The organism is Variovorax defluvii, from assembly GCF_039541515.1.
GTDB lineage: Bacteria > Pseudomonadota > Gammaproteobacteria > Burkholderiales > Burkholderiaceae_C > Variovorax > Variovorax defluvii.
On sequence record NZ_BAABGJ010000027.1, the window covers coordinates 112,022 to 154,576 of the forward strand.

Sequence of the window (42,555 nt, forward strand, 5' to 3'; positions counted from 1 at the left end):
CGATCCGATGATAATGAAGGCAAAACAACGACATTCCACCGAGGATTGTGGCCCAAGGATTCTAGGATCGAGGTGAGGAGCACACGATGAATGAGACGGATCTCGCGGCGTCGGTCGAAAGGCTCATGGCACGGGTCGACTACTACCTGCACTGCGAGCTGGACGAGGAATACGACCACGAGCGGCCTGACGCCGCGCGTCGGCAACTGGAAGCGGCGTTGCGGCAGGAGCTGCTGCGCGCCAGCGCCGTGGGCCTCGTTTCGGCGATTGCGAGCCAGCCAGAGAGCTGAGGCTGCCCGAGCGGCGTTGCGCTGCCTGCGCCGCCCCCTATTTAGGCGATTGGCTGGACGTAGCCCGTCAGTTGGGTCGTCTATCTGTTCTTATCCAATCGCTGCGTCGATATCCTGGCTTCGATGCACTTCATGGCATCGCGCAACATGCCTTGTTCCGTGGGCCACGACGCTGACGCCGTTGGCATATCCGCGGGCGACCAGCGGGATGAAGCCCACTTCACTGCGCGCCGCAAGGGCGCCCAAGCCTTCCAAGAAGCCAGCACACGTGCGCGCGCGATTGCGGTAGTACGCCGCTGAAGCGCCACGGACTCGATGGCCTGGCCGACCAGCGCGCCCGTCACGTTGCCCTCGGCCAACGCGCTTTCCGTCAGCGCTTTTGCAAGGTCGTGGAGGTCCTCACTGCTCAAGTGCGCAAGGTGGAGGCCATCCCCCGGCTCCGTCACAGCGTGCTGATCAGGCGAACAAGAAACGGGACGGCGACGGCAAGGACGCCGAGCATCACGTTCCGGCGCCAGGCCAGTCCTCGCTCGGCGCGCTGGGCGGCCCGGTAAGACGCCAGGAAGGCGCGCTGCTCGGTCGGATCGCTGCGGTCCCTCCACCATTCGTGCGATGCGGGTTGTGCTTGCTCTGTCATCATGTAAGCCATTGTGATTAATCAATGAAGTTAAACCAAGGCATTACCGCACAGAGTTTTTAGAACTTTCTGCCTCTATCGCGGTTTGCAAATACCCGCACTTTGGCGGTGGACATGCGCTTACACCGCGGCCAAAAGCGAAGCGCTAGAGTTCGCCCGTGGAAGCTTGGCAACCGAATTTCAACTGGATCACGGAGCTGATCGCCGTTGGCGGCAGCTTCCCGTCTGCTTGCGCGGAAATGCTCGCACGCGAGCACCACATTGAGGCCGTGATCGACCTGCGGGGCGAAGCGATGCCCGATGCGCACGCCTACCAGCGTCACGGCATCACCCTGCTGCACCTGCCTACGTCGGACATGCACCCCGTCGAAACACCGGACCTGGAGCATGGCATCCGCTTTGCGAACGAGTTCCTTGACCAGGAAAAGCGCGTTCTCATCCATTGCGAGTACGGCATCGGGCGCTCAGCCACGCTGGCACTCTGCTTGATGGTTCATCGTGGGCATCCCCCACTGGAGGCCCTGGCGTTGATGAAGAAGCAACGTCCCGTCGTCGCGCCTTCGCCGCCGCAGTTCGCCTGCTGGTCAGCTTGGCTGGAGAGTTATCGCTTTTCTCAGGAGGTTGATTGGGATGTGCCGAGCTTCGCGCAGTTCAAGGCCCTGGCCTATGAACGCGGCCGGCGCTGAGGCCGGCCTTCGCACTGTGAGTATCGGGTGGTAGGACGTACAAGATTCGAACTTGTGACCAACGGATTAAAAGTCCGCTGCTCTACCAACTGAGCTAACGTCCCCCGATTCTTCTTCTTTTGCCGGCGATGTCGGCAAAGCCCACAATTATAGCGTTGTCTCGCGCGCGATCCGATCCAGAATCCACCCCGCCGCGCATTGCCCAAAGGTGGCCGTCACGCTTACCACCGAGCCGTAGCCGTGGCAGTTGAGCGATCCGTCCCCGGCATCGACGCCGCAGGAAGCATCGGGCACCGCGACGCTTTCGCGGCTGAAGACGCACTGCACGCCGATCTTCCTGCCTTCGCGCGGTGCACCATGCTCCTTGCGCAATCGCTGACGCAGCTGGGCCAGCAGGGGGTCGTGCGTCACCGCTGCGAGATCGTCGATGTCGACCTGGTGCGCAAGCCGCTTGCCGCCCGCCGCGCCCACGGTGACGAAGCGCACGCCCGTCTGGCGCGCCCACTCGGCCATCACCAGCTTGGCGCGCACCTGGTCGCAGGCATCGATGACGGCCGCCACGGGACCGTTGGCGGCCTCTGCGCTCGCCAGCAGCGAAGGCCAGTTGCCCGGCTCGACGAAATCATCGATCGCCAGCACCTTGCAGCCCGGGTGAATGTGCGCGATGCGTTCGCGCATGGCTTCGACCTTGGCTTGGCCAACCGTGGTGTCCAACGCGTGGATCTGGCGATTGATGTTCGACTCGGCGATGTGGTCCATGTCGATCAGGGTGAGTCGCCCCACCCCGCTGCGCGCCAGCGCCTCGACCGTCCAGGAGCCCACGCCGCCGATACCGGCCACCAGCACGTGAGCGGCCCGGATGCGGGCTGCGCCGGGCACACCATACAGCCGCTCCAGTCCCCCGAATCGACGGACCAGGTCGGCCTCGCCGGGATCGGCGATCGCAGCGGCGGCGCTCAAGCGGGCTCCATCAACGCAGGCGTGAGAGGCGCTCGCGTCCTGCTTGCGCCGCCTCCGACTGCGGATAGGTCCTGGTCAGATCTTCCAGCGTGCGGCGCGCCGCGCGCGTGTCCTTGAGCTCGATTTGGCAATTGGCGATCGACAGAACCGCCTCCGGTGCCTTCGCATGGTCAGGTGCCAGCGACAGCATCGAACGGAAATTGGCGATCGCTTCGTTGTAATTGCGAGTGGCGTACTGTGCATTGCCGAGCCAGAACAGCGCCGAGGCGTTGTAGCCGCTCTGCGGATAGCGCTTCACGAACTCGGCGAAGGCGGTCTGCGCCTGCGCGAACTGGCCGCCACGAAAGATGCCCAGCGCGGCCTCGAAATCAGCCTTCTCGCGCGGATCGGCCGTGAACTCGCGCCCGTCGACGGTGACCTTCGACGGCTCGCTCTGCTTCAGGCGGCTGTCGATCTCGCCCTGGCGCTGCTGCATCTCGGTGATCGTGCGCGTGAGCTGCTCGTTCTGGCCCGTCATGCGCTGCAGCTCGCCGCGCATCTGCTCGATCTGCGTCTGCAGTTCGAGCAGGCTGCGCCGCAGTTGCGCGTTCTCGTCGTTCTGGCGCTGTTCGGCCTGTTGGCGGAGCGTCTCGACACGCTGGCGCAGGTCGAGGATGGCACGCCGGGCTTCATCGTCCTCGAACAACGCGGCCTGCGCGCCAAAGGAGGCGCACAGGACCCATGCGGCAAGGGCCGCACCGCGCAGCGGAGATCCGAAGCGATTCATCGACGGTAGGTGATCTCGGCGCGGCGGTTCTGCGCCCACACTTGCTCACCGGTGCCCTGAGCAGCCGGCTTTTCCTTGCCGAAGCTCACGGCCTCGATCTGGTTGTCGGACACGCCCAGGAGCACCAGCGCACGGCGCACGGCCTCGGAACGCTTCTGGCCGAGCGCGAGGTTGTATTCGCTGCCGCCGCGCTCGTCGGTGTGGCCCTCGATCGCGATGCGGCGCTGCGTGTTGGCCTTCAGGAAACGGGCATGGCCATCGATGAGAGACTGGAACTCGGGCTTGATGGTGTAGCTGTCGAAATCGAAATAGACGATGCGCGCCACGCCCACCGGCCCTTGCGCGGTCTGCGCATTCGGATCGATGGTCACCGGTGCCACGCCGCTCGCGGCGCCGCCGGATCCCGTACCGCCAGTGCGATCCACCACCGGCGCATCGTTGAGCTTGGTGCCGGACGAGCACCCGGCGATGAGCGCCACGATGGCCAGCGAATAAATCGTACGTCTTAACATTTCGAACTCCTCAGGTTGATTTCATTCATTGCTTTTGAAACGGACCCCAGTCCGGTTCACGGATGTCTCCTGCCTGCCCCGCCAGTCTTGCCTTTATTTTTCCGTCGAGCGTGGTGGTCATCAGCGCATCACGCCCCCCTACTCGCGTCGAGTACAGGATCAACTTGCTATTGGGTGCAAAACTGGGATTCTCGTCGGCCGAGGTGTCGGTCAGTGCCGTGACGTTGCCGGACGCAAGTTCCATGACATGGAGTTTGAAGGCGCCCCCCACCCTCGAGATGTAAGCCAACCACCGCCCATCGGCGCTGACGGACGGAGAAATGTTGTAGGACCCGTTGAAGGTCACCCGCGTCGGGTTGCCGCCGCTGGCACCCATCTTGTAGATCTGGGGCGCGCCGCCGCGGTCGCTCACGAAGTAGATGGTGCTGCCGTCCGCCGAGTACACCGGCTCGGTGTCGATGCTGTTGCTCTGGGTCAGGCGTCGCGGCTCGCCGCCGCTCGAGGGAATGGTGTAGAGCTGCGAACCGCCGTCACGGCTCAGTGTCACTGCCAAGGTACTGCCGTCGGGCGACCACGCGGGAGCGCTGTTGGAGCCCTTGAAGTTGGCGACCAGGCGCCGCTGCCCGCTGGCCACCGCATGCACATACACCACCGGCTTGCGCGACTCGAAGGACACGTAGGCGAGCTGCGAGCCGTTGGCCGACCACACGGGCGAGATGATCGGCTCGGGGCTCGCCAGCGCCGCTTGCGCGTTCTCGCCATCCGCATCGGCAACCCACAGGTTGTGGCGGCCGCCACCCTTGGTCACGTAGGCGATGCGCGTCGAGAAAATGCCTTTCTCGCCGGTCAGTTTCTCGTAGACGTAGTCGGAGATGCGGTGCGCCGCCAGGCGCAGATCGCCCTGCGGCACGGTGTAGCTCTGGCCACCCAGGTCCTGCCCGCGAACCACGTCCCAGAGGCGGAACTTGACGTCGAAGCGCCCGTCGGCCAGGCGAGTCACGCTCCCGGCGACCAGCGAATCGGCCGTGCGCTGGCGCCACAGGCTGAGGTCGGGGCGCGAGCTTTCATCCAGGGCCTGGCCGCTGGCATCGACACCACGAAACTGCCCGCTGCGCTCCAGATCGGCCTGCACGATCGCCGAGATCTTCTGGGGCGAAGCGTCTTCACCTCGGAACGGGGCGAGCGCGATCGGCAGCTGCGTCAGGCCTACGCCCGAGACTTCCACCCGGAATTGGGCCAGGGCGGGAACGAGAGGGGAGGCAGCCAGTGCCGCGACAAGGATGCGGCGAGAGAAGAACGATGAAGAAGGGGTTGGGGGGAATTCTTGCAACTGCTTTTTCATGCGGTTCGGAGAGCTTTCCGGGAATTTAGTTTCCTGCCCCGGATGAAACGAGGCCACATGGTACACACTGCAATGCAGCATCCGTCACAAAACGTGTATGTGCCGGCCCGGTCCTACAAAAGGCACGACCGTAGAATGCGCCGCCATGCAGCCTTCCCCCGCCGCCGAGACGGCGCGCCCCCCTTTGACGCGCCGGCTCGCACGGCTCATGGCCTGGTTCGGAGGCGCACGGCGGTGGTGGGCCCTCGGCCTCAGCGGCGCGTTGATCGCGGCCTTGACCGAGCCCTTGATGGCCGCCATGCTCAAGCCGCTGCTGGACCGCGGCTTCAACCGCGGACAGTTGCCGCTCTGGGCCATCCCTGCTGCGGTGATCCTGTTGTTCGCGGTACGGGGCGTGGCGCAATTCGTCTCCCAGTACGCACTTGCGCGCATCGCCAACGAGGGCATGCAGCGGCTGCGCAGCGTGCTGTTCGAGCGCCTGCTCACGGCCGAACTCGCACTCTTCTCGCGGCAATCGGCCAGTTCGCTGTCGAACACCGTTGTCTACGAAGTGCAGACCGGCGCGATGCTGCTGGTTCAGGCCCTGCTTGGCCTCTCGCGCGACGGCTTCACGCTGGTGGCCCTGCTGCTCTACCTGATTTACCTCAACTGGAAGCTGACCCTCATCGTCGGCGTGCTGGCACCGGGCGTGGCCTGGATCATCAAGGCCTTCTCCAAGCGGCTCTATCGCCTCACCCAACTCGGCCAGAAGGCAACCGACGAACTGGCCTACGTGGTCGAGGAGAACGTGCTCGCCCACCGCATGGTGCGCCTGCACAATGCCGAAGCCGGGCAGATCCGGCGCTTCGAGCGGCTGAGCCATGACCTCAACCGCCTGGCGGTGAAGTCCACCATCGCCTCCGCCGCGACCACGCCGCTGACCCAGATCGTCGCCGCGGTCGCGCTCTCGGCGGTGGTGATGATCGCGCTGTGGCAAAGCGGCAAGCAGGGTTTCACGGTCGGCGGCTTCGTGGCCTACATCACGGCGATGCTGATGCTCATCGCACCCATCCGCCGCCTGGCCGATATGACCAGCCCCATCACCCGCGGGCTCGCGGCGCTGGAGCGCGGGCTGGCGCTGATCGACGAAGTCGCTCCGGAGCCGCAGGGCAGCTACCAGGCCGAGCGGGTGGCGGGGCACATCCAGCTGCGCTCGGTCTGCGTCAACTACCGCGGCGCGGACGAGGCACGCGCCCTGGATGGCGTCACCCTGTCCATCGTGCCAGGCGAGGTGGTCGCTTTCGTCGGTCCCTCGGGCTCGGGCAAGACCACGCTGGTCAACCTGCTGCCGCGCTTCGTGCTGCCCAGTGCGGGCGAGGTGCTGCTGGACGGGCACGACGTGCGCCAGTGGCAGCTCAAGAACCTTCGCTCGCAGTTCGCGATGGTCAGCCAGGATGTGGTGATGCTGAACGACACGCTGGCGGCCAACGTGGCCCTGGGCGCCGAGGTCGAGCGCGAGCGCGTGCTGGCCTGCGTGGAGGCGGCCAACCTGGCCGTGCATGTCGAAGGACTGCCGCACGGCATCGACACGGTGTTGGGCCACAACGCCACCCAGTTGTCCGGCGGCCAGCGCCAGCGCCTGGCGATCGCGCGCGCGCTCTACAAGGACGCGCCCGTGCTGCTGCTGGACGAGGCCACCTCCGCGCTCGACACCGAATCGGAGCGCCTGGTGCAGGAGGCCCTGCAGCGGCTCATGCGGGGCCGCACCACTCTCATCGTCGCGCACCGGCTTTCGACCATCCAGCATGCCGACCGCATCGTCGTAATGGACCATGGGCGTGTGGTGGAGCAAGGCAGCCATGCGCAGTTGATCGCACAGGATGGGTTGTATGCGCGGCTGCAGGCGCATGCGGTGCGGGTAGCACCGGAGGGCGAAGAGCCCAGCCTTTGAGCGCCCGGGCCCTGAGGCGAGTCAAAGCAGGACGATGTCGTACTGCCCCTGCCCCATCGCCGGCTCCGCCTGCAGCGAGATCGGCTTGCCGATGAAGTCGCTCAAGCCCGCCAGGTGCTGGCTTTCTTCATCCAGGAACAGTTCGATCACCTGCGGCGACGACACGATGCGGAACTCGCGCGGCGTGAACTGCCGGGCTTCGCGCAGGATCTCGCGCAGCACGTCGTAGGCCACGCTGCGCGCCGTCTTGACGATGCCCTGCCCACCGCAGGCCAGGCAAGGCTCGCAAAGCATGTGGGCCAGCGACTCCCGCGTGCGCTTGCGCGTCATCTCCACCAGCCCCAGCTGAGAGAAGCCGCCGGCCGTGGTCTTGACCCGGTCGCGCGAGAGCTGCTTGCGAAACTCGGCCAGCACCTGGTCCCGGTGGTCGTCGCGGACCATGTCGATGAAGTCGACGATGATGATCCCGCCCAGGTTGCGCAGCCGCAGCTGCCGCGCAATGGCCTGCGCGGCCTCCAGGTTGGTCTTGAAGATGGTGTCGTCGAAGTTGCGCGCGCCGACGTAGCCGCCGGTGTTCACGTCGATGGTCGTGAGCGCCTCGGTCTGGTCCACCACCAGGTAGCCGCCGGACTTGAGGTCCACGCGGCGGCCCAGGGCCTTCGCGATCTCCTCGTCGACCGAATACAGGTCGAAGATCGGCCGCTCGCCCTTGTACAACTGCAGCTTGCCGGCCGCCTTCGGCATGAATTCGAGCCCGAACTTCAGCAGCGCGTCGAACTGCTCGCGCGAGTCGATGCGGATGGTCTGGGTGTCCTCGGTGGTCAGGTCGCGCAGCACGCGTTGCAGCAGGCTCAGGTCCTGGTGCAGCAGCGACAGCGGGGGCATGCGCGTCGAGAGCTCGCGGATGCGCGACCACGCCTTGCGCAGGTAGACGATGTCCTCCGCCAGCTCCGCATCGCTCGAGTCCTCGCCGTTGGTGCGCAGGATGAAGCCGCCGGTGGCCTCGGGCACCGCGCCGCCGGCATTGGCGGCGGCGGCGGCCTCGATCAGCGCCTGCATGCGCGACCGCAGGGACTCGCGCAGGTCGGAGGGAATCTTCTGCGACACGCCGATGTGGTTGTCCTGCGGCAGGAAGACCAGCAGCCGGCCCGCGATGCTGATCTGGGTCGAAAGGCGCGCCCCCTTGGTACCGATCGGATCCTTGATCACCTGCACCAGCAGCGACTGCCCTTCGAACACCTGCTTCTCGATCGGCACCACCGCGCTCGGGTTGCGGCCGTCGCGCTCCGCGATGGCGCTCGGCCGCGATCCCGGGGTGAACGGCGCCACGATGTCCGCGACGTGCAGGAAGGCGGTGCGGTCGAGCCCGATGTCGATGAAGGCCGACTGCATGCCGGGCAGCACGCGCGAGACCTTGCCCAGGTAGATGTTGCCGACGAGCCCGCGCTCCAGCGTGCGCTCCACATGGAGCTCCTGCACGGCGCCGTGCTCCACCACCGCGACGCGAGTCTCCTGCGGAGACCAGTTGATCAGGATGTCTTGCATGTTGTATCTGCCCGCTTAGAGCGCGAATCCGGCCTTGCGCAGCAGCTCGGCCGTCTCGAACATCGGGAGCCCCATGATGCCCGAATGCGAGCCGCTGATGTGTTCGACGAAGGCCGCGGCGCGGCCCTGGATCGCATAGGCGCCGGCCTTGCCCTCCGGCTCGCCACTGGCTACGTAGGCCGCGATGCGGCGCGCATCCACCGCGGCGAAGCGCACCCTGGACACGCTCAGCGCCGCATGGCGGCGGCGCCCGTGCTGCAGAGCGACCGCCGTCAGCACCCGGTGCGTGCGACCGGACAGCATCGCCAGCATGCGCCGCGCGTCGTCGCGGTTCTCGGGCTTGCCGAGGATGGTGCGGCCGAAGGCGACGGTGGTATCGGCGCACAGCACCGGCGCCGGCGGCAGGCCGAGCCGCCGATGGCGCGCCACCGCGGCATCGAGCTTGAGCGCCGTGACGCGCTGCACATAGGCGGTGGGCGATTCGCCGGGCAGCACGTGCTCCAGCGCCTCGGCATCCTCATCGGGTCCGGCCAGCAGCAGTTCGTGGTGCACGCCCAGCAGGCCGAGCAATTGCGCTCGCCGCGGACTCTGCGAGGCGAGGTAGATGAAGGCGTCTTCTTTCATTCGCGGTGGTACGGATGGCCGGCATTGACCGACCAGGCACGGTAGAGCTGCTCGACCAGCAGCACGCGCGCCATCGCATGGGGCAGCGTCAGGTCCGACAATCGGATGCGCTCGTGCGCCGCCGCCTTGAAGGCCGGGTCCAGCCCGTCGGGCCCGCCGATCACCAGCGCCACGTCATCGCCCTCCCCCTGCCAGGCCTGCAGCCGCGCCGCCAGCGCCTTGGTGGTCAGCGCGGTGCCACGCTCGTCCAGCACCACGATGCGCATGCCCTTGGCGATCGCGCCTTCGATGCGCTCGCACTCGGCGGCGTACAGCGTTTCCAGGGTCTTGGAGCCGCGCGGCTCGGTCTTGACCGCCCGCAGTTCGAGCTTGAGTTCGGGCGGAAAGCGCTTGGCGTAGTCGTCCCAGGCGGTCTGTGCCCAGTCGGGCACGCGCTGCCCGACCGCGACCACCAGCAGCTTCATGCGCGTGCCGTGGTGGTCTTGCGCGGCGCCTTCTTGGCCGGGGTCGCCTTCTTGGCGGCGGCCGTCTTCGCGGGCGCCTTGTTCACGACCACGGTCTTGACCGGGGCCTTCTTCGCCGCAGGCTTCTTCCCGGCAGCGGTTTTCCTGGCCGCCGGCTTCGGCTTGGCGGCCGAATCCGCCGCGCGATGTGCCGTCTTCGCGGCGTTGCTGCGCTTGAGCGAGGGGCTCCGGGCGGGGGCCGCAGGCGCCGTCTCCTCGGCCGACCTCGCGGCCACCGGCTTGGCCGCGCCGAGCTTCATGCGCACCGGCTTGTCGCCCCAGATCTCCTCGAGGTGGTAGTACTGGCGGATGGCCGGCTGCATGATGTGCGCCACCGCGGCGCCGCAGTCGACGATGATCCATTCACCGTTTTCCTCGCCCTCCACCCGCGGCTTGTTGAAGCCGGCGTCGCGCACGGCGTCGCGCACGCTGGCGGCCAGGGCCTTGGTCTGGCGATTGGAGGTGCCCGAGGCAACGATCACGCGCTCGAACAAAGGCGAGAGATGCTCGGTGTCGAAGACCTGGATGTCCTGCGCCTTGACGTCCTCGAGGCCATCGACGATGGCTCTCTGGAGTTTCTGGGTGTCTTTCTTGGCGGCGGCTTCAGTACTCATCAGGGGGTTCGATAGAGGTGGTGTTGGTCAATATAGCGTGCAACGGCGGGGGGAACCAGCAGGGAAAGGTCCCGTCCCCGCCCGGCTTGCGCGCGGATGTCTGTGGCGCTGGTGTCCGCGGGCGTGATCGCGAGCGTTTCGAAACGGGCGCCGGGCGGGAGCGCCGGCAGCAAGGCCGGGTCGAAAGCGCCCGCCCCCAGCCGCTGCGCCACGGCGACGACGGCCATGCCCAGGATGTCGCGCCAGCCGTGCCATCGGGGCAGCGAAGCGGCCTGGTCGGCGCCCATGACGAGCACCAGCTCATCCGCAGGACGCGCCTGGTGCAGCTCGCGCAACGTGTCGAGGGTGTAGGTGGGGCCGGCGCGGCGCAGTTCGCGGTCGTCGACAACCACGCCCGGCAGGCCGCCGAAAGCAAGCTGCGCCATCGCGAGGCGGTGCTCGCCGGCGCTCAGCGCCCTCTCCTTGTGCCAGGCATCGCCGGTCGGAAAGATGCGCAGCTCGGCCAGGCCCAGTTGCGCCAGCGCAGCCTGCACCAGGCCGACATGCGTGTTGTGAGGCGGGTCGAAGGCGCCGCCGAAGACGCCGGTCCGTTGCCGGGTCAGAGCCATTCGCGGCGCGGGAGGAAATCGCTGTAGAGCGCCGCTTCGGGCGTCCCGGGCTCCGGCTCGCGCCGATAAGCCCAGCTGGCCTGTGGCGGCATCGACAGCAGGATCGATTCGGTGCGCCCGCCCGACTGCAGCCCGAAATGCGTGCCACGGTCCCAGACCAGGTTGAACTCGACGTAGCGCCCGCGCCGATAGAGCTGGAAGGCGCGTTCGCGCTCGCCCCACGCCATGCCGCGGCGGCGCTCGACGATCGGCAGGTACGCCGGCAGAAAGGCATCGCCCACCGAGCGCAGCATGGCGAAGCTGCGCCCGAAGCCCAGCTCGGCGAAATCGTCGAAGAAGACGCCGCCCACGCCGCGCTGCTCGTTGCGGTGCTTGAGGAAGAAATACTCGTCGCACCAGGTCTTGAAGCGCGGGTATTTGTCCTCGCCGAAGGGCGCCAGCGCATCGCGGCAGGTGCGGTGGAAATGCACCGCGTCCTCCTCGAAGCCGTAGTAGGGCGTGAGGTCCATGCCGCCGCCGAACCAGCAGACCGGCGCGCCGCCGGCCGGCAGCGCCGCCAGCATGCGCACGTTCATGTGCACGGTGGGCACATAGGGGTTGCGCGGATGGAACACCAGCGACACACCCATGGCCTCGAAGGGCGCACCGGCCAGTTCGGGCCGGTGCTGGGTGGCCGACGGCGGCAGCTTCGGGCCGCGCACCTGCGAGAAGCCGCAGCCCGCGCGCTCGAACAATTCACCCTGCTCCAGAATGCAGGTCAGGCCGCTGCCCTGCAGCGGCTCGCCGGGCGCTTTCTCCCAGGAGTCACGCACACAGGCTTTGCCATCCGCCGCCTCGACCGCAGCCATGATGCGCTGCTGCAGCCCGCGCAGGTAGTCGCCGACGGCTTTCGGATCGTCGCCCATCCGCGTCTCAGCCTTGCGCGCGCGCCTGCGCGGCGCGGTGCCCGATGTCCTTGCGGTACTGGGCACCATCGAAGTGGATGCGCGCCGCCACCGCGTAGGCGCGCTGTTGCGCCTGCTTGACGCTGTCGGCCAGCACCGTGACGCACAGCACGCGGCCGCCGCTGGTCTTGAGTTCGCCGTCCTCCAGCACCGTGCCGGCATGGAAGACCACGGCATCCGGCGCCTCAACGGGGATGCCGTTGATGCGGTCGCCCTTGCGCGGCGACAGCGGATAGCCGTGCGCTGCCATCACCACGCCCAGCGCGACGCGGCGGTCCCAGTCGAGTTCGATCTGGTCGAGCGTGCCGTCGGTGGCATGCCAGAACACCTCGAACAGGTCGGACTTCAGCCGCATCATGATCGGCTGGGTCTCGGGGTCGCCCATGCGGCAGTTGAACTCCAGCGTCTTGGGGTGGCCGGCCGAATCGATCATCAGGCCGGCATACAGAAAGCCGGTGTACGGGATGCCGTCTTTCTCCATGCCGCGGATGGTCGGGAGGATGATCTCGCGCATCGCCCGCGCATGCACCTCGGCCGTCACCACCGGCGCCGGGGAGTAGGCGCCCATGCCGCCGGTGTTGGGGCCCTGGTCGTCGTCCAGCAGGCGCTTGTGGTCCTGGCTGGTGGCGAGCGCGGTCACGTTCACGCCGTCGCACAGCACGATGAAGCTGGCTTCCTCGCCCTGCAGGAACTCCTCGATCACGACGCGCGCCCCGCCCTCGTTGTGAGAGATGCCGAGCTTGTTGTCCACCAGCATGAAGTCGATGGCCTCGTGCGCCTCCTCGGCGGTCATGGCCACCACCACGCCCTTGCCGGCAGCCAGGCCGTCGGCTTTGACGACGATGGGCGCGCCCTTGGCGTCGACATAGGCATGCGCCGCAGCCGCATCGGTGAAGGTCTCGTACTCCGCCGTGGGGATCTTGTGGCGCTTCATGAAGGCCTTGGAGAAGGCCTTGGAGCTTTCCAGCTGGGCTGCCGCCTTGGTCGGTCCGAAGATGCGCAGCCCGTGCGCACGGAACTCGTCGACCACGCCGGCCGCCAGCGGGGCCTCGGGCCCGACCACCGTCAGGGCGATCTTCTCCTTCTGTGCCCAGGCGCGCAGCGCCGCAGGCTCGGAGATGTCGATGCATTCGTAGCGTCCGTCTCCGCGGGTGCCGCCGTTGCCTGGCGCGACGTAGACGCGGCTCACGCGCGCGGCCTGGGCCAGGCGCCACGCCAATGCGTGCTCGCGGCCCCCTCCCCCGATCACCAGTACCTTCATTCGCAGGCTTTCATGGGCGCCATCCTCATTCGGACAGCGCGGCGTTGTGATAGACATCCTGCACGTCGTCCAGGTCCTCGAGCGCGTCGAGCAGTTTCTGCATCTTCGCAGCGTCCTCGCCGGCCAGCTCGATGGTGTTCTCTGCACGCATCGTGACCTCGGCCACCTCGGGCTTCAGGCCGGCGGCTTCCAGCGCATTGCGCACCGCCTCGAAGTCGCCAGGAGAGCTCAGTACCTCGATCGCGCCGTCCTCGTCGGTGACGACGTCCTCGGCGCCCGCCTCGAGGGCGACTTCCATCACCTTGTCCTCGCTGGTGCCGGGGGCGAAGACGATCTGCCCGCAATGCTTGAACTGAAAGGACACCGAGCCCTCGGTGCCCATGTTGCCGCCGTGCTTGCCGAAGGCATGCCGCACTTCGGCGACCGTGCGCACGCGGTTGTCGGTCATGGTGTCGACGATGATGGCGGCACCGCCGATGCCGTAGCCTTCGTAGCGGATTTCCTCGTAGCTCACGCCCTCGAGGTTGCCGGTCGCCTTGTCGATGTTGCGCTTGATGGTGTCGGCCGGCAGATTGACCGCCTTGGCCTTGTCGACCGCCAGGCGCAGGCGGGGGTTGGCGCTCAGATCGCCGCCGCCGGCCTTGGCGGCGACCATGATTTCACGGATGGCACGGGTCCAGAGCTTGCCGCGCTTCTCGTCCTGCCGGCCCTTCCTGTGCTGTATGTTTGCCCACTTGCTGTGTCCGGCCATGGCTTGTTATCTCGCGATCTCGTATTTCAAAAGCAGGTGGCGAGTTTACTTCTGGCGCGCAGGACGGCCGCGTGTCCTACAGCAGGAGCATGAATGCTTTTTGGGATAATCCGCCGCCGATGCGCCATGTCCCGCAAGGGCAGCGTCCGGCAACCCATTCCCCATAGCGCATGAATACACCTACGACAACAGCCCCTGCCGAATCCGACGCGCCGACCCCCTGCGACGTGCTGGTGATCGGCGGCGGCCCGGCCGGCTCGACAGCGGCTGCGCTGCTGGCGCAGCAGGGCCGCCAGGTGGTTCTGCTCGAAAAGGAACACCATCCCCGCTTCCACATCGGCGAATCGCTGCTGCCGGCCAACGTGCAGTTGTTCGACCGCCTCGGACTGCGCCAGGACATCGAGCGCATCGGCATGCCCAAGTGGGGCGTCGAGTTCGTTTCGCCCGATCATGACCACGCCACCATGGTCGAGTTCGGCGATGCGTGGGACAAGACCATGCCCTATGCCTGGCAGGTCCGCCGCTCGGAGATGGACGAGATCCTGTTTCGCAACGCCGCCGCCAGAGGTGCGCAGGCCATCGAGGGCTGCCGCGTGCGCGACGTGCAGTTCGACGCCGAAGGCGCCACCGTCACCGCGAAGCAGGACGACGGCAGCACCCGCCGCTGGCGCGCCCGCTTCGTGCTCGATGCTTCCGGCCGCGACACCTTCCTGTCGAACAAGTTCAAGGCCAAGCAGAAGAACCCGCGGCACAACAGCTCGGCCCTCTTCGGCCATTTCCGCAACGCCGACCGGCTGCCGGGCCGCCTCGAGGGCAACATCACCATTTTCTGGTTCGCGCACGGCTGGTTCTGGTACATCCCGCTGGCCGACGGCACCACCAGCGTGGGCGCGGTGTGCTGGCCCTACTACCTCAAGTCACGCAAGAAGCCGCTCCAGGAATTCTTCGCCGACACCATCGCGCTGTGCCCCGAGCTGCAGGCGCGCCTGTCGAAGGCCACGCTGGTGGACGATGCGGTCTACGCCACCGGCAACTACTCCTACACCAGCACCCACTGCAGCGGCGAGCGCTACCTGATGCTGGGCGACGCCTTCACCTTCATCGACCCGGTGTTCTCGTCGGGCGTCTACCTGGCCATGCACAGCGCCTTCGAAGGCGTCGGCGTGGTGGCCGCCACGCTCGACCGCCCGGCCGAAGCCGCAGCCGCCCGCCAACGTTTCGAGCGCTACATGCGCAAGGGCCCGCGCGAATTTTCCTGGTTCATCTTCCGAGTGACCAATCCCACCATCCGCGAATTCTTCATGTACCCGGAGAACCCCTTCCGCGTGAAAGAAGCCCTGCTGTCCCTCCTGGCCGGCGACATCTACGGGAAGACGCCGATCTGGCGCTCGCTGCGCGTGCTCAAGACGCTGTACTACCTGGTCTCGGCCGGCCACCCGCGCCGCACCTGGCTGGCCTGGCGGCGCAGACGCCAAAACATCCGAGACCTGGGCCCGCTGGCCGGCGAAAACGTGGTTGACGTCCGGTGAGCGCGCGCGACTTCAACGGGGTGCCGCCCCTGCGTGTCGAGCGGCTGTCGCTCTCCGAAAGCCTGGCGCTGCCCCCGGGCGGCCACCCGCCCTTCGGCGCCCTCGGCTACGGCACACCCGATCAGCTGGCCTGGATGCCGACCGTCAACGCCCGCGTGCTGTCGGGCGCCGGCGCCATGGCGGATGTCTGGCATGCCAGCGAGCATGTCGAGTCGGGCACCACCGGCGTGGTGCGCTGGCGTTGCGACGGGCATTGGATGCTGGGCGCCATCGACCTCGACGAGACGGTCGAGGGCGCGGGCCTGAGCGAACTCGCCCACCGCGCCTACCGCGACCTGTTCCAGTCGCTGGCGCAGACGGGGTGCACCCACCTCCTGCGCATCTGGAACTACCTGCCGCGCATCAACGCCGATGGCGGCGGCCTGGAGCGCTACCGCCAGTTCAACCTGGGTCGCCAGGAGGCGTTCGTCGAGGCCGGCCAGTCGGCTTTCGAGGGAGCGCCCGCGGCCTGCGCGCTGGGCATCCACCAGGGCGCACTGTGCATCCGCTTCCTGGCGGGCCGCGTCGCGCCGCTGCCCGTGGAAAACCCGCGGCAGGTCTCTGCCTACCACTACCCGCCCGCCTACGGCCCGCGCTCGCCCACCTTCTCGCGCGCCGCCCTGGCCGAGATCGGCGGCGGCGACGTGGCGCTCTTCATCTCCGGCACGGCCAGCATCGTCGGGCACGAGACCGTGCACCGGGGCGACGTGCGGGCCCAGACCGCGGAAACCCTGCGCAACCTGGAGGCCGTGATCGCCGCCGCCAACCAGCGCGGCACCGCCCGCTTCACGCTCGATGCGATCGACGCCGTGGTCTACGTCCGCCACGTGGCGGACGCGCCGGTCGTGCGCGAGATCCTGGCCCAGCACCTGGGCGACGCCTCCCACACGATGCATCACGCGGTCTTCCTGCAGGCGGACGTCTGCCGCCAGGACCTGCTGGTGGAGATCGAAGCCCATGCCGTTGCCGGCGGCGCGCTGGGCGGCTGAACGCATGGGTCGGCCATGATGCGCCTGCTGCGCTGGATCGCTGCCATTCCGCTCGCCCTGCTGCTCTACGCCCTGCTGCTGGTGCTGGGCGGCGTCTCCCTGTCGTGGAACCTCGTGGCGATGCTGCTCTATCCCGTGCTCCCCGAGCGCACGGGCCGCGCGCTCGGCCGCGCCGTGATCGCCTGGTCCTACCGTGCCTTCTGGGCCGGCGCCTCCGCGGCGGGCATGATGCGCATCGATGCGCGCTGCCTGGACGCGCTGCGCCACGAGCGCGGGCTGATCTTCGTGGCCAACCACCCCACCATGCTCGACGCCCTGCTGCTGGTCGCGCGCCTGCCGCGCAGCGCCTGCATCATGAAGGCCGACCTGATGCGCAACATCTTCCTCGGCGCCGGCGCGCGCCTGGCGCGCTACATCCGCAACGACTCGGCCCGCACCATGATCAAGCTGGCCGTGGAAGACCTCAAGGCGGGCGGCCAGCTGGTGATCTTTCCCGAAGGCACGCGCACGGTCACGCCGCCGCTCAACGCCTTCCGCCCCGGCGTCACCCTGATCGCCAAGCTGGCCCAGGCGCCGATCCAGACCGTCTTCATCGACACCGATTCGCCCTACCTCGCCAAGGGCTGGCCGCTGTGGCGCCTGCCGCCGCTGCCGATCGTCTTCACGCTGCGGCTGGGCCGACGCTTCGCGCCTCAACAGGACAGCAACGCATTGCTGGCCGAGATCGAACAGTACTTCCGACACCCCCTGGAACAGCGCGCCACCGACGCGCAGCCCGAATGCCAGCAGTCTCGCGCACCCACCTTGTCCTGATCCCCAGCTACAACACGGGCGAGCGCCTGTTCTCCACCGTGAGCGCGGCGCGCGCGCAATGGAATCCGGTCTGGGTGGTGATCGACGGCAGTACCGACGGCACCGGGGAACGGCTGCAGCAGATGGCGGCCGACGATCCCGGCCTGCGCGTGTGGGTGCTGCCGCGCAACCAGGGCAAGGGCGCGGCCGTGCTGCACGGCCTGCGCGCGGCGCAGGAGGCCGGGTACACGCACGTGCTCACCATGGATTCGGACGGGCAGCATCCCGCGGACCTGATCCCCGCATTCATGCAGGCCTCGCAGGCGCGGCCGGAGACCATGGTGCTCGGCCGCCCCGTCTTCGATGCCTCGGCCCCCCTGCTGCGGGTGCGAGGGCGGAAGGTGTCCAACAGCTGGACCCAGCTGGAGACCCTTTTCGCCGGCATCGGCGATTCGCTTTATGGCTTTCGCGTGTACCCGGTGGAAAAGCTGATCGCCGTCATGTCGCGGCAGCCCTGGATGCGCCGCTTCGACTTCGACACCGAGGCGGTGGTCCGCCTGGCCTGGCGCGGCGTCAAGCCGGTGAACATCGATGCGCCGGTGAAGTACCTCACGGCGGAGGAAGGCGGCGTCTCGCATTTCAACTACCTGCGTGACAACGCGCTGCTCACGTGGATGCATACCAGGCTGATGATCGAGTTCGTGCTCAGGCTGCCTGCGCTGCTGTGGCGGCGGCTGAGGCGGGCGCCGCCGTTTCAGCGCTGAGGGCGCGCCGGTCGACGGTCAAACGACATCGGCGCCCTAGAGGTACGGATCGATGTCGTACCTGTTCTTGCCGTATTCCTCGTCGTAGTAGGTCAGTTGCAGAAGGCAGGCAGGCCGGTCGGCGAAGGTCACGATCTGCCGCCGTTCCTCGAGGGCGAAGAAGCTCGACGACAAATCCACCTTCGAGTAAATGCCCGCCATGCGCTGCGAAAGGTACTCGTGCGTTTCAGGATCGAGCTGGCCGAAGTACTGCTGCGCCCGGCAATTCGCCAGCAGGTTCTGCCACGTCTTCGGATAGTGCTGCTGCAGTTGCGTCACCGACTGCACGACCGGCCAGAGCAGGATGCCGTAGCCCGCGAAGGCGCCGATTCCGATGTCGATGGTCTTGAGGTAGCCCAGCGAGAAGAATTCGTCCATGGCGATGAGCACCGGCCAGTCGCCCTTGCGACGCGGCTCGCGCTCGAGCGTCACGGTGGTCAGCTCCAGCAGCATCAGCATCAGGCCCCGGTCCTCGCGCTGCAGCGCGGTATTGCTGAGGCACACGTACACCGTGGTGGGCCGCTCGCGCAGCGCGCGCAGTTCCAGCGGCGGGCCGGCCGAACCATCCAGCAGTTCGCGGATGCCGGGGGTCCCGATGAAGCTCAGAGCGTTGGCGAGCACACCCAGGACGCCGCCCCGCTCGTCCGAGCCCTTGCCCTGCAGCGCCCGTGCCACACCCTGGATCTCACCTCGGAACGCATCGTTCTCGGACATGAAAATGAGCAAGGCTTCCACGCCATCCGCCGCCGGGCAGAGAATGCCCGCCTGCGACGCGCTCGACTCGAGCACGGCGAGGCCGTCGATGTCGCCGACTGTCAGGAGATGGCGCACGTGGACGAGGTGGCGCAGGTCTTCCGGCTCGACGGTCGCTACATGAAGGATGGTGGCCGTCAGCAGCATGCGGGCCTGGGTCTGGAAGTACTCGGCCGAGGCATCGCCGCCGGAGGTCTGGGGGACGAGCGACTCGGCGATGATCTTCGCGAAGCGCAAGGCCATCGGGTTGGACTCCACCACGTCGCTCATCGGGTTGAACGATGACTTGACCGGGTGCTCCTTGACGATGTTCTCGGGATCGATCAGAAAAACGTCCTGGCCGAGAAACTGCGTCACCCGGCTGGAGCCCTTGCCGCGCGCATTGGCAGTGATGGCGGCCAGTTGGCCCTTGGGATCGATCACCAGCGCCGACCCCTGGTACTCCAGCAGGTTGGGAACGAGCATGGCCCGCCCCTTGCCGCTTCGCGCGCCGGCGATGGTCACGGCATGGCGCGGGTCCCCTTTCGGCCCCGCGACGATGAGCCCGGAGGGAAAGCCGAAGATCCTGTGCTCGTGCAGCACCGTGCCGTAGCGGATGGCGCCGGGCCAGTGGCTCCACCGCCAGGCGAAGAGCTCCGACAAGGCGGCCAGGCGATGGTTGTCGCTTGCCTGCCGATGGCCGAGGGATCCTCGCCCCGGCGGCAGCATCCTGAAGCGATGCGCGCGCCCGATGCGGCCCACCTCCCCCATCACCAGAAAGAAGGCGCAGCCCAGCACGATCGCCGCGCTCACCCAATAAACGTGCGGCCGGTACCGGGTCATGCCGGCGAGCGCCGCGGCGATGGCCACCGCCGCCATGGCGATCGTCCACTGCCTCAGCCGCATGAAGACGAACGAACGGTTGCCGATGAAGCGCGTGAGCAGGCTTGGCGACATGCTTCGATTCACCCCTCTCAGATCGGCCGGCCGCTGGTTCCTGGCCGGTAGCTTTCTTCTTTGCGACGCCAACGGTATGTAAATCGAAGTATTTACAGAATCGGCGTTTTGCCCCTATTCTGCGTCACCTTTTCATTTGGCCAAACATGACGCAAAAGGTCACACCGGCAGAACGCGCCAGCGCGCTCAGGCAAACGCAGCGGCCGTCGCCGCCGGCTCCTGCACCGGTCCGTGCGCCGGCGCCGGCCCAGGCCCAGGCTCGCGCGCCCTCGCCGGCAGCAACGAAGCCCTCGCCTGCCGCAGCCAAGCCCTCGCCCTCGAAGGCATCGCCTGCGTTCAACGCGGCTTCGCCGCCGCCGCGGCAGCGCATCACGCCGGTCTTCAACGCAGCGGCCAATCCGGTGAAGGTCTCTCACCCCTCCCCGCCGAACATGCGGCCGCCGCCGCCTCAGCCGGTGCCCGGAATGGGATCCGGCGGCCGATTCGACCGGACGGCTTCCCTGCAGCGCAAGACAGCCATCGCCCAGCGGGTCGTGAACAAGGCTGCCGGCATCGGGCCGCAACGCGCACCCGCGCAGCGGCAAGGCCTGGCCAACACGCCGTCGATCCGCCCCGCCTTCAACAAGGCCCGGAAGCCCTGACATGGACGAGGACCTGAAAGACATCATCGCCAAGGTCGCCCTGAAGACCGGGGCCTCGGCCATGCGCAAGGCCGGCGAGATGGCCAAGCCGCACATGGCGCGCGCCAGGGCGAACTGGGAGTGGCAGCAGATTCCGAAGAAGCTCGCTGCGCAAGAAGCCAAGGCGGCGCGCGAGCAGCAGCGCGAGGAGCGCTTGCGCCAGGAGGCTGCGCGCGAACGCCAGGCCGAGGCCCAGAACAAGGTGCTGGCACAGGTGCTCCAGGACGACCAGCAACGCATGGCACAGGCTCGGCAGAGGAAAGCGCAGGTAGCAAGCGCCGCCATCGCGGCCGCCAAGGCGTCGGGGCCGGCACGCGGACCGTCGCACGGCACAGCGCCTGCGCCTGTCCCCGGCCCTCGTCCGTCGCCCTCGCCCGGCCGCAAGCGCTAGGAGTTCCGCCCCCGCCGCGGTGCCTCGATCGAATACCAACAACCGAAAGTCGACACGCCATGAGCAGCTACGAGAACTCCGAAGACCGCCCGCAGATCGGCGCCGAGCTGGAGAACGCGATCAAGCGCACGCCGCTGATCCTCGTCCTCGACACCTCGCTGTCGATGGAGGAGAACGATCGCATCGGCATTCTGAACAACGCCCTGGCCGAATTCATCGAGGCAGTGAAGACCAGCGACGAGCTGGCCGACGCCTTGCTCCTGAGCATCGTGACCTTCGGTGGCGAGGTGAAGGTGGTGTCGCCCTGGGCATCCATCGACGACGTGATCCTCGAACCGCTGGTGGCCGACGGCAACACGCCGATGGGCGATGCGGTCACGGTCGCGATCGGCGAACTCGACCTGCTGCGCGCCGAACTGCAGCAGGCCGGCACGCCCTACAACGTGCCGTGGATGATCCTGATGAGCGACGGCGAGCCCACGGACCATTGGGAGGAGGCCGCCACCCTCGTGCAGGAGCGGATCGCCAACCGGAAGCTGGTCCCCTTCGCCTTCGGCATCCCGCCGTCGAAGGACGACGTGCTGCGCCGCTTCATCCCCAAGGATTTCCCCGTTTACTCCGTCAAGGAGCAGGACATCAAGGCGCTGTTCGTGAAGTGGCTGCTGGGCAGCCTGGTCAAGGTCGCGGAGTCCTCGCCCGGCAAGCCGGGCGGTCTGCAGCTCTCGGCGCCACCGGCCATTCCCGTCTGAGGCGATGCTGGCCAGCACCGCGGGGCCGACGCATCTCCATGCCGACGCCGACACTTGGGCCGTTCGCGCGAGCGCCGTGCGCGGGGAGGCGCACGTGCGCCGAGAGACGGTGTGCCAGGATTGCTTCGCGGCGGACGTCCGCGGGCGGCGCTGCGTTGCGGTCGCGGCCGACGGCGCCGGCAGCGCGCCCCGCAGCGACCAGGGTTCGCTGCTGGCCGCACAGACCATCGTGTCGGCGCTGCTCGCGCCCGCGACACGCCTGACGCGCGCCCGCATCCTCGACGCCATGGACGCGGCACGCGCCGCCCTGGCCGACGAGGCAACGCGGAACAACGCGCGTATCGACGACTACGCGACCACGGTGGTCGGCGTGGCGATGCAGGGCTCGCACGGGATCTTCTTCCATCTGGGCGACGGGCTCGCGCTGGCCTTCGGCGCGGCATCGGAGGCCTTCGCGCTGCGCGCGATGTCGACCGGCACGCCGTCCGAATTCGCGAACCTGTCTTCATTCCTGACGCAGCGCGACTGGCGATCGAACACCGTCTTCACCCCGGTGCGGGCGGCCGACTCCCTGATGCTCATGACGGACGGCTTCTCGCCCTTCGCGCTGGACCGGGAAGGCAGGCCGAAGCCCCGCTTCTTCCAGCCCATCCTGGAGTTCATGCGGGCCCATCCGGGCGGCGTCGCCGCGCAGGGCCTGACCGACATGATGAACACACCGGTCGTCCGCAAGACCAGCGGGGACGACTGCACCCTGATCTGGGCCGGCCTGCGTGAACAAGCCTAAGGCGCGCCCCTTCCGCCTGCGGGCGCGAGGCAGCGAGCCGCCCGAAAGCGTCATCGCCACCGAACTGGCCGACGGCGAGGGCGCCATGGCCAAGGTGTATGCGCTGCCGGGCGACACCGAGGTGCTCAAGCGCTTCCGCGACGAGACACCGGAAGAAGCGGCGCGGCTCGCAGGCATGGGACCCAAGATCGAAGCGATGCTGGCGCGCCCGCCGCAGATGCAGATCCACCACCAGGGCAAGCGCCGCTTCGTGCAGATCGCCTGGCCGCAACGCGCCGTGATCGACCGCAAGGGCGGCATCGTCGGCTTCACCATGCCGAGAATCAGCGCGGACGCGGTGCCCATGACCGCGATCTTCTCGAAGCGCAATCGGGAGGCCCGCGGCCTTCGCCACGACCTCGCGTTCAGGACCTACGTGGCGCTCAACCTGAGCAACGTGATCAACTACGTGCGCGCGGCCGGCCACCTGGTGATGGACTTCAACCCGAAGAACTTCGTCATCGACCGCAGCGACGGCTGGGTCGGCCTGCTCGATTGCGACGGCTTCGCCATCTTCGACGGCTCGGCCCTCATCCCGGCAGACGCGGTGAAGCCCGACGAAGTGGCGCCGGAGTTCCGCGATCCGCAGGACGAGGGCAGCTATGACGTGCGCGCACTCGACGACCGGCAGACCCGCTTCGGACTGGCCGTCACACTCTTTCGGCTTTTCAATTCGGGCAACAGCCCTGCAGCCGGAAGGCATCTGGACGCGAACGAGCCCTCGGGCGAGAACAAGCGCATCGCGCAGCGTCTGTTCTCGGTGCACCCCGACCGCGCAGGACTGGAGCCGCCGGGCGACATCACCTTCCTGTTCGAAGACGAGACCCTGGCGCTGTTTCGGCAGGCCTTCCTCGGTCCCGACGACCAGCGCCCCTCCCCCTCGGAGTGGGCGGCGCATTTCCGCCGCCTCGTCAACGGATCGCTGCGGCCCTGCCCCGCCAACCCGGGTGACTACCACTTCTCCAAGCCCTGCCTGCACTGCGGCTACCAGCCGCCGCTCCAGGCCAGCGCGCCCTACCGGCCACCCGCTCCCGCCAAGCCGTCGCAGGCGGTGTCGCGGGCAGCCGTGCCACGGTCGCGGCCAGCGGGCGCGCCGGCGGCACCAAAGCCGCCGATATCGGCGCCGCCCACGTCCGCGGTACCCACCCAGGGGACCCCCGCGACGCCGGTCAAGACGACCGGCAAGCCTCCGATGCCGATGTGGAAGCGCGTCTCGATCTTCGGCGGCTGCGCACTTGTCGCCATCGCCGCGAACCGCCTGATCAACTCCGGCACGAAAGTGGAGAAGCCGCCCCCGCGACCCGTCGCTTCGGCATCGCCTTCGCCACCGAAAGCGACGCCGGCGAAGCGCCCTGCGCCCGCGCCGGCACCGGCGGCGCAGCCTGTGCCGAACGCGATGCTCGCCGTGGCCGCGCTCAACATCAACCTGCGCCCCACGGCCGAGGGCGGCGCACCGCTCGGCAAGCTGGTGCGCGGCGCACAAGTCGAAGCGCTGGAGGAAGGCGAGAAGTTCGTGAAGGTGCGAACCTCCGCCGGCGAGGTGGGCTGGCTCCCGCGCGACTACCTCATCCACGCCACCGACCTGCCGCGGCTCGACAAGCTGACACCCCAGGCCTACATCCAGAGCCGCCGCAATGACAGTGCCCTGGCGCGCCTGCGCACGCAGCTCGAGGCCTCCAGCAGCCAGCGGCTGCAGCTGCTGCGCGCCATCCAGTCAGGCGCGACCGATGTCGGCGCGGACATCGGGCGCCTGGAGGCATCGCGGCGGATCAGCGTTCCCGCCGACGTGAGCGCCGCCCGCTGGTTCAACGCCTCCGCCGAGGCCGCCCGCAACGAACGGAACTTCAGCGAGAGCCGGGAGTTTTTCCGGGCTGCCGCGGAGGCAGACCCGGCCAACCCGACCTATCACAGCGGCATCGGCTTCGTGAGCTACGAACTGGGCGATTTCGACACGATGGCCGAAGAAGGCGCCATCCTGCTCGTGCTTGCACCGCGAAGCACGAACGCCTGGTACATCAACGGCTTCGCGTGGGCCGCGGATCTGCGGGTGGACCGGCGCATGCCGGTCACGGCTTTCCACCTCGCCCAGGTCTTCTCGGAAGACGCGCCGAAGACCCGGCAGCGCATGGCCGCCGAAGCGAAGCGAAAAAGCGGCTCGCCCGTCGGCCTGGCGCTCGAGGCGGCCCTGAGCGGACCGCCCGCACCCGCGCCCGCGCCCGCTTCGCCTCCCGTCCAGGCCGCCCTGCCCCCGGTGCCCGCGTCGGCCCCTGCGCCCATGATGCAGGCCGCGCCAGCACGCCCGACCATCCGCGATCTCGGGAGCCTGATGGACCGCGCGCGCGATCGGCGCTGGGGCGAGATCGACCAGATGGTGAGCGCGATGAAGGCCCGCGGCAACGGACAGCCCGGCAATGAAGCCGCAGCGAGAAACGCGCTCGACGACGGCCAGCGCGCCTTGAACGCCTTCCAGTATCAGCAAGCCGCCGAGGCCTTCCGCCGCGCCGTGGCCGCGGACCCGGCGGATCCATTGCTGCACCGCAAGCTCGGCGAGGCCTACGCAGCGCTGGGCCAGACGGGCCCGGCGACCAACGCCTACGTCCAGGCGCTGCTCATCGACCCCGGCTCAGGATACGCCTGGGCGATGCTTTCCCACCAGATGGCGCTTGCCGGCAACCCACCGGACGATGTCTGGATGGCTCTTCGCCTGGCCCTGCTCTTCGAGCCGAACCGCCAGAGCCTGGTCAGGTGGATCCGGTCCAACACGTCGAATGAACGCCTGGGCCCGGCGTACCGTGGCGTCCACCAGCGCGTACTCCAGGAGGTCGCCAAGATCCCGCCGCCATGACGAAGCGCATCAGACCATGCCGCCGTTGATCGAAATCACCTGCCCGGTGATGTAGCCCGCGTCCTCGCTGGCGAGAAACGCCGTCAGCGCCGCGACCTCCTCCGGCCTGCCGGCCCGCTTCACCGGCACGAGCTGATCGATCAGCGCCTTGTCGAAGGCCCCGTCCGCCATCGGCGACGCGATGATGCCCGGCGCGATGGCATTGACCGTGACCCCGCGCGGCGCCACCTCCAGCGACAACGCCTTCGTCGCACTGTTGAGCGCCCCTTTCGCGGCTGCGTAGTTCACCTGCCCCCGGTTCCCCGTCAGCGAGGCTACCGAGGACATGTTGATGATCCGCCCCCAGCGCGTGCGCAGCATCGGCAGCAGCAGCGGCTGCGTGACACGGAAAAAGCCGTTCAGCGAGACGTCGATGACCTTGTGCCACTGCGCCGCGCTCATGCCGGGCAGCACGGCGTCGTCATGCACGCCGGCGTTGTTGACCAGCACCTGGACCGGGCCGCCCGCAAGGATGGTTTCGCAGGCCTGGCGGGTGGCCTGGTCGCTGCCCAGGTCGAAGACATGGCACTCGGCCTTCCCCCCCGCGGCCATGATGGTGGCCGCCAGTTGCTCGACCGCCTCCGGCCTCGAGTTGGCATGCAGCAGCACCGTGGCGCCGTCGCGGGCCAGACGCTGCGCGATGGCCGCGCCGAGGGCGCCGCTGGCGCCGGTGATCAATGCACGTTTTCCGTCGAGGCTCATGACGATGTCCTGTCTTCCTTGGCAAGTGGCGTGTTCAGCACGACCACCGCGCGGCCTTCGGCCAGGGCGCGGCCCGCGTGGTCCTTCACCGCGAATTCATAGAGCACCTGGCTCGTGTCGCCGGAGACGCGCTGGGCATGCACCTGCAGCGCGCCCTCGATGTCGTCGAACCGCGTGACGGCCAGGCGCACGTTGCGCGCGCTGGCCAGGAAGCCGGCCGAGGGCTCGCTGCCTTGCGGTGCGATCAATCCGCCGTGCAGGGCCATCGCCTGCGCCGCGTATTCGATCAAGTTGGGCGACAGCAGGCCGCCGGGCGTGCGCAGCGGGTTGTCGGCCAGCCGGTGGCTGCCGGTGCTGCAGTGGATGTGCTGCGCGTCCCAGGACTCCAGGCGCTCCAGCAGGCACATGCTGCCGCTGTGGGGAATGAGGCGCGCGATGCCGGCGCGATCGAGCTGTTGCGGTGCGCTCATGATGGCGAAGACTCCTTGCCGGCGTCGGCCACCAGCAGCACGTTGGCGAAGGGGGTGCCCTCGCTCATCGGGATGCTCAGAACCGGCGAGAAACCCAAGTCCTGCAGCAGCGCCGTCCACTCGGCCACGGTGCGGCCCCAGGTCGGCGACACCTTGTGCCCGCGGATGCGTGTGACCGTGCGGTCGACCCACTGGCTGACTGCGAAACCCCGCCGGCTGGCCATGTCGCCCACGCGCAGCAACAGGCGGCCACCGGGCTGCAGCGCGCCGCGCACGCGCCGCAGCACGCCCTCCTGGGCCGCATGGTCCACGTAGTGCAGCACGTCGAGGATCACCACCAGGTCGCAGGCCGGCATGGCGGCCGTGCACATGTCTTCGCAGACGAAGCGCGGCCGGGGCCGCAGATGGCCGATGGCGGCTTCGGCGCGCGCCACGTCCTTGGGCATCAGCTCGATGCCGGTGTAGTGGGCGGACTCCGGCGTCGCGGCCCAGGTGGCGGGCCAGCGGCCGGGCTGCGCCTGCATCGCCGCCATCGACGACAGCAGGCTGGCGAACAGGCCCTGGCCGCAGCCGATGTCGACCACGCGGCGCCGGCGCTGGCCGATCAGGCCGCGCTCGATGAGGCCACGAAACACCGGGTCGCGGCCGAGCTTGCCGCGGGCGAAGTGCCAGGCGAAGTTGCCGGCCTTCTTGTAGGGCGCGCTGGCCGCTTCATGCAATTGGCGCCAGGCGGCGTCGGAGGTAGAGCTGTCGTTCATGCAAAGTTCAGAGCCTGCGGCAGCGTCACGGCGCGCAGGCGATCGGCGCGCAGGCGTTCGAGCAGGAGGGGCAGGACGTCGAGGATCACCGGGCGCCCTGCCACCGTGCGCGCGGCATGGCCGTCGTGCAGCAGCAGGATGTCGCCGGCCTTCAGGTCCCGGGTCAGGCGCGCCAGCACGATGTCCGCATCGCGCTCGCGGGTGTCGAAACCTCGCCGTGTCCAGCTCACCAGCACCAGCCCCAGGCGGTGCAGCACCGGCGCGAGAAAGGGATTGCGCAGCCCGGCCGGCGCGCGGAAGCAGACCGGGCGCTCGCCCGTCACGGCCTGCAGCATCTGCTGCGCCCGTTCGATCTCCGCCCGGAAGCCGCGCGGTCCGAGGAGGGAAAAGTCGTGGCGGTGCCGCGCCGTGTGGTTCTGGATGCTGTGCCCCCGCGCCACGATCTCGCGCGCCAGCGCGGGATACGCCTGAACGCGCTCGGCGATGCAGAAAAAGGTGGCCCGCTGGCCGTACGTGTCGAGCAGGTCCAGCACCTGCGGCGTGACCGCGGGATCGGGCCCGTCGTCGATGGTGATCGCGACCTCGCGGCGCGCGGCCGCAGCTTCGGGCAGGCGCGTGATGTTGGCACCGAGCAGGCGGCTGCGCGGCGTGAGGCCGGCGGCGGTGATCAGCGCGTGGTTGAGCGCCACCGCGGCGAGCGCCCAGGGCCAGGCGCCGGGCACGAACAGCGCCGCCGCCAGGGCCAGCAGGTGCCAGCCCGCGCTCGCGCGCATGAAGACGGGCCAGCGCCAGGGTCCGGCGACGGGGGGGCTCGAAGACATGGGCGACGATTGTCCCATCAGCGCGATGTCGCATCGGCCCGCACGGGCCCCCGCGCAAAGGCGGCAGAGAGCAGCAGCGCGAGCAGCGCGCCGGGCGCGACCACGCGGCCGATGGCCGACAAGGCGGGGATGTCCGAGATCGCGATCAGCGTGAACGACACCACCGTCGTCAGGTTGGCCAGCAGCAGCGACGCCAGCGTGTCCTCGTCGGCCCGCCCGGTCTCGCGCAACTGGTCGAAGAAGAGCGCGTAGTTGGAGCCCACCGCCACCACCAGCAGCAAGCCCACCAGGTGCAGGATGCCCAGCGGCACTTGCAGCAGGGCCAGGCCGCCCAGGGTCAGCAGCACCGCCACCAGCAGGGGCTCGCACACGGCCAGCAGGCGCCGGCCCGAGCGCAGCCAGGCCCCGAGCAGCAGCACCACCGCCGCCGCACCGAGCATCACCTGCACGAAGGCCTCGTGGAGGTAGCGTCGGTAGAGGCCGCGCAGCTCGTCGCCGACGTTGACCACCTGCACCTCGGGCACGCCGGCCAGCGCGGACGCGAGACGGCCTGCATCGAAGCGCTCGCCCGGATGCAGCGAGATCAGCGTGGACCAGCCCCCACCGGGGCGCTCGAACATCAGCGCATTCACCACCGCGCCCAGCGGCCCGCCATCGAGATCCGCGCGGCGGATCACGGGTTGGGCACGTGCGGCTTCCACGTCCGCGAGGAAGGGCTCCAGGCGGGCCGCGGGCAGCGGCAGGCCGCGGGTGGCCTCGGCCAGGCGGGCCTTCAGCGTCTCGGCATCCGGCAGGCTGGCAATGCGCGCCGCCTGTGCGACCTCGCTGGGCAGCACGCGGGTCACGCTCTCGAAGCCGGCGAGCCCGCCCTCCCCGACCAGCGCATCGAGCTTCGCCACGGCGGCCTCGGTGTTGCGCAGCGCGGCCTGCTCGTCGGCACCGCGCACCACCACCAGCGTGCCCCCGTCGCTGGCGCCGATGTCGGCGCGCAGTTCCTCGTCCAGCTTCTGGGCGGCCTTCGGGACCGGGCTCATCGCGCTCAGGTCGGCCCGCCACAGGTGGCCGCCCTGCCACAGCACCAGCGCGAGGGCCGCGATGCCCAGGCCCGCGAAGACCCAGCGCAGCCGCGGCAGCGCCCGAACGATCACGCCGGCGACGTGCGCCATCTGGCGCCGCATGCCCATGCCGGCGGCGCCGTCCGGTGCGAGCACCGGCAGCACGAAGCGCGCGACCAGCGCCGCCGCGATCAGGCCGGCCACGGAGAACACGCCCAGTTGCGCCAGCCCCGGGAAGCCCGAGAACACCAGCGCCGCAAAGCCGCACACCGAGGTGAGCAGCCCCAGCCGCACCGTGGGCCAGTGGATCTCGCGCCAGCGCATCCAGCCGGTGCCGGCGACCGCGGCGCCGCGCGCCTGGATCAGGTAGTAGATCGCGTAGTCCACCGTCTCGCCGATCAGCGTGCTGCCGAAGCCCATCGTGAGGCCATGCACCTCGCCGAACACCAGGGCCACGGCGGCGGTGCCGCCGACCACGCCGGTGGCGACCGGCAACAGCGCCACCACCAGCGCGCGCGGCGAAGCGAAGGCCAGCAGCAGCAAGGCCCCCATCACGATGCCGCCGACGACCGCCAGATGAATGGCTTCCTGCTTGATCTGGTCGCGGCTCTCGACCGAGAACACCGGCGCGCCGGTCAGCTGCAGGCGCGGGCCGCTGCCCTTCATCCCGCGCGTGGCCTGATCGAAGGCCTGCTGAATGCGGGCGATGGCCTGCGCCTGCGCGTCCAGGTCGCCACCGGCCGCGTGGGTGGTGGCCAGGATCAACGCGCGCGGCGCGGTACGCGACACCCACACGCCCTGCTCGCTGCGCGGCGAGCTCGCGGGGATCAGTCCTTCGGCGATGCGCTGTGTCTCTCCCGTGGGGTCGCGCTCCAGCAGCGGCTTGACCAGGTTGCCGGCCGGCGTGCCCAGCAACGACAGGGTGTCGACGATGGCTTCGCGCAGGCCTTCCGCGGTGAAGCGCTCGGGCGCGATGTCGGGTGCGAGCCGGTAGCGGTGGTCGAACAGCCAGGTGCCGGCCTCCTTCCAGTCGCCGGTCTCGCCGTTCTGCACCTGGTCGAAGAGCTGGCTCTGGCGCATGGCGCCCGCCACCGCGCGCGAGACCTCGGCGCGCTGCACCGCGTCACGCCCGCCCTCGATGCCGATGAAGAGCGTGCGCGAGGCGATGCCGCTTTGCAGTTGCTCGATCAGCACGCGCTGCCGCTCGTCCGGGCTCTCCGGCAGGAAGGCCGAGAGATCGGCGCTGAAATGCGTGCGCGCGATCAGCGCGATGCCGGCGGCCAGCGCCAGCACCCACAGCACGATCGCCAGCGCCATGCGCCGGCGGGCCGACGTGGCTGCGCCCGGCGCCGTCACGACGCGCCGCGCACAGGCGTGATGACCATGACCGAGCGGTCGCCGCCGATGAACTCCATCTCGACGCCCAGCACCTCGCCGGCCTTGCCGTTCAGGCGCAGCGACCGCACCTGGGCGGCCAGTCTCTCGTCGATGGGCTCCAGCGCCAGCGTCCACTTGTCCGGCGTGCCGCTGAGCGTGCTGCGGAAGTAGCGCCGCAATGACTGCGCATTGCCGTTCAGCGTGCTGCGCATGGCCTCGACCATGCCAAGCAGCTCCGGCATGCTGTCCAGCGTCAGCGTGCGGGTGCGGCCGCCGCGCGAGAGCGTGAGCACGTTGCCGTCGACCGTCATGGTCTCGGGGCGCGGCGAGAGCGTGCGCCGGATCAGCTTGTCGGGCGCCTGGAAGCTCAGCGTGCCGCTCGCATCCAGCGGGCCTTCGAGGCCGCGCACGAAGCGCTGCTCGGTGAAACGCGCCTCGCCGTTCTGCTGCCTGGCGAGCAGGCTCATCAACTCGGGCAGGTCGAAGGCCCACGCGGAGGACGCGGACAAGGCCAGCACCGCCAGCAGCCACCGGCACCAGCGCTCAAGCCGAATCTTCAAGCCAGAAATCATGGAAGTTGAACCAGTTGTAGGGATAGGCACGGCACAGGGCCTCGAGCCGCGCGACGTAGTTTTCGAGCGCGGTGCGAATGCGGCGTTCCCGCTCGGCCGGGTCCGACACGCGCTCGCTGAAGTCGGCCAGAAGCTCGAACTGGACATCGTAGCGCGCCCCGCCCGCATAGAGCCCCGCCATGAAGAACACCTTGCGCCGCAGCAAAGCAGCCAGCCGGAACGGGCCGTCGTTGAAGGGGGCCGGCGTGCCCAGGAATGGCAGCAGCACCGTGCTGCTGCGCTGCGCATCCGCATCGTCGGCGCCGGCCAGCGTGCGGTCCGCCAGCAGACCGGCGAGGCCGCCGCCATCCAGCCATTCGCGCAGCGCCAGCATGGCATGCGGGCGGCCCAGCGCGATGATGTGCGGGCGCAGCTCCGGCAGCGCGATCGCGCCCAGCACGGCGTTGATCTGCCGCGCGTTGTCGGGGTACATGAGCATCGCGATGCGCAGATCCCCCGGCCGCGGCGCATGGTGCTTGCAGCCGCCCAGGGCTTCGAAGCTGCCCACGTGGGCCCCCAGCATGAAAGCGCCGCGGCCGGCGATCACCTCCTCCTCCACCGGCACGTTGCCCTGGACGCGCACGTCGAACAGGTCCAAGCGGCCGCGCAGGAAGTAGATGCGGTCCAGCACGGTGGAAGCGAAGGCATGCAGCAGCCGATAGCCGTCGGCCCAGCCCGCTTGCGGGCCGATGGCGCGGAACAGGTAGCGCTTGATGTGCCGGCGCGGCGTGGGCGCGAACAGCAGGAAATACAGGCACACCGGATGCAGCACCAGGCGTGCGGCCGGACGCCCGCAGCGCAGCGCGATCCAGCAGATGACGCGCAGCGCCAGCATGTTGCTGCGCTCGGGCGCGCGCGCCCAGTCGGCCTGGGGCGATTTCGCGTCGCCGGCCTCGGGGGGTGGTGCGATGCTCATGGGGCGCTGCCGGGCGTCCAGCGGCCACTGGCGGCCACCACTTCGCCCATTCGCACCTCGAAGCGCAGGCCGCGCGAGGGGGCCGCTTCGGGCACGAGGTCGATCTGCAGGCGGCTGCCGGGACGCACCGGCGCCAGGAACTTGGCGGCCGCGAGCGTGGGCCGCGGGCCCAGCCGGGCCGCCAGCGAGGGCACACCCTGCGCCGCCTCCAGCACTTCGGACAGCAGCAAGGCGCCGGGCAGCAGGGGCTGGCCCGGGAAGTGGCCGGCGAACGCGGGATGGTCCGCCGGCACGTCGTGGCTGAGCTGCACGGGCGTGCCGTCGGCGGCGAGTTGCGCCAGCGCGAATTCGCGCAGTGCGCGCGCGGTCAGCTTGCCGGTGCCGGCGCGCGGGAAGGCGTTCACGTGCACCACGCGCCGCGGCACGAAGACGGCTTCCAGCCGCTCGCGCAGCGCCGCGATGATGGCGTGGGCGTCGAGCGCGGGCGCCACCACGAAGGCGACCGGGCGCACCACGCCGTCGGTCACCTCGTCCGGGAGCCAGAAGGCCCCGTCTTCCACGCCGGGGATGCTGTTGAGATGGTGGTTGAGGTAGCCGAGCGAACTGCGCCGGCCGGCCACGTGGATCAGGTCGTTGGCCCGCCCGAGCAGGCGGAAGCGCCGGTCGTCGACGAGTTCCAGGATGTCGGCCATCGGCGTCGGCTCGGGGATGAAGTCCCCCGCGAAAATGAAGCGCTCCGTGCCGTCCGGGCCGTGTTCGGCCTGCACGCGGATCTCGCCGAAGGTCTCCCAGACTTCGCTGCGCGTCGGGCGCCGCGTGGCGACCTGGCCCGATTCGGTGCTGCCGTAGATCTCGATCAGCTGGCCGCCCATGGCCTGCTCGGCCTGCGCCGCGAGCTGCGGCGAGAGCGGCGCCGTGGCCGAGAGGATCAGGTCCACCGGCGGCAGGTCGATGCCCGCGAGCAGCAGCGTCTTGAGGTGGAAGGGGGTGGTCACCAGGGCCCGCGGCTGCGGCACCGAGGCCAGCGCCTGCGCCACGTCGGCGGGGAAGAAGGGCCGGCCGCTGTCGAAGGCCGCGCCGCCCAGCATCGCCAGCAGCGCGGAGGATTCGAGGCCGTAGCTGTGCTGCACCGGCACCGTGGCCACCAGCGTGAGCCCTTCGAGCGAGGGGCGGCCCAGCAAGTCGGACAGACGCTTCACCGCAGCCGCCACGTCGCCGACCAGCGTCCGCCACGACTTGGCATGCGGCTGCGGCGCGCCGGTGGAGCCCGAAGTCAACAGGCTGACCGCGTGAAGGTCCGGCGCGATCAGCGGCACGGAGGGATCGCCGGCGGCCTCGGGCGGCGGGCGGCGCTCGATCAGTACGCGCGCCATGCCGGGGGTTTCGAGCGCCGGATCGTCCGCCAGCGCGTAGGTCTGGCCACCGGCATGCGTCAGGCTGGCCAGCGTGTCCGGCCGTGCGTCAGGCGGCAGCAGGCTCGCCTGGCCGCGCACCAGCGCCGCCGCCAGGCCGAGCGCGAAGTCGTATCGATCGGTACAGAGGTTGACCGCTGCGCTGCCGGCCGGCAGTTGCGGAGCCAGGCGCGCCACGTCGGCCAGGAATGCGCGGGCGCTGACCGGCTGGCCATGGCGCCAGGCCAGCGGCGCATCCGGATCGCGTGCGGCGAGCAACGGAAGAGGATCGGAAGGGCTCAAGGCTAGCGTGTCTCGTCATTGCCGCGCCGCCGGATCGGCGGGCACGCTGTAGAAGGCGCGCACCGCATCCACCAGGCGGGTGCGCTCGAATTCGGGATGCAGGCGGTAGCGCAGCAGATACTCGCCCACGAAAAGGACGCCGACCAGCAGAGGCGACAACAGGTTGGCCAGCACCGACCACGCCGCGAAGGACAAGGTCGCGTAGACCGCCACCGACGCCAGCGCCATCGAGGCGAAGTAGGCCGTCCAGACCCAGGTCACGCGGCGGGTGTACTCGCGCATGGCCGGCGACAGTGCATGGATGCGCTGCGCGAACTGGCCGATCAGCGAGAGCCGGTCGCTGCGCAGCGTGCTGCCGAACCATCCGCACAGCAGCGCGTTGATGCCCACGTGCTGCAGCATGTACAGCCGGTTGGGATCACCGGCATCGCCGCGCAGCACCAGTGCGAAGCCCAGCACGCCGGCCAGCCCGGCCACGGCCAGGCCGGGCGCGCCGAAGCGGCTACCCGCCAGGCCCAGCGCGGTCAGCCACAGCGGGCCGAGCAGCACTCCTACCGCCCAGGGCTCGGCGGCGTGGAAGAGCATCATCCAATGGGAAACCCCGGCATAGGCCACCCCCGCCAACAGCAGGAGCGCCATGCGCCATCGCGACATAGGGCGTCAGGAGTCGCCGCGATTCTGGGCGACGTGCGCTGCGAGGCTGCGCAGCGACTGGAAGATCTGCTGGTTGCGCTCGTCGTCCGAGCGCAGCTGGAAACCGTATTTGCGCGAGACCTCGAGCGCGACTTCCAGGATGTCGATCGAATCGAGCCCCAGTCCTTCGCCGTAGAGCGGTGCGGTGGGCACGATCTCGGCAGGCGCGATCTCCAGGTTCAGCGATTCGACCAGCAAAACGGCCAGCTCATTCTCCAGAGCGGACTGTTCGGGCGCATCGCCGATGGCGGAAGGGGAAGACTGGGCAGATGACAAGAGCGACTCCGGGGAACTTTGGTGAACTAACGCACGGCTCGGAATTATAGGAGCCGCCCTTGGATAGACTGCGCCTGAGACTGAGAGTCTTTGCGCCTCGATGGGGCGCTTCTGGCGCGCCGCTCGGGCACGGCCAGAAAACTCTCAGGCGCTGAGTCCAATGAACTGGAGCACCGCATGGCCGACCCTCTTCTGATCGCCCGACACGACACCATCGAATGCAGCCTGCTGCCGGGCCTGGCCAACCGCCATGGCCTGATCACCGGCGCCACCGGTACCGGCAAGACCGTCACGCTGCAGACCATCGCCGAGAAGCTCTCGTCCATCGGCGTGCCGGTCTTCATGGCCGACGTCAAGGGCGACCTGACCGGCGCCAGCCAGCAGGGCCACATCGGCGAGAAGATGGCGGCGACGCTGAAGGAGCGCGGCATCGACCCGCCGCAACCGACGGCCTGCCCCGTCACGCTGTGGGACGTGTTCGGCGAACAAGGCCATCCGGTGCGCGCCACCATTTCCGACATGGGTCCGCTGCTGCTGGGCCGCATGCTCAACCTCAACGAAACCCAGTCCGGCGTGCTGAACCTGGTGTTCAAGATCGCCGACGACAACGGCCTTCTTCTGCTCGACCTGAAAGACCTGCGCGCCATGCTGCAGCACGTGGGCGAGAACGCCAGCCAGTTCACCACGGAATACGGCAACATCAGCGCGGCCAGCGTGGGCGCGATCCAGCGCGGGCTGCTCGCCATCGAGAGCCAGGGCGGCGACAAGTTCTTCGGCGAGCCCATGCTCAACATCTCGGACTTCATGCAGACCGAAGGCGGCAAGGGCGTCATCAACATCCTCGCGGCCGACAAGCTGATGAACTCGCCGCGGCTGTACGCCACCTTCCTGCTGTGGCTGCTGTCGGAGCTGTTCGAGCAACTGCCCGAGATCGGCGACCCGGAGCAGCCCAAGCTGGTCTTCTTCTTCGACGAGGCGCACCTGCTCTTCAACGAGGCGCCCAAGGCGCTGATCGAGCGCATCGAGCTGGTGGTGCGGCTGGTGCGCTCCAAGGGCGTGGGCGTGTTCTTCGTGACGCAGAACCCGCTGGACATCCCCGACAGCGTTCTCGCCCAGCTCGGCAACCGCGTGCAGCACGCGCTGCGCGCCTTCACGCCACGCGACCAGAAGGCGGTCAAGGCCACCGCCACCACCATGCGGCAGAAGCCGGGCCTGGACATCGAGACCGCGATCACCGAGCTGGCGGTGGGCGAAGCACTGGTGAGCTTTCTCGACGCCAAAGGCCGCCCCAGCATCACAGAGCGCGTCTACGTGCTGCCGCCGGGCAGCCAGATCGGCCCGATCACGCCGGCCCAGCGGCAGGCCCTGATGGCGAACTCGCTGGTGGCCGGCGTCTACGAGAAAGCGGTCGACCGGCAATCGGCCTACGAGACGCTGAAGGACCGCGCCGCCAGCGCACCCGACGCACCGCCTGGCGCCGCCGGCAAGCCCGGTGCGGCGGCGCCGGCCGAATCGGGCGGCGTGATGGGCAGCCTCAACGAAATCCTCTTCGGCTCCACCGGCCCGCGCGGCGGCAAGCGCGACGGCCTGGCGCAGACCATGGCCAAATCCGCGATGCGCACCATGGGCACGCAGGTGGGCAAGGAGATCCTGCGGGGGGTGCTGGGGGGAATCTTCGGGGCCAAGTCTCGGCGCTGAGGGATAAGCGGCAAAATACAGAAATCTGTATTGATCTGGAGCAGAGGATGAAAACCACGCTCGATCTGAATGACGCATTGCTCACAGAGGCCAAGACCTTGGCCGCCCAACAGCACACGAGCCTGACGCGCCTGATCGAAGAAGGCCTTCAGATGCGGCTGAGAGCACAGCGGACGGCACCCGCCAAGCCGGTGCGTTTACCCGTCTTCCGGGGCAGGGGAGGACTGGCATCTGGGTTGGACGGACTGAGCAACAAGGCGATGCTGGACGCTGTTGACCGTGACGCCTGACGTGAACATCCTGGTCGCAGCCTCTCGGACCGACCATCCCCATCACAAGGCGGCAAGCGCGTGGCTACAAGGGGCGCTGGACGAAGCAGGCCGGGGCACACGCGTGAGGCTGCAACCGATGGTGCTGGCCAGTTTTTTACGGCTGGTCACGCATCCCCGGATTTTTGTTCAGCCGACGCCAATGGCCAATGCCCTCGAGTTCATCGACGCGCTGCTGTCGGCCCCCGGCGTCGAGCTGCCGTCGCTCGGGGCGGAATGGCCTCATTTGCACAAGCTGTGTGCCCACCAGAAACTTGCCGCCAATGATCTGCCCGATGCCTGGCTGGCCGCTGCTGCCATCCATCAAGGTGAGCACGTGGTCAGCTTCGACGGCGATTTCAGGCGCCTCTTGCCTCGGGCTCAGTTCACGAGGCTGAGGGCCGGCAGCTAGTGTGCTGTCCCGCAAATAGCTGCGCAAAATGAAACCGATGGATTTCGGCCTAGGGCAAGGCGCAAACCGCAGCGATACCCGAAGGTATCGCGAGGATTTGCAACGCCGCCCTGGGTCGGAAGACGCGGTTTCACGCGCAGTTATTTGTGGGACAGCACACTAGGAGCACGGCGGCGCCCTGCCCCACTCGCCCTCACCACCTGAGCAATCGATAGCCGACCAGCGCACCCGCCACCGCCGGCAGCGCCATCCCCAGCACGTACCAGATGCCCAGGAAAGGCGCGGCCAGCTCCGGGCAATGCAGCGCGTAGACCGCGGCGCCGGCGCCCGCCGACATCAGGCCCGCGGCCGCGCCCGCCGCCGCGGGCTGCGTCGGCGCCAGGCTCTTCAAGGCCGCCAGCGAGGTGATGAACATGGGCAGCGTGATGAGCGCGATGTTGAAGACGCAGCTGCGCCAGGTCTGGCCCCAGACCATGGCCGAGCGGTCCTCGGGCGCCGACGCCAGCCAGCTCGCCAGGCCGATCGCCCACACCAGCAGCAGCGGCACGGCCACGCCGAGCCAGGCTCGGTGCACGCGCACGCCGGGGCGTGCCAGGCGCTGCACGATCACGAAGCCGGCGATCGCGACGCAGGCCGGGAACACCAGCTTCACCCAGAACATGGGCCAGAACAGGGTCTGCATCAGGTCGCGCCGCACGCCGTATTCGATGGCCATCACGCCCACCGCCACGGGCAGGCCGAGCGCGAGGGCCGTCGCCAGGCGGCGCGAGGCGGCGTGCCGCGGCACGGGCTCCGCCTGCGCGGCCAGCAGGGCCACCAGTTCGTCTGTTTTCATGATGAGCTCTTTCCGATCTTGAGTGCCAGGGCCTTGAGCCCCCGGTGGATGCCCACCTTCACCGCCGACTCCGACATGCCCGTGAGTTTCGCCGTCTCGGCCACCGACAGCCCCTGAAGCTTGACGTGCACGATCGGCAGGCGATGCCGGTCGGGCAGCGTTTCGAGCAGCCCCGAGAGGTCGCGCCGCGCGTCGCTGGCCTCGGTGGCCGACTCGGCGAATACGGCCAATTCGTCGTCGAGCGGTTCGTGCAGGGCCTCGCGGCTGGACTTGGCGCGCAGCAAGTCGATCATCTTGTACCGCGCGATCGCATGCACCCAGGCCGTCAGCGGCTGGTCGCTCTGGTAGGTGTGGCGCTGGTTGTGCATCGCGAGCAGGCATTCCTGAACGAGGTCTTCCACTTCGTCCGGCCAGCCGAACAGGCGCCGGGCCAGATAGGCGCGCAGGTGCGCGCTGAGCTTCTGCAGGAAGTCGCGATAGGCCGCCGCATCGCCGCCCAGGCCGCGCACGAACAGGTCGTGCAGCACCGCCTCCGCGTCGTTCCTGGCCATCGTGCTCTCTCGGGTCATTCGCGCTTCGGCCCGCGACGGTTACAGCGCGGGCAAAAAAAGAATTCCGGCGGATTGTGCCGCGTGCCGTAACCGGCTTCGTGCCGGCGGCGAAGTAGAGACGACCGCGCACCAGCGGCGCGGTTGCAACCCTCACTCAACCACTGGAGCACATTCCATGATCACTCGCCCACTCGCCATCACCGCCCTCGCCCTCGGTGCCCTCGCCGCCGGCACCGCCGTGGCCCAGGACAGCAAGCCGATGGCCGACAAGATGCCAGCGATGGAGAAATGCTACGGCGTCTCGATGGCCGGCAAGAACGACTGTGCCGCAGGCCCCGGCACCACGTGCGCCGGCACCTCGAAGGTGGACTACCAGGGCAATGCATGGAAGAACGTGCCGGCGGGCACGTGCACGACGATCAAGACGCCCAAGGGCATGGGTTCGCTCTCGCCCATCAAGTCCTGATGCGCAAGGCGCCCGTCACCATGTCCTTCCCCCCGCTCGGGGCCGGGGTCGGCCTCAAACCGGAACACTATGACGCAGCGCTGTCCGCGCGGGTCGATGGCTTGTGGTTCGAGGTGCACCCCGAGAACTACATGGTGGCGGGCGGTCCCAGGCTGGGCTGGCTGGAGGCGGTGCGCAAGCACCACCCGGTGTCGCTGCACGGAGTCTCGCTCTCGCTCGCGAGCGAGGCGGAACCCGATGCCGATCATCTGGCACGGCTGGCCACGCTGGTGCGGCGCATCGAGCCGGCGCTCGTTTCCGAACACCTGGCCTGGTCGCGATGGAACGGCAGCTACCTGCCCGACCTCCTGCCCTTTGCCCGCACCACGGAGGCGCTGCGCCGCATCGCGGCCCACGTCGGCCGCACGCAGGACGCGCTGGGGCGGGCCATCGCCATCGAGAACCCCTCGCACTACCTGCGCTTCGACGGCCACACCTGGGACGAGATCGACTTCCTGTCCGAGCTGGTTTCCCGCACCGGTTGCACGCTGCTGCTGGACATCAACAACGTGTACGTGTCGGCATGCAACCTGGGCTACGAAGCGCAGTCCTGGCTCGACCGCTTTCCGGCCGAGGCGGTCAGCGAAATCCACCTGGCGGGGCATTCCAACGATCCCGCGCTCGGTTCAGAACTCCTGATCGATTCGCATGATGCGCCGGTGGCTCCCGAGGTCTGGCGCCTCTACCGCCGCTTCATCGACCGGGCCGGCCCACGGCCCACGTTGATCGAGCGCGATGGCCATGTCCCGGCCTTCGATGTGCTGATGCGCGAGCGTGCCGTCGCCGACGCCGCGCTGGCCGCCAGCGCCGAGACGCAGGAGGTCGCAGCATGAGTTTTCAGGACGCCTTCGCGCGCGCCATCTTCGCGCCGGATGCGGTGGAAGACCCCGTGGTGCGGCGGCTCGCGGCCCAGCCGGCCTTCGCGGTCTACCGCAACACCGTGATGAAGGGCTGCATCGATGCGCTGGAAGCCAACTTCCCGGCCGTGGCGCGGCTGGTGGGCAGCGAGTGGTTCCGCGCCGCCGCGGCGATCCACGTGCGAGCCCATCCGCCGCGCGACGGCCGCCTGCTTCACTACGGCAAGGACTTCGCCGCTTTCCTTCAGGCCTTCGAGCCCGCCGCCGAGCTGGGCTATCTGCCCGGCGTCGCCTGCCTCGACGCGCTCTGGCGGGAGGCCCATGCGGCCGAGGATGCACCCGTGCTCGACGCGGCCTGGCTGGCACGCCAGGGCCCCGAGCGGCTTGCGGCGCTGGTCCTGCGCCCCCATCCGGCGACGCGATGGGCCTGGTTCGACGGCCAGCCGATCTACAGCATCTGGGCGCGCAATCGCGATGGCGCGGAAGGGGACGCGGAGCTGATCTGGCAGGGTGAAGGCGCCCTCCTCACGCGCCCCGTCGACAGCGTGAAATGGCAGGCCCTCGACGCAGCGGCTTGCGCCTTTCTCGACGCCTGCGCGGCCGGCCGGCCGCTGGGCGAAGCAGCCGAATGCGCATTGGATATCGACGGCGACGCCGACCTCGCGGCCCTGCTCGCGGCATTGCTGCGCGCGGGCGCCTTCACCACCCCCGACCCTCGACCCCAAGGATCATCATGAGCGCCCATCACGTGACCTCGCCCGTCCTCGCCGACACGCCCGCGCAGGGCCTGCGCGCACGCTGGAACCACGCCGCCGAGCTGCTCTCGCGACTCATCACGCACGACCTGCTCGCAGCGGCTGCCCGCCTGAGCATCGCGGCGATCTTCTTTCTTTCCGGGCGCACCAAGGTCGAGGGCTTCCTCACGCTGACGCCCGGCGCCATCGACCTGTTCCGGACCGAGTACAAGCTCCCGCTCGTGCCGCCCGAGATCGCGGCCCACCTGGCGGCCTATGCCGAGCACCTGTTCCCCGTGCTGCTGGTGCTCGGCCTGGCCACGCGCCTCTCGGCCCTGGCGTTGCTGGGCATGACGCTGGTGATCCAGGTCTTCGTCTACCCCGATGCCTGGCCCACGCACTTGTCGTGGGCCGCGCTGCTGCTCTACCTGGCGGGTCGGGGGGCAGGCAGACTGTCGCTGGATCGGCTGCTGCGCCTTCGCTGAGACGCGCGCCGGCCGATGGCCGCCGCTTGATCGTCTCGGACGATGCACATCGAGATGCTTGAACAGAGTTTGCAGCTTGCTTCGCATTTGCCGCTCCCATTGCGGCATCAGCCCGCCACTCTGTCCGAGCTCCCACGCAAGCAGCGAATCACTGCAGCCGGAGCGTTTCCCAACACGGCCCAAGAAGGTCACTTGCATCCCAACGTATGAACTCCAACTCGAGCAGGCGGCCGTTCTCATCGGCATGAAGCAATACTGACAACTCGGCGCCATCACTGTCGAGCATTTTTCCTTCGATGTTGAACAGGTGCTGCCCGCGGTACTGAGGGCGTTCGTAACCGGTGATATCGAACACGATTCGGGAGCCGTCATGGGTGGCCTCGCTCGCGGTTGATAATTTCAGATCGTCCAAGAGCTGCGTCCGCTCGCTTTCATCAAGCTTGTCAGCAAAGGCGGCTATGAGGGCGCATTCTTCGTGGGTAAGTGGACGCATCGCTATTTCACAGGAAAGACTGTTCCGACATTGACCGTGCCGTTATCTTGCAAGCGTGCACGATATTCGACCATGACTCCGTCCACGGTCAATCGCCTAACGACGTCCGCGTTTGCGGCCAAGTTTCCTCGCATCGCAGCGATATCGTTTGCCACTGCAGCTTCGGCGCGCGCAACGTTCACACCAGTTGCTTCAAGACGTGATGCATAGTGTCCCGTCTTGAATGTCGTCTCCGCAACGGCCGCTGCCCCTTTTGCGGTGTCCCCCCTCTCAGGCGGACAGAACGGCCCAACGACACCTCGCCCTGCCCCTGCTGAGTCCACTCCATCGATTCTCGCGCGGCCTGGCACGCCGACTTGCAAAGGCTGCCATCCCGGTACCGGCGAAGGCTTGATTACGCCCCCGGTCAGCGGCGAGTACGGTGCGGGCGCAGCGCCGTGGGGCTTCTTCGGCGCCAGCCCGTCGTCGTCGAATACGCTCAGCGGATCGTCCAATGCGTAGACGAAGCGATTCGTACCGGCACTCAACCCAAAGGCATCGCCTTGCGTGTAGCGGCCCAAGGACGGGCTGTAGAAGCGGTTCCGGTTCTCGAAGAGGCCCGACTCTTGATCCGCAAGTGATTCGGGTAGCGGACGTTGTAGGTGATGTCCGGGAAGCTCGTCGTGCCTGGATTGGGGTTGACGTCCAGGTTCGCGAACCTGTTTTTCGCGATGGTGGGCTTCTCGTCCCCGAAGGCCGAGTAGGCCCATTGCCAGACCGGTTGGCCCTGGCTGTTGGTGAGCCGCCTCGGGGTGTTCAGGTGATCGCTGTGAACGGCGTACATCTGCCCGTTGATCACCGCTGCGATCGGCATCGGACCGTTCGCCGTCGGCAGGTAGATGTACTGGGTGCTTCCGGTACTGTTGGCTCCGCCGGTGCCTGTCTCCGAGATCAGATTGCCCTCTTCGTCGTAGAGGTAGG

The 42,555-nt window shown here is 68.6% G+C and carries 47 protein-coding genes, 1 tRNA gene and 1 pseudogene; 19 read left to right on the forward strand and 30 right to left on the reverse strand.

Annotated elements, in window-relative coordinates:
- Positions 1 to 86: 86 nt before the first annotated feature.
- Positions 87 to 290, forward strand: a complete 204-nt coding sequence (locus ABEA07_RS14290) for a hypothetical protein (protein WP_345538635.1) — start codon at positions 87 to 89, stop codon at positions 288 to 290.
- Positions 291 to 732: 442 nt separating this feature from the next.
- Here ABEA07_RS14290 and ABEA07_RS14295 read toward each other — a convergent pair whose 3' ends face one another.
- Positions 733 to 930, reverse strand: coding sequence for a hypothetical protein (locus ABEA07_RS14295; RefSeq protein WP_345538637.1), 198 nt, complete (start codon positions 928 to 930; stop codon positions 733 to 735).
- Positions 931 to 1,085: 155 nt separating this feature from the next.
- Between ABEA07_RS14295 and ABEA07_RS14300 the strand changes: the two genes are divergently transcribed.
- The gene (locus ABEA07_RS14300; protein ID WP_345538638.1) at positions 1,086 to 1,613 is read left to right on the forward strand and encodes a protein-tyrosine phosphatase family protein; all 528 of its coding nucleotides are present in this window, start codon (positions 1,086 to 1,088) and stop codon (positions 1,611 to 1,613) included.
- Positions 1,614 to 1,641: 28 nt separating this feature from the next.
- Here ABEA07_RS14300 and ABEA07_RS14305 read toward each other — a convergent pair.
- From ABEA07_RS14305 to tolB, 5 genes are all read right to left on the reverse strand, one after another.
- A tRNA-Lys gene (locus tag ABEA07_RS14305) sits at positions 1,642 to 1,717 on the reverse strand.
- Positions 1,718 to 1,760: 43 nt separating this feature from the next.
- Positions 1,761 to 2,573, reverse strand: a complete 813-nt coding sequence (locus ABEA07_RS14310) for a tRNA threonylcarbamoyladenosine dehydratase (RefSeq protein WP_345538639.1) — start codon at positions 2,571 to 2,573, stop codon at positions 1,761 to 1,763.
- A gap of 10 nt (positions 2,574 to 2,583) precedes the next feature.
- Positions 2,584 to 3,339, reverse strand: a complete 756-nt coding sequence (gene ybgF, locus ABEA07_RS14315) for a tol-pal system protein YbgF (RefSeq protein ID WP_345538641.1) — start codon at positions 3,337 to 3,339, stop codon at positions 2,584 to 2,586.
- Entirely contained in the window at positions 3,336 to 3,851 is a 516-nt protein-coding gene (pal, locus tag ABEA07_RS14320; protein ID WP_345538642.1) for a peptidoglycan-associated lipoprotein Pal, read from the reverse strand. Before pal ends, ybgF begins: the two co-directional genes overlap by 4 nt.
- Before the next feature lie 25 nt (positions 3,852 to 3,876).
- Complete coding sequence (gene tolB / locus ABEA07_RS14325; RefSeq protein ID WP_345538810.1) at positions 3,877 to 5,193, reverse strand: Tol-Pal system beta propeller repeat protein TolB; 1,317 nt, start codon at positions 5,191 to 5,193, stop codon at positions 3,877 to 3,879.
- 145 nt (positions 5,194 to 5,338) lie between these two features.
- Between tolB and msbA the strand changes: the two genes are divergently transcribed.
- A complete protein-coding gene (gene msbA / locus ABEA07_RS14330; protein ID WP_345538643.1) occupies positions 5,339 to 7,123 on the forward strand; it encodes a lipid A export permease/ATP-binding protein MsbA in 1,785 nt (594 codons plus the stop codon).
- Between the two features lie 21 nt (positions 7,124 to 7,144).
- Here the strand turns inward: msbA and rng are convergent, their stop codons facing one another.
- The 8 genes from rng to ABEA07_RS14370 are packed head-to-tail and all read right to left on the reverse strand — an operon-like array spanning position 7,145 to position 13,973.
- Positions 7,145 to 8,668, reverse strand: a complete 1,524-nt coding sequence (rng, locus tag ABEA07_RS14335; RefSeq protein ID WP_345538645.1) for a ribonuclease G — start codon at positions 8,666 to 8,668, stop codon at positions 7,145 to 7,147.
- 15 nt (positions 8,669 to 8,683) lie between these two features.
- Positions 8,684 to 9,292 (reverse strand): Maf family protein, encoded by a 609-nt coding sequence (locus ABEA07_RS14340; RefSeq protein ID WP_345538646.1) that lies wholly within the window; start codon positions 9,290 to 9,292, stop codon positions 8,684 to 8,686.
- A complete protein-coding gene (rlmH, locus tag ABEA07_RS14345) occupies positions 9,289 to 9,756 on the reverse strand; it encodes a 23S rRNA (pseudouridine(1915)-N(3))-methyltransferase RlmH (protein WP_345538647.1) in 468 nt (155 codons plus the stop codon). The genes ABEA07_RS14340 and rlmH overlap by 4 nt, the downstream gene beginning before the upstream one ends.
- A complete protein-coding gene (gene rsfS / locus ABEA07_RS14350; protein WP_345538648.1) occupies positions 9,753 to 10,409 on the reverse strand; it encodes a ribosome silencing factor in 657 nt (218 codons plus the stop codon). Before rsfS ends, rlmH begins: the two co-directional genes overlap by 4 nt.
- The gene (nadD, locus tag ABEA07_RS14355) at positions 10,409 to 11,017 is read right to left on the reverse strand and encodes a nicotinate (nicotinamide) nucleotide adenylyltransferase (protein WP_345538649.1); all 609 of its coding nucleotides are present in this window, start codon (positions 11,015 to 11,017) and stop codon (positions 10,409 to 10,411) included. The genes rsfS and nadD overlap by 1 nt, the downstream gene beginning before the upstream one ends.
- Entirely contained in the window at positions 11,008 to 11,922 is a 915-nt protein-coding gene (gene hemF, locus ABEA07_RS14360; RefSeq protein WP_345538651.1) for an oxygen-dependent coproporphyrinogen oxidase, read from the reverse strand. Before hemF ends, nadD begins: the two co-directional genes overlap by 10 nt.
- A 7-nt stretch (positions 11,923 to 11,929) precedes the next feature.
- Positions 11,930 to 13,222 carry a phosphoribosylamine--glycine ligase gene (gene purD / locus ABEA07_RS14365; RefSeq protein WP_345538652.1) on the reverse strand — a complete coding sequence of 431 codons (1,293 nt, stop codon included), beginning with the start codon at positions 13,220 to 13,222 and terminating at the stop codon, positions 11,930 to 11,932.
- A 25-nt stretch (positions 13,223 to 13,247) separates the two neighbouring features.
- Entirely contained in the window at positions 13,248 to 13,973 is a 726-nt protein-coding gene (locus ABEA07_RS14370; RefSeq protein ID WP_345538653.1) for a YebC/PmpR family DNA-binding transcriptional regulator, read from the reverse strand.
- Positions 13,974 to 14,143: 170 nt separating this feature from the next.
- On the opposite strand from ABEA07_RS14370, the gene ABEA07_RS14375 reads away from it, so the two are divergent.
- The 4 genes from ABEA07_RS14375 to ABEA07_RS14390 are packed head-to-tail and all read left to right on the forward strand — an operon-like array spanning position 14,144 to position 18,086.
- Positions 14,144 to 15,502: an NAD(P)/FAD-dependent oxidoreductase gene (locus tag ABEA07_RS14375; RefSeq protein WP_345538654.1), complete on the forward strand. Its 1,359-nt coding sequence runs from the start codon at positions 14,144 to 14,146 to the stop codon at positions 15,500 to 15,502.
- The gene (locus tag ABEA07_RS14380; protein ID WP_345538656.1) at positions 15,499 to 16,530 is read left to right on the forward strand and encodes a chorismate transformation FkbO/Hyg5 family protein; all 1,032 of its coding nucleotides are present in this window, start codon (positions 15,499 to 15,501) and stop codon (positions 16,528 to 16,530) included. Before ABEA07_RS14375 ends, ABEA07_RS14380 begins: the two co-directional genes overlap by 4 nt.
- A gap of 15 nt (positions 16,531 to 16,545) precedes the next feature.
- Positions 16,546 to 17,343 carry a lysophospholipid acyltransferase family protein gene (locus tag ABEA07_RS14385; RefSeq protein WP_345538657.1) on the forward strand — a complete coding sequence of 266 codons (798 nt, stop codon included), beginning with the start codon at positions 16,546 to 16,548 and terminating at the stop codon, positions 17,341 to 17,343.
- Positions 17,310 to 18,086 carry a glycosyltransferase family 2 protein gene (locus ABEA07_RS14390; protein ID WP_345538658.1) on the forward strand — a complete coding sequence of 259 codons (777 nt, stop codon included), beginning with the start codon at positions 17,310 to 17,312 and terminating at the stop codon, positions 18,084 to 18,086. Before ABEA07_RS14385 ends, ABEA07_RS14390 begins: the two co-directional genes overlap by 34 nt.
- Positions 18,087 to 18,122: 36 nt before the next feature.
- On the opposite strand, the gene ABEA07_RS14395 is transcribed toward ABEA07_RS14390, so the two are convergent.
- Positions 18,123 to 19,814 (reverse strand): type IV secretory system conjugative DNA transfer family protein, encoded by a 1,692-nt coding sequence (locus ABEA07_RS14395; protein WP_345538659.1) that lies wholly within the window; start codon positions 19,812 to 19,814, stop codon positions 18,123 to 18,125.
- A 146-nt stretch (positions 19,815 to 19,960) separates the two neighbouring features.
- On the opposite strand from ABEA07_RS14395, the gene ABEA07_RS14400 reads away from it, so the two are divergent.
- Genes ABEA07_RS14400 through ABEA07_RS14420 form a run of 5 tightly spaced genes read left to right on the forward strand, consistent with a single transcriptional unit; the run spans position 19,961 to position 25,305 of the window.
- Positions 19,961 to 20,455 (forward strand): hypothetical protein, encoded by a 495-nt coding sequence (locus ABEA07_RS14400; protein ID WP_345538660.1) that lies wholly within the window; start codon positions 19,961 to 19,963, stop codon positions 20,453 to 20,455.
- A gap of 1 nt (position 20,456) precedes the next feature.
- The gene (locus ABEA07_RS14405) at positions 20,457 to 20,885 is read left to right on the forward strand and encodes a hypothetical protein (RefSeq protein ID WP_345538661.1); all 429 of its coding nucleotides are present in this window, start codon (positions 20,457 to 20,459) and stop codon (positions 20,883 to 20,885) included.
- Between the two features lie 59 nt (positions 20,886 to 20,944).
- Complete coding sequence (locus ABEA07_RS14410) at positions 20,945 to 21,634, forward strand: vWA domain-containing protein (RefSeq protein WP_345538662.1); 690 nt, start codon at positions 20,945 to 20,947, stop codon at positions 21,632 to 21,634.
- A gap of 4 nt (positions 21,635 to 21,638) precedes the next feature.
- Positions 21,639 to 22,421 carry a protein phosphatase 2C domain-containing protein gene (locus ABEA07_RS14415; RefSeq protein ID WP_345538663.1) on the forward strand — a complete coding sequence of 261 codons (783 nt, stop codon included), beginning with the start codon at positions 21,639 to 21,641 and terminating at the stop codon, positions 22,419 to 22,421.
- Complete coding sequence (locus ABEA07_RS14420) at positions 22,408 to 25,305, forward strand: tetratricopeptide repeat protein (protein ID WP_345538664.1); 2,898 nt, start codon at positions 22,408 to 22,410, stop codon at positions 25,303 to 25,305. The genes ABEA07_RS14415 and ABEA07_RS14420 overlap by 14 nt, the downstream gene beginning before the upstream one ends.
- 9 nt (positions 25,306 to 25,314) lie before the next feature.
- Here the strand turns inward: ABEA07_RS14420 and fabG are convergent, their stop codons facing one another.
- The 10 genes from fabG to ABEA07_RS14470 are packed head-to-tail and all read right to left on the reverse strand — an operon-like array spanning position 25,315 to position 34,717.
- Positions 25,315 to 26,046 carry a 3-oxoacyl-ACP reductase FabG gene (gene fabG, locus ABEA07_RS14425; RefSeq protein WP_345538665.1) on the reverse strand — a complete coding sequence of 244 codons (732 nt, stop codon included), beginning with the start codon at positions 26,044 to 26,046 and terminating at the stop codon, positions 25,315 to 25,317.
- Entirely contained in the window at positions 26,043 to 26,516 is a 474-nt protein-coding gene (locus ABEA07_RS14430; protein ID WP_345538667.1) for a hotdog family protein, read from the reverse strand. Before ABEA07_RS14430 ends, fabG begins: the two co-directional genes overlap by 4 nt.
- Entirely contained in the window at positions 26,513 to 27,274 is a 762-nt protein-coding gene (locus ABEA07_RS14435) for a methyltransferase domain-containing protein (protein ID WP_345538668.1), read from the reverse strand. The genes ABEA07_RS14430 and ABEA07_RS14435 overlap by 4 nt, the downstream gene beginning before the upstream one ends.
- The gene (locus tag ABEA07_RS14440) at positions 27,271 to 28,113 is read right to left on the reverse strand and encodes a polysaccharide deacetylase family protein (RefSeq protein WP_425584131.1); all 843 of its coding nucleotides are present in this window, start codon (positions 28,111 to 28,113) and stop codon (positions 27,271 to 27,273) included. The genes ABEA07_RS14435 and ABEA07_RS14440 overlap by 4 nt, the downstream gene beginning before the upstream one ends.
- Positions 28,113 to 30,506 carry an MMPL family transporter gene (locus tag ABEA07_RS14445; protein WP_345538671.1) on the reverse strand — a complete coding sequence of 798 codons (2,394 nt, stop codon included), beginning with the start codon at positions 30,504 to 30,506 and terminating at the stop codon, positions 28,113 to 28,115. Before ABEA07_RS14445 ends, ABEA07_RS14440 begins: the two co-directional genes overlap by 1 nt.
- On the reverse strand, positions 30,503 to 31,087 hold the full coding sequence (locus ABEA07_RS14450) for a LolA-related protein (protein ID WP_345538673.1): 585 nt from the start codon (positions 31,085 to 31,087) through the stop codon (positions 30,503 to 30,505). The genes ABEA07_RS14445 and ABEA07_RS14450 overlap by 4 nt, the downstream gene beginning before the upstream one ends.
- Positions 31,071 to 32,054, reverse strand: coding sequence for a lysophospholipid acyltransferase family protein (locus tag ABEA07_RS14455; protein WP_345538674.1), 984 nt, complete (start codon positions 32,052 to 32,054; stop codon positions 31,071 to 31,073). Before ABEA07_RS14455 ends, ABEA07_RS14450 begins: the two co-directional genes overlap by 17 nt.
- Positions 32,051 to 33,748 (reverse strand): AMP-binding protein, encoded by a 1,698-nt coding sequence (locus tag ABEA07_RS14460; RefSeq protein WP_345538676.1) that lies wholly within the window; start codon positions 33,746 to 33,748, stop codon positions 32,051 to 32,053. The genes ABEA07_RS14455 and ABEA07_RS14460 overlap by 4 nt, the downstream gene beginning before the upstream one ends.
- Before the next feature lie 15 nt (positions 33,749 to 33,763).
- Positions 33,764 to 34,387 (reverse strand): COG4648 family protein, encoded by a 624-nt coding sequence (locus tag ABEA07_RS14465; RefSeq protein ID WP_345538677.1) that lies wholly within the window; start codon positions 34,385 to 34,387, stop codon positions 33,764 to 33,766.
- A gap of 21 nt (positions 34,388 to 34,408) precedes the next feature.
- Positions 34,409 to 34,717, reverse strand: a complete 309-nt coding sequence (locus ABEA07_RS14470) for a phosphopantetheine-binding protein (RefSeq protein WP_345538678.1) — start codon at positions 34,715 to 34,717, stop codon at positions 34,409 to 34,411.
- Between the two features lie 177 nt (positions 34,718 to 34,894).
- On the opposite strand from ABEA07_RS14470, the gene ABEA07_RS14475 reads away from it, so the two are divergent.
- Genes ABEA07_RS14475 through ABEA07_RS14485 form a run of 3 tightly spaced genes read left to right on the forward strand, consistent with a single transcriptional unit; the run spans position 34,895 to position 37,135 of the window.
- Positions 34,895 to 36,415 carry a helicase HerA-like domain-containing protein gene (locus ABEA07_RS14475; protein ID WP_345538679.1) on the forward strand — a complete coding sequence of 507 codons (1,521 nt, stop codon included), beginning with the start codon at positions 34,895 to 34,897 and terminating at the stop codon, positions 36,413 to 36,415.
- A gap of 47 nt (positions 36,416 to 36,462) precedes the next feature.
- Positions 36,463 to 36,705, forward strand: coding sequence for a DUF6364 family protein (locus ABEA07_RS14480; protein WP_345538681.1), 243 nt, complete (start codon positions 36,463 to 36,465; stop codon positions 36,703 to 36,705).
- Position 36,706: 1 nt separating this feature from the next.
- Positions 36,707 to 37,135 carry a TA system VapC family ribonuclease toxin gene (locus tag ABEA07_RS14485; protein ID WP_345538682.1) on the forward strand — a complete coding sequence of 143 codons (429 nt, stop codon included), beginning with the start codon at positions 36,707 to 36,709 and terminating at the stop codon, positions 37,133 to 37,135.
- Positions 37,136 to 37,328: 193 nt separating this feature from the next.
- Here the strand turns inward: ABEA07_RS14485 and ABEA07_RS14490 are convergent, their stop codons facing one another.
- Positions 37,329 to 37,970 (reverse strand): DUF1109 domain-containing protein, encoded by a 642-nt coding sequence (locus ABEA07_RS14490; RefSeq protein WP_345538683.1) that lies wholly within the window; start codon positions 37,968 to 37,970, stop codon positions 37,329 to 37,331.
- Positions 37,967 to 38,539 carry a sigma-70 family RNA polymerase sigma factor gene (locus tag ABEA07_RS14495; protein WP_345538684.1) on the reverse strand — a complete coding sequence of 191 codons (573 nt, stop codon included), beginning with the start codon at positions 38,537 to 38,539 and terminating at the stop codon, positions 37,967 to 37,969. The genes ABEA07_RS14490 and ABEA07_RS14495 overlap by 4 nt, the downstream gene beginning before the upstream one ends.
- A gap of 157 nt (positions 38,540 to 38,696) precedes the next feature.
- On the opposite strand from ABEA07_RS14495, the gene ABEA07_RS14500 reads away from it, so the two are divergent.
- The 4 genes from ABEA07_RS14500 to ABEA07_RS14515 are packed head-to-tail and all read left to right on the forward strand — an operon-like array spanning position 38,697 to position 41,102.
- A complete protein-coding gene (locus ABEA07_RS14500) occupies positions 38,697 to 38,987 on the forward strand; it encodes a BufA1 family periplasmic bufferin-type metallophore (protein ID WP_345538685.1) in 291 nt (96 codons plus the stop codon).
- A 20-nt stretch (positions 38,988 to 39,007) separates the two neighbouring features.
- Complete coding sequence (gene bufB, locus ABEA07_RS14505; RefSeq protein ID WP_345538686.1) at positions 39,008 to 39,859, forward strand: MNIO family bufferin maturase; 852 nt, start codon at positions 39,008 to 39,010, stop codon at positions 39,857 to 39,859.
- A complete protein-coding gene (locus ABEA07_RS14510) occupies positions 39,856 to 40,620 on the forward strand; it encodes an HvfC/BufC family peptide modification chaperone (RefSeq protein WP_345538687.1) in 765 nt (254 codons plus the stop codon). The genes bufB and ABEA07_RS14510 overlap by 4 nt, the downstream gene beginning before the upstream one ends.
- The gene (locus tag ABEA07_RS14515) at positions 40,617 to 41,102 is read left to right on the forward strand and encodes a DoxX family protein (protein WP_345538688.1); all 486 of its coding nucleotides are present in this window, start codon (positions 40,617 to 40,619) and stop codon (positions 41,100 to 41,102) included. The genes ABEA07_RS14510 and ABEA07_RS14515 overlap by 4 nt, the downstream gene beginning before the upstream one ends.
- A 148-nt stretch (positions 41,103 to 41,250) precedes the next feature.
- Here ABEA07_RS14515 and ABEA07_RS14520 read toward each other — a convergent pair whose 3' ends face one another.
- The 3 genes and pseudogenes from ABEA07_RS14520 to ABEA07_RS14530 all read right to left on the reverse strand — a co-directional run.
- Complete coding sequence (locus ABEA07_RS14520; RefSeq protein WP_345538689.1) at positions 41,251 to 41,595, reverse strand: DUF6984 family protein; 345 nt, start codon at positions 41,593 to 41,595, stop codon at positions 41,251 to 41,253.
- A gap of 2 nt (positions 41,596 to 41,597) precedes the next feature.
- Entirely contained in the window at positions 41,598 to 42,155 is a 558-nt protein-coding gene (locus ABEA07_RS14525) for an RHS repeat-associated core domain-containing protein (protein WP_345538690.1), read from the reverse strand.
- Positions 42,119 to 42,555 (reverse strand): annotated as a pseudogene (locus ABEA07_RS14530) (hypothetical protein); the annotation flags it as partial. The gene ABEA07_RS14525 and the pseudogene ABEA07_RS14530, both read right to left, overlap by 37 nt.

Bases quoted from the DNA above. Each gene is read 5' to 3' on its own strand.
- ABEA07_RS14290 (WP_345538635.1), top strand. From the start codon at position 87: ATGAATGAGACGGATCTCGCGGCGTCGGTCGAAAGGCTCATGGCACGG.
- ABEA07_RS14295 (WP_345538637.1), bottom strand. From the start codon at position 930: ATGATGACAGAGCAAGCACAACCCGCATCGCACGAATGGTGGAGGGAC.
- ybgF (WP_345538641.1), bottom strand. From the start codon at position 3,339: ATGAATCGCTTCGGATCTCCGCTGCGCGGTGCGGCCCTTGCCGCATGG.
- pal (WP_345538642.1), bottom strand. From the start codon at position 3,851: ATGTTAAGACGTACGATTTATTCGCTGGCCATCGTGGCGCTCATCGCC.
- tolB (WP_345538810.1), bottom strand. From the start codon at position 5,193: ATGAAAAAGCAGTTGCAAGAATTCCCCCCAACCCCTTCTTCATCGTTC.
- msbA (WP_345538643.1), top strand. From the start codon at position 5,339: ATGCAGCCTTCCCCCGCCGCCGAGACGGCGCGCCCCCCTTTGACGCGC.
- rng (WP_345538645.1), bottom strand. From the start codon at position 8,668: ATGCAAGACATCCTGATCAACTGGTCTCCGCAGGAGACTCGCGTCGCG.
- ABEA07_RS14340 (WP_345538646.1), bottom strand. From the start codon at position 9,292: ATGAAAGAAGACGCCTTCATCTACCTCGCCTCGCAGAGTCCGCGGCGA.
- rlmH (WP_345538647.1), bottom strand. From the start codon at position 9,756: ATGAAGCTGCTGGTGGTCGCGGTCGGGCAGCGCGTGCCCGACTGGGCA.
- rsfS (WP_345538648.1), bottom strand. From the start codon at position 10,409: ATGAGTACTGAAGCCGCCGCCAAGAAAGACACCCAGAAACTCCAGAGA.
- nadD (WP_345538649.1), bottom strand. From the start codon at position 11,017: ATGGCTCTGACCCGGCAACGGACCGGCGTCTTCGGCGGCGCCTTCGAC.
- hemF (WP_345538651.1), bottom strand. From the start codon at position 11,922: ATGGGCGACGATCCGAAAGCCGTCGGCGACTACCTGCGCGGGCTGCAG.
- purD (WP_345538652.1), bottom strand. From the start codon at position 13,222: ATGAAGGTACTGGTGATCGGGGGAGGGGGCCGCGAGCACGCATTGGCG.
- ABEA07_RS14370 (WP_345538653.1), bottom strand. From the start codon at position 13,973: ATGGCCGGACACAGCAAGTGGGCAAACATACAGCACAGGAAGGGCCGG.
- ABEA07_RS14375 (WP_345538654.1), top strand. From the start codon at position 14,144: ATGAATACACCTACGACAACAGCCCCTGCCGAATCCGACGCGCCGACC.
- ABEA07_RS14385 (WP_345538657.1), top strand. From the start codon at position 16,546: ATGATGCGCCTGCTGCGCTGGATCGCTGCCATTCCGCTCGCCCTGCTG.
- ABEA07_RS14390 (WP_345538658.1), top strand. From the start codon at position 17,310: ATGCCAGCAGTCTCGCGCACCCACCTTGTCCTGATCCCCAGCTACAAC.
- ABEA07_RS14395 (WP_345538659.1), bottom strand. From the start codon at position 19,814: ATGTCGCCAAGCCTGCTCACGCGCTTCATCGGCAACCGTTCGTTCGTC.
- ABEA07_RS14400 (WP_345538660.1), top strand. From the start codon at position 19,961: ATGACGCAAAAGGTCACACCGGCAGAACGCGCCAGCGCGCTCAGGCAA.
- ABEA07_RS14405 (WP_345538661.1), top strand. From the start codon at position 20,457: ATGGACGAGGACCTGAAAGACATCATCGCCAAGGTCGCCCTGAAGACC.
- ABEA07_RS14410 (WP_345538662.1), top strand. From the start codon at position 20,945: ATGAGCAGCTACGAGAACTCCGAAGACCGCCCGCAGATCGGCGCCGAG.
- ABEA07_RS14415 (WP_345538663.1), top strand. From the start codon at position 21,639: ATGCTGGCCAGCACCGCGGGGCCGACGCATCTCCATGCCGACGCCGAC.
- fabG (WP_345538665.1), bottom strand. From the start codon at position 26,046: ATGAGCCTCGACGGAAAACGTGCATTGATCACCGGCGCCAGCGGCGCC.
- ABEA07_RS14430 (WP_345538667.1), bottom strand. From the start codon at position 26,516: ATGAGCGCACCGCAACAGCTCGATCGCGCCGGCATCGCGCGCCTCATT.
- ABEA07_RS14435 (WP_345538668.1), bottom strand. From the start codon at position 27,274: ATGAACGACAGCTCTACCTCCGACGCCGCCTGGCGCCAATTGCATGAA.
- ABEA07_RS14440 (WP_425584131.1), bottom strand. From the start codon at position 28,113: ATGGGACAATCGTCGCCCATGTCTTCGAGCCCCCCCGTCGCCGGACCC.
- ABEA07_RS14455 (WP_345538674.1), bottom strand. From the start codon at position 32,054: ATGAGCATCGCACCACCCCCCGAGGCCGGCGACGCGAAATCGCCCCAG.
- ABEA07_RS14465 (WP_345538677.1), bottom strand. From the start codon at position 34,387: ATGGCGCTCCTGCTGTTGGCGGGGGTGGCCTATGCCGGGGTTTCCCAT.
- ABEA07_RS14475 (WP_345538679.1), top strand. From the start codon at position 34,895: ATGGCCGACCCTCTTCTGATCGCCCGACACGACACCATCGAATGCAGC.
- ABEA07_RS14480 (WP_345538681.1), top strand. From the start codon at position 36,463: ATGAAAACCACGCTCGATCTGAATGACGCATTGCTCACAGAGGCCAAG.
- ABEA07_RS14490 (WP_345538683.1), bottom strand. From the start codon at position 37,970: ATGAAAACAGACGAACTGGTGGCCCTGCTGGCCGCGCAGGCGGAGCCC.
- ABEA07_RS14495 (WP_345538684.1), bottom strand. From the start codon at position 38,539: ATGACCCGAGAGAGCACGATGGCCAGGAACGACGCGGAGGCGGTGCTG.
- ABEA07_RS14500 (WP_345538685.1), top strand. From the start codon at position 38,697: ATGATCACTCGCCCACTCGCCATCACCGCCCTCGCCCTCGGTGCCCTC.
- bufB (WP_345538686.1), top strand. From the start codon at position 39,008: ATGTCCTTCCCCCCGCTCGGGGCCGGGGTCGGCCTCAAACCGGAACAC.
- ABEA07_RS14510 (WP_345538687.1), top strand. From the start codon at position 39,856: ATGAGTTTTCAGGACGCCTTCGCGCGCGCCATCTTCGCGCCGGATGCG.
- ABEA07_RS14515 (WP_345538688.1), top strand. From the start codon at position 40,617: ATGAGCGCCCATCACGTGACCTCGCCCGTCCTCGCCGACACGCCCGCG.
- ABEA07_RS14520 (WP_345538689.1), bottom strand. From the start codon at position 41,595: ATGCGTCCACTTACCCACGAAGAATGCGCCCTCATAGCCGCCTTTGCT.